Annotated in this window: 47 protein-coding genes (1 of these 47 running past the window's edge); 24 read left to right on the top strand and 23 right to left on the bottom strand. The window is 72.2% G+C overall.

The genetic code is table 11. From position 1 onward, the window contains the following. The 8 genes from OQ02_RS31910 to OQ02_RS31875 all read right to left on the bottom strand — a co-directional run. On the bottom strand, positions 1–661 hold the 5' portion of the coding sequence (locus OQ02_RS31910) for a TldD/PmbA family protein (RefSeq protein WP_051773049.1). The gene continues 665 nt to the left of window position 1, outside the view; 661 of the gene's 1,326 nt are visible here — the first part of the coding sequence; its start codon is at positions 659–661; its stop codon lies off the left edge, out of view. Beyond that, a complete protein-coding gene (locus tag OQ02_RS31905) occupies positions 658–3,033 on the bottom strand; it encodes a lantibiotic dehydratase (RefSeq protein WP_033442360.1) in 2,376 nt (791 codons plus the stop codon). The genes OQ02_RS31910 and OQ02_RS31905 overlap by 4 nt, the downstream gene beginning before the upstream one ends. Beyond that, a complete protein-coding gene (locus OQ02_RS31900) occupies positions 3,030–5,075 on the bottom strand; it encodes a lantibiotic dehydratase (protein ID WP_156077446.1) in 2,046 nt (681 codons plus the stop codon). Before OQ02_RS31900 ends, OQ02_RS31905 begins: the two co-directional genes overlap by 4 nt. Continuing rightward, positions 5,068–7,443 carry a lantibiotic dehydratase gene (locus OQ02_RS31895; RefSeq protein WP_033442358.1) on the bottom strand — a complete coding sequence of 792 codons (2,376 nt, stop codon included), beginning with the start codon at positions 7,441–7,443 and terminating at the stop codon, positions 5,068–5,070. The genes OQ02_RS31900 and OQ02_RS31895 overlap by 8 nt, the downstream gene beginning before the upstream one ends. Continuing rightward, entirely contained in the window at positions 7,440–9,359 is a 1,920-nt protein-coding gene (locus tag OQ02_RS31890) for a tetratricopeptide repeat protein (protein ID WP_033442357.1), read from the bottom strand. The genes OQ02_RS31895 and OQ02_RS31890 overlap by 4 nt, the downstream gene beginning before the upstream one ends. Positions 9,360–9,450: 91 nt before the next feature. Beyond that, a complete protein-coding gene (locus OQ02_RS31885; RefSeq protein WP_033442356.1) occupies positions 9,451–10,029 on the bottom strand; it encodes a flavin reductase family protein in 579 nt (192 codons plus the stop codon). A 3-nt stretch (positions 10,030–10,032) separates the two neighbouring features. Beyond that, positions 10,033–10,212: a hypothetical protein gene (locus OQ02_RS31880; RefSeq protein ID WP_033442355.1), complete on the bottom strand. Its 180-nt coding sequence runs from the start codon at positions 10,210–10,212 to the stop codon at positions 10,033–10,035. A 228-nt stretch (positions 10,213–10,440) separates the two neighbouring features. Continuing rightward, a complete protein-coding gene (locus OQ02_RS31875) occupies positions 10,441–11,187 on the bottom strand; it encodes a response regulator transcription factor (RefSeq protein ID WP_156077444.1) in 747 nt (248 codons plus the stop codon). Positions 11,188–11,426: 239 nt separating this feature from the next. Between OQ02_RS31875 and OQ02_RS31870 the strand changes: the two genes are divergently transcribed. Then, positions 11,427–13,004, top strand: a complete 1,578-nt coding sequence (locus tag OQ02_RS31870; protein ID WP_033442354.1) for a S8 family serine peptidase — start codon at positions 11,427–11,429, stop codon at positions 13,002–13,004. Further along, positions 13,001–14,704 carry a hypothetical protein gene (locus tag OQ02_RS31865; RefSeq protein ID WP_033442353.1) on the top strand — a complete coding sequence of 568 codons (1,704 nt, stop codon included), beginning with the start codon at positions 13,001–13,003 and terminating at the stop codon, positions 14,702–14,704. Before OQ02_RS31870 ends, OQ02_RS31865 begins: the two co-directional genes overlap by 4 nt. On the opposite strand, the gene OQ02_RS31860 is transcribed toward OQ02_RS31865, so the two are convergent. The 3 genes from OQ02_RS31860 to OQ02_RS31850 are packed head-to-tail and all read right to left on the bottom strand — an operon-like array spanning position 14,677 to position 17,892. Further along, positions 14,677–15,753 carry a zinc-dependent alcohol dehydrogenase gene (locus OQ02_RS31860; RefSeq protein ID WP_051773046.1) on the bottom strand — a complete coding sequence of 359 codons (1,077 nt, stop codon included), beginning with the start codon at positions 15,751–15,753 and terminating at the stop codon, positions 14,677–14,679. The genes OQ02_RS31865 and OQ02_RS31860 overlap by 28 nt on opposite strands. After that, a complete protein-coding gene (locus OQ02_RS31855; RefSeq protein WP_033442352.1) occupies positions 15,741–17,099 on the bottom strand; it encodes an MGH1-like glycoside hydrolase domain-containing protein in 1,359 nt (452 codons plus the stop codon). Before OQ02_RS31855 ends, OQ02_RS31860 begins: the two co-directional genes overlap by 13 nt. Before the next feature lie 4 nt (positions 17,100–17,103). Continuing rightward, a complete protein-coding gene (locus tag OQ02_RS31850) occupies positions 17,104–17,892 on the bottom strand; it encodes a sugar phosphate isomerase/epimerase family protein (protein WP_033442351.1) in 789 nt (262 codons plus the stop codon). Positions 17,893–18,107: 215 nt separating this feature from the next. Between OQ02_RS31850 and OQ02_RS31845 the strand changes: the two genes are divergently transcribed. From OQ02_RS31845 to OQ02_RS31800, 10 genes are all read left to right on the top strand, one after another. Further along, positions 18,108–19,499: an ABC transporter substrate-binding protein gene (locus OQ02_RS31845; protein ID WP_033442350.1), complete on the top strand. Its 1,392-nt coding sequence runs from the start codon at positions 18,108–18,110 to the stop codon at positions 19,497–19,499. Between the two features lie 17 nt (positions 19,500–19,516). Further along, on the top strand, positions 19,517–20,464 hold the full coding sequence (locus tag OQ02_RS31840; protein ID WP_197043588.1) for a carbohydrate ABC transporter permease: 948 nt from the start codon (positions 19,517–19,519) through the stop codon (positions 20,462–20,464). Continuing rightward, positions 20,461–21,333 carry a carbohydrate ABC transporter permease gene (locus OQ02_RS31835; protein WP_033442348.1) on the top strand — a complete coding sequence of 291 codons (873 nt, stop codon included), beginning with the start codon at positions 20,461–20,463 and terminating at the stop codon, positions 21,331–21,333. Before OQ02_RS31840 ends, OQ02_RS31835 begins: the two co-directional genes overlap by 4 nt. A gap of 9 nt (positions 21,334–21,342) precedes the next feature. Beyond that, positions 21,343–22,518 (top strand): ROK family transcriptional regulator, encoded by a 1,176-nt coding sequence (locus tag OQ02_RS31830; protein ID WP_033442347.1) that lies wholly within the window; start codon positions 21,343–21,345, stop codon positions 22,516–22,518. A gap of 46 nt (positions 22,519–22,564) precedes the next feature. Beyond that, a complete protein-coding gene (locus OQ02_RS31825) occupies positions 22,565–24,715 on the top strand; it encodes an alpha-galactosidase (RefSeq protein WP_081916085.1) in 2,151 nt (716 codons plus the stop codon). Further along, complete coding sequence (locus OQ02_RS31820) at positions 24,712–25,632, top strand: Gfo/Idh/MocA family protein (RefSeq protein WP_033442346.1); 921 nt, start codon at positions 24,712–24,714, stop codon at positions 25,630–25,632. Before OQ02_RS31825 ends, OQ02_RS31820 begins: the two co-directional genes overlap by 4 nt. Before the next feature lie 252 nt (positions 25,633–25,884). Further along, the gene (locus OQ02_RS31815; RefSeq protein ID WP_033442345.1) at positions 25,885–26,259 is read left to right on the top strand and encodes a hypothetical protein; all 375 of its coding nucleotides are present in this window, start codon (positions 25,885–25,887) and stop codon (positions 26,257–26,259) included. Positions 26,260–26,279: 20 nt separating this feature from the next. After that, the gene (locus OQ02_RS31810; protein WP_156077443.1) at positions 26,280–27,020 is read left to right on the top strand and encodes a hypothetical protein; all 741 of its coding nucleotides are present in this window, start codon (positions 26,280–26,282) and stop codon (positions 27,018–27,020) included. 216 nt (positions 27,021–27,236) lie between these two features. Continuing rightward, on the top strand, positions 27,237–28,295 hold the full coding sequence (locus OQ02_RS31805; protein WP_156077442.1) for a tetratricopeptide repeat protein: 1,059 nt from the start codon (positions 27,237–27,239) through the stop codon (positions 28,293–28,295). Between the two features lie 172 nt (positions 28,296–28,467). Beyond that, complete coding sequence (locus OQ02_RS31800; protein WP_033442342.1) at positions 28,468–29,364, top strand: RNA polymerase sigma-70 factor; 897 nt, start codon at positions 28,468–28,470, stop codon at positions 29,362–29,364. Between the two features lie 174 nt (positions 29,365–29,538). Here the strand turns inward: OQ02_RS31800 and OQ02_RS31795 are convergent, their stop codons facing one another. From OQ02_RS31795 to OQ02_RS31775, 5 genes are all read right to left on the bottom strand, one after another. Beyond that, positions 29,539–30,303, bottom strand: a complete 765-nt coding sequence (locus OQ02_RS31795) for an SDR family NAD(P)-dependent oxidoreductase (RefSeq protein WP_033442341.1) — start codon at positions 30,301–30,303, stop codon at positions 29,539–29,541. Next, on the bottom strand, positions 30,304–31,656 hold the full coding sequence (locus OQ02_RS31790; RefSeq protein ID WP_051773043.1) for a mannitol dehydrogenase family protein: 1,353 nt from the start codon (positions 31,654–31,656) through the stop codon (positions 30,304–30,306). Further along, the gene (locus OQ02_RS31785) at positions 31,653–33,011 is read right to left on the bottom strand and encodes an MFS transporter (protein WP_033442340.1); all 1,359 of its coding nucleotides are present in this window, start codon (positions 33,009–33,011) and stop codon (positions 31,653–31,655) included. Before OQ02_RS31785 ends, OQ02_RS31790 begins: the two co-directional genes overlap by 4 nt. Further along, complete coding sequence (locus OQ02_RS31780; protein ID WP_197043587.1) at positions 33,008–34,021, bottom strand: Ldh family oxidoreductase; 1,014 nt, start codon at positions 34,019–34,021, stop codon at positions 33,008–33,010. Before OQ02_RS31780 ends, OQ02_RS31785 begins: the two co-directional genes overlap by 4 nt. Before the next feature lie 107 nt (positions 34,022–34,128). Beyond that, entirely contained in the window at positions 34,129–34,875 is a 747-nt protein-coding gene (locus tag OQ02_RS31775; protein WP_033442338.1) for an IclR family transcriptional regulator, read from the bottom strand. 173 nt (positions 34,876–35,048) lie between these two features. On the opposite strand from OQ02_RS31775, the gene OQ02_RS31770 reads away from it, so the two are divergent. Further along, positions 35,049–35,774 (top strand): class I SAM-dependent methyltransferase, encoded by a 726-nt coding sequence (locus tag OQ02_RS31770; protein WP_033442337.1) that lies wholly within the window; start codon positions 35,049–35,051, stop codon positions 35,772–35,774. A gap of 9 nt (positions 35,775–35,783) precedes the next feature. On the opposite strand, the gene OQ02_RS31765 is transcribed toward OQ02_RS31770, so the two are convergent. Next, on the bottom strand, positions 35,784–36,548 hold the full coding sequence (locus OQ02_RS31765; protein WP_033442336.1) for an IclR family transcriptional regulator: 765 nt from the start codon (positions 36,546–36,548) through the stop codon (positions 35,784–35,786). A 102-nt stretch (positions 36,549–36,650) separates the two neighbouring features. On the opposite strand from OQ02_RS31765, the gene OQ02_RS31760 reads away from it, so the two are divergent. Then, entirely contained in the window at positions 36,651–37,826 is a 1,176-nt protein-coding gene (locus OQ02_RS31760; RefSeq protein ID WP_033442335.1) for a 4-hydroxybenzoate 3-monooxygenase, read from the top strand. Positions 37,827–37,861: 35 nt separating this feature from the next. Here the strand turns inward: OQ02_RS31760 and OQ02_RS31755 are convergent, their stop codons facing one another. Together OQ02_RS31755 and OQ02_RS31750 are read right to left on the bottom strand one after the other, a co-directional pair. Next, a complete protein-coding gene (locus OQ02_RS31755; protein WP_033442334.1) occupies positions 37,862–38,335 on the bottom strand; it encodes a hypothetical protein in 474 nt (157 codons plus the stop codon). Between the two features lie 14 nt (positions 38,336–38,349). After that, entirely contained in the window at positions 38,350–39,447 is a 1,098-nt protein-coding gene (locus OQ02_RS31750; protein WP_033442333.1) for a LacI family DNA-binding transcriptional regulator, read from the bottom strand. Positions 39,448–39,712: 265 nt separating this feature from the next. Here OQ02_RS31750 and OQ02_RS31745 point away from each other — a divergent pair, with 265 nt between their 5' ends. Together OQ02_RS31745 and OQ02_RS31740 are read left to right on the top strand one after the other, a co-directional pair. Next, a complete protein-coding gene (locus tag OQ02_RS31745) occupies positions 39,713–42,430 on the top strand; it encodes an exo-rhamnogalacturonan lyase family protein (protein ID WP_033442332.1) in 2,718 nt (905 codons plus the stop codon). Positions 42,431–42,479: 49 nt separating this feature from the next. Further along, positions 42,480–44,354 carry a DUF2264 domain-containing protein gene (locus tag OQ02_RS31740; RefSeq protein WP_051773042.1) on the top strand — a complete coding sequence of 625 codons (1,875 nt, stop codon included), beginning with the start codon at positions 42,480–42,482 and terminating at the stop codon, positions 44,352–44,354. Positions 44,355–44,619: 265 nt separating this feature from the next. Here the strand turns inward: OQ02_RS31740 and OQ02_RS31735 are convergent, their stop codons facing one another. The 3 genes from OQ02_RS31735 to OQ02_RS31725 are packed head-to-tail and all read right to left on the bottom strand — an operon-like array spanning position 44,620 to position 48,179. Beyond that, positions 44,620–46,263 carry an extracellular solute-binding protein gene (locus OQ02_RS31735; protein WP_033442331.1) on the bottom strand — a complete coding sequence of 548 codons (1,644 nt, stop codon included), beginning with the start codon at positions 46,261–46,263 and terminating at the stop codon, positions 44,620–44,622. Positions 46,264–46,302: 39 nt separating this feature from the next. Continuing rightward, on the bottom strand, positions 46,303–47,193 hold the full coding sequence (locus tag OQ02_RS31730) for a carbohydrate ABC transporter permease (protein WP_033442330.1): 891 nt from the start codon (positions 47,191–47,193) through the stop codon (positions 46,303–46,305). Further along, complete coding sequence (locus OQ02_RS31725) at positions 47,190–48,179, bottom strand: ABC transporter permease (RefSeq protein ID WP_081916082.1); 990 nt, start codon at positions 48,177–48,179, stop codon at positions 47,190–47,192. The genes OQ02_RS31730 and OQ02_RS31725 overlap by 4 nt, the downstream gene beginning before the upstream one ends. A 244-nt stretch (positions 48,180–48,423) precedes the next feature. Between OQ02_RS31725 and OQ02_RS31720 the strand changes: the two genes are divergently transcribed. Beyond that, positions 48,424–49,437 carry a hydroxyacid dehydrogenase gene (locus OQ02_RS31720; protein WP_033442329.1) on the top strand — a complete coding sequence of 338 codons (1,014 nt, stop codon included), beginning with the start codon at positions 48,424–48,426 and terminating at the stop codon, positions 49,435–49,437. Positions 49,438–49,457: 20 nt separating this feature from the next. Here the strand turns inward: OQ02_RS31720 and OQ02_RS31715 are convergent, their stop codons facing one another. Then, positions 49,458–50,624, bottom strand: coding sequence for a glycerate kinase (locus OQ02_RS31715; RefSeq protein WP_033442328.1), 1,167 nt, complete (start codon positions 50,622–50,624; stop codon positions 49,458–49,460). A 167-nt stretch (positions 50,625–50,791) separates the two neighbouring features. Here OQ02_RS31715 and OQ02_RS31710 point away from each other — a divergent pair, with 167 nt between their 5' ends. From OQ02_RS31710 to OQ02_RS31680, 7 genes are all read left to right on the top strand, one after another. After that, positions 50,792–51,895: a Gfo/Idh/MocA family protein gene (locus OQ02_RS31710; protein ID WP_051773052.1), complete on the top strand. Its 1,104-nt coding sequence runs from the start codon at positions 50,792–50,794 to the stop codon at positions 51,893–51,895. Next, positions 51,892–52,818: a PmoA family protein gene (locus OQ02_RS31705; RefSeq protein WP_033442327.1), complete on the top strand. Its 927-nt coding sequence runs from the start codon at positions 51,892–51,894 to the stop codon at positions 52,816–52,818. Before OQ02_RS31710 ends, OQ02_RS31705 begins: the two co-directional genes overlap by 4 nt. After that, positions 52,815–53,558 carry a cupin domain-containing protein gene (locus tag OQ02_RS31700; protein WP_033442326.1) on the top strand — a complete coding sequence of 248 codons (744 nt, stop codon included), beginning with the start codon at positions 52,815–52,817 and terminating at the stop codon, positions 53,556–53,558. Before OQ02_RS31705 ends, OQ02_RS31700 begins: the two co-directional genes overlap by 4 nt. Continuing rightward, entirely contained in the window at positions 53,555–54,652 is a 1,098-nt protein-coding gene (locus OQ02_RS31695; protein ID WP_033442325.1) for a Gfo/Idh/MocA family protein, read from the top strand. Before OQ02_RS31700 ends, OQ02_RS31695 begins: the two co-directional genes overlap by 4 nt. 61 nt (positions 54,653–54,713) lie before the next feature. Continuing rightward, complete coding sequence (locus OQ02_RS31690) at positions 54,714–55,289, top strand: hypothetical protein (protein WP_033442324.1); 576 nt, start codon at positions 54,714–54,716, stop codon at positions 55,287–55,289. Between the two features lie 135 nt (positions 55,290–55,424). After that, positions 55,425–56,654 carry a PP2C family protein-serine/threonine phosphatase gene (locus tag OQ02_RS31685; RefSeq protein ID WP_051773041.1) on the top strand — a complete coding sequence of 410 codons (1,230 nt, stop codon included), beginning with the start codon at positions 55,425–55,427 and terminating at the stop codon, positions 56,652–56,654. Between the two features lie 150 nt (positions 56,655–56,804). Beyond that, positions 56,805–57,671 (top strand): endo-1,4-beta-xylanase (locus OQ02_RS31680; RefSeq protein ID WP_033442381.1); only part of this gene is annotated, 867 nt, incomplete at its 3' end.

Below are 57,671 nucleotides of genomic sequence, written 5' to 3'. Positions count from 1 at the left end.
CCGGACCGAGCACCACCGGGAACTCGCCGGACGGCGCGGCGACCGCGTCGACCTGCCGTTCGGCCGCCTCACCGGCCACCCTGGCGATCTCCAGGTGCAGCCCTCGCGCGAGGATCGCGTGGATGTCGGTGGCGCCGACGGACCGGCGGCTGCGGCGGACCTGCTTGCCGCGACGGGCGACGGCGTGCACGTGCACCGCCGCGTACGGACGGCTCTCCTCGGTCACACCCGTGTCGGCGCGTGCGATGAGAACCCGTTGCACGCCGGTCACGACCCGGACCATCACCTCCTGCGACACGCGCAGGGCCTCGGCTTCCGCCTCCAACCCCGCGCGGACCGAAGGCGCCACGTCGAACTCGGCGACGTCGGAGTGGCGCGGCAGGTCGCGCAGCGGCTCGTCGTGCCGGAGCGCCCGGGTCAACGACGGGAGGGCGTCCGGGTCGAGGTGGTCGACGTGCAGGTGCCGGACGTCGTGCGGCGTCACCCGCCGGATGCCCACGCCGCGTTCCTGGCGCAGCCTGCAAGTCCGCACCTCGCCGCCGGCCACCTCCACCACGACGTGATCCCGGTGCTCCGCGAACAGCTCGCCGAAGAGGTCGCCCGGTGCGGGTGCGGCACCGACCGCCGCGAGCGCCGCGTCGTGCGGCAGGAGCGGGTTCATCGCGTGTCCTTCGCCGTGCGGTACAACGTGAACCGGAGCTCGGAGCAGAACCGGCCGGTCGAGCCGGACAGCCACAGCTGGTCCGGGCGGGGCAGCATCTCGGTCAGCACCAGCTCCTTGTCCGCGGCCAGGTGGTGCAGCAACTGCAACAGCAACCAGCTGTGGCCGTCGACGTGTACCGGCTTGCGGTCGCCTTCGACCCGCGCGAACAGGTACCGCGGCAGGCCGAGCCTCCGGGCCGCACGCCGGTAGTCGACCACCAACCGCAGGTCGTCACCGGCGTACGTGCCGGGGAACAGGTCACCGGCCTGGACGCGCCACCGCTCCCGCTGCACGACCACGTCGCCGATGCGCAGCCGGGGGGTGTGCCCGCCCAGCTCCCAGCCCTTCGGCGGGACGACCCGGGGCAGCCCGAACGTCCGGTGCGCCACCGTGTGCAGCTCGCCGTTGTGCAGCGTGAAGTCACCGACCCGGTCGGCGTGCAGCACCGGCCGGCCGTCGACCACCCTGGTGCCGACCTCGTGCGCGGGCACCCGGTCGACTGCGGGCTTGGTGCTGGCGGCCGACAGCTCCACCGTGGGGCCGGGGTACTCGAACGGCGTGATCTTGACCCGCCGGCCCGGTAGCACCGACGCCACCACCTGCTCGCCGATGGCGGACCGCAGTGCCCGCGCCACGTCGTCGCGCACCTTGCCCGGCTCCGGGTGGAACCGCAACGGCCAGCCCCACAGCAGGGCAGTGTCGTGGCATTCACCGACGACGATCCTGAACCGGCCCTCGCGCACGGCTTCGACGTCGTCGGCGAGCAGCAGCAGGTCGGGGGAGCTGATCAGGACCTCGTCGTCGAGCGACGTCCGCGGCAGCCGCGCGGGGTCCAGCTCCACCTCGCGCTCGTCCTGCTTCCCCTGGAGCTGCGCCGCGACCGCCCGCTGCCACGCGGCGGTGGTCTCGATCAGCGGCTGGTCCTTCGCGGACTCGATCCAGCGCACGAGCGGCACCCGCCCGTCCGGGGCAAGGCCGGAAAGCCGCTCGGCGGCCGTGGCGCGCAGTTCCTGCTGGACGGCGACGGCGTGCGCCGCGTACACGTCCAGGATCGGCGCGAGCTGCGCGCGAACGGCTTCAGCGGCCTGCGCGGACAGCACGAGGGGACCGAACTCCGAGGCCGCCTCTTCGTAGATCAGCAGGCGGTCGACGTAGAAGCCGCCCGCGCCGCGTCGAGGCGCCACTCCGGTCAGGTGCTCGAACCGGCCTTCGAGACCTCGCAGCAGATCCTGCTTCTCCGGCAGGGACGCGGCGGGGAAGTCCTTCTCGGCGGTGCGGAACGGTTCGAGCGCGGCGTGCCAGCCGTTCGACGGGAGACCGGCGACCCAGTCCGACAGCCAGGTGATCGGGTGCGGGTCGGTCACCGGGGGCTCCGGCGCGAGTCGCACGACACCCTGCCCGGCGAGCACGTCCAGCACGGCGAGGATGTCGCCGACCGTCCGGTTCAGCGCGTAGGAGATCGACGTCACCGAGCGGGTTCCGTCCACCAGCGCGAGGACGTCCCGTTCGGGCGGCGGCAGCCTGCGGGAGCCGCGGCCGGGCACCTCCAGGGTGCCGCGATCCGCGTCCACCCGGAACACCGGGCGCACGACGGGCACGAGGTGGGGACGGACTGCGTCGTCCCGGCCGATCGCCTGGGCGAGTTCGGCGACGGCCCAGAACGCGATGAACGCCTCGCGGTGGCGGACGTCACCGGGGTTGCCACCAGGACCTGTCGACGGCGTGCCGACCGCCCCGTAGCCGATGGGACCGAAGAACGACGCGGTGTCGTTCTTGGCGCAGAACCGTTGCAGGTACGCGACGAGCTGCCGTTCGAGCCGCCGTTGACCGCTCGCACCGCCACGACCGTTCACGTACGGCGTGATGCCGCGTTCCAGCATCGGCGGGCTCGACTCCCACACCGCCTCCGCGAACCGCTCGTCGGACACGATCGACCGCAGCTCGGCGCGGCACTTCGCCAGCTCCGCCGTGAACGTCTCCTGCGCGGCCTCCCACAGGGCGTCCTGACCCGCGAGAGCGGCGTCCCAGGCCCGTGCGGCGCTCCGGATGGCGGGACCGGCCGCGGCCAGGTCCGCCTCACCGGCCCGGATCGGACGGCCGGCGGAGACCCGCTTCCACCACAGACGCCGGACTTTGGCGGTGCCGGAGCCGTGCTCGGCGGCCAGCAGCTCCGTCAACGAACCGGACAGCGCGGCGAGCCCGTCCTCGCCGTCCAGCAGGCGGTCGACGGCCGCTGCGGTCTCGTCCAGCGCGATCCGCTCCAGCAGCTCCACCGGGAAACCCGTGCCGCGCACCAGGAAGTGCGGCACCATCCGCCACCTGCCGGTCATCGGCCCGCACCGCCTTCCCGGCTCATCACCATGCGCAGCTCGGCGCAGTACGGTCCGTCCTCGCGGTGCAGCCACAGGTCTTCCGGGCCGGGCAGCATCTCCTCGACCACCAGGCGGTCGCAGCCGCGGGCGAGCACCGCCAGCAGTTCCACCGCGAACGGGATCGTCAGGTCGACGTACACCGGCTTCGGCTCGGCCGGGCTGCGGACGAAGACCCGTTCGGGCAGGCCGAACCGGTCCCGCAACGCGGCGGCCCCCGCGAGCAGGTCGGCCGAGCGGTCCCGGCCGGGGATGTCCGCGCTCGCCAGTTCCCAGCGCCGCCGCTGGTACACGAGCCCGCCGATCTCCACCCGGGGCGTGCGGTCGCCCAGCCGGATCGCCGGCGGTCGCACGGTGGGGAAGGAGAAGCACTCGAACACCGCGAACAGGTCGAACGGAACGCCGAACGTCGGCGGCCGGAACCGGATCGGCCGACCGTCCTCGCCGACCCGGAGCACCAGCCGGTCGCCGTCGAGGGCGACCCGGAGCTGTGCCGCGTCGAGGCGGTCGGTGTTGGCGGCCGTGCCGCTCAGCTGGACGCTCGGGCCGGGGAACTCCGGCGGCGCGAGCTTCATCCGGCGGCGGAAGACCAGGTTCGCCGAGCCGGCCGGGTTGTGCCCGGCCAGTTCCGCCTGCCACTCGTCGGCGTCGTCGGCCACGGACAGCATCCAGCCCGCCGGCTGGATGCCGTGGTGGACTTCGCCGAGCACGAGCTTGAACCTCCCGTCCGCGACGGCGTCGAAGTCGGCGGCGGCGATCATCAGGTCCGGCGACGCGACCACGGGATCGGGTGATGGTGGGCAGAGCGCCCGCACGTCGTCCGCGGACAGGACGGCGGTGTCGGTCGTGTCCGTCACCAGGGCGGTCAACGCGTCCCGCAGACGATCGGCCAGCGGCGTCGGCGTGCCGTCGGGGTGCTCACGCCGCCACGCCGCCACGAAACGGGGGAACGACACCGGACGCCCACCGCCCAGCTGGTCGAACAGCGCGCGTCCGGCGGACTGGAGGTCGTCGTGGATCAACGAGCTGTAGGACGCGCAGAGGTCGAGCACCGGCCCGAGCGCGCCTACGATGGCGTCGGCCTGGGCGGCGCCCAGCGTCAACCTCTCGACGTCGCCGCGGCACTCCTCGTACAACAGGGTGCGGTCGCGGAACATCCGGCCGTCGCCCTCCCGCGCCGTGCGTCCGGTGAGCCGGGCGTAGTGCCGGTCCGCGCGATCCAGGACCGCCCTGCGCTCGGGCCACGGCGTCGCGGCGAACTCGGCCGCCGAGTCGGCGAGCGCGGTCAGTTCGGTCAGCCAGCGCAGCGTCGTGCCGCTCTCGGGCATCCGGCGCAGCTCGGCGATCAGGTGCCCGAGCGGGTCCACTTCGGACTCCGGGAGGTGCGGCCCGAGCCGGAGCCGGCCGGCCGCCGCCAGCCCACCGATCACCTCGGGGGACAGCGACAACCGCGCGCAGAGCTCGGCGACCGTCGCTTCCCCGTCGCACGACGCGAGCACCGGGTCGTCGGCGTCGCGCAGCGGGTCGCGACGCGGTCGCAGGTGGGGCAGGAGTTCCGGCTCGGCTCCGATGCGGTCCGCCAGCTCGGCCACGGCCCGGAACGCCACGAAGCCGCGGCGGCGGCCGATCCGCTCGGCACCGAGCTTGAACTCCGGTTCATCGCCGAACCGGCCGTAGTTCAACGGGCCGAAGAAGCTCGTGGTGTCGTTCTTCGCGGCCAGCCGTTGCAGGTAGGTGTACAGCCGCCGCTCCCGCCGCTTGATCTTGGACGACCGGTTGGCGGTGGCGTGCGAGGACGACAGCTCGTTCTCGAAGACGGCCGGGTTCGACAACCAGATGGCCTCCTGGACGAGCGGCTGCGCGGCGAGGTCCCACAACGCCGCCCGCTGTTCCTCCAGGTCCGAGGTGGCGGTCGAGCGCAAGCCGTCCAGCGCGCGGAACGGGAAACCGGGGCTGCGCAGGATGAAGCGGCTCATCAGCCGCCACGCCGTCGGCTCACCCATCGCCGTCACCGTGGATCCAGGTCATCCGCCACTCGCAGCTGCGCCGCCCGCCGTCGGCCGCGCGCAACCACCAGTCACCGGTGTCGGGCAGGGCTTCGGTGATGTCCGCGGCGTCCTGGCCGGCCGTCATCGCGAGCAGGTAGTCGACGCCGATCATGCTGTCCAGGGCGACGAAGAACGGCTTGCGCTCGCCCGGCACGCGCACGAAGAACCGCTGCGGCAGCCCGATCCGGCCCGCCAGCTCCCGGACGAGGATCATGGACTCGTGCCGGCCGGCGGAACGCGCCGGTTCCAGGATCGCCGGGTCGATCCGCCAGTGCGCGCGTTGGAGGACGGCTCGGCCGACGTGGACCCGGGGCGTGTGCTCACCCGACCGGATCGACGGGGTGATCACCGGCGGCGTGCCGAAGATCCAGCTCACGGGGTTGCGCGGGTCGCCGGGGTGCAACCTCACCGGCCGACCGTCGACGAGTGACCGCAGGGTCGGCGCGCCATCGGCCAGGACGACCTCCAGGTCGGCCGCGCGCAGCACCTGCTCCGGCGGCTTGCGCGACCGGCCGCCCATCTCCACGCTGAGACCCGGCAGCTCCTTGGGGAACGCCTTGCCCTGCTTGCGCTTGTGCACGAGGGACGCGATCCGGTCGTGGTCGGGCGGCAGCCGCCGGCCGATCTGCTCGGCCAGCCAGTCCGGCGCGGACCAGAACGACAGCAGGTGCGTCCAGACCTGGTAGCCGTAGTGGATCTCGCCGACCACCACCTCGTACGCGCCGGCCGCGAGGTCGTCCGTGCTGCCCGCGAGCAGGAAGAGGTCGGGTGACACGGCGGTGCCGGCCGGCGTGCGGACCAGCAGCGGCGCCAGGTCGGCCTCGTCCAGCGCGATCCGCCCGTCGACCGTCCGCGTCCGGGCCAGCTCCGCGAGCCGTTCGGTGAACGCGGTCACCTCGGGGTCGGCCAGGCAGTCGGTCATGGTGACGGTGGCGACCATCTCGCGCACGAACGCCAGGTAGGGGACCGGTCCACCGCCGCCGAGCCGCAGCGCGACCTCGGTGGCCCGCCGCACGCACACCCGCTGCACGATCGTGCTGAACGTGACGCAGAGGTCCAGCACCGGCCGGATGCGGGCGCGGATGTCGGTCACCATGGACTGCCCGATGACCGTGGTCAGGTCACCGACGGCCTCGTCGTAGAACAGGGTTCGGTCGGCGAACATCGTGCCGCCACCGCGACGCGGGTCCGCGCCGGTGGTGCGGTGGAACAGCTCCTCGGTCTCGGCGAGCACCCGGATCTTCTCGTCGACCGGCGCCGTCGTGTACCGGGCGGCCAACGCCGCGAACCGGTCCACCACGTGCAGCGCGGGCGCTCGACCGGCGCAGTCGGCCGGGAGACCGGCGACCCAGTCGCGCAGCCGGCCCAGCGGGTCCGGTTCGTCGGTGGGCAGGAGCAGCCGCCGCTCCACCGCCTCGGCCGGCCGGGGCGCGTCCGGCGACACCCGGCGCCCGCTGACCACGTTGACCAGGGCGGTGCCGTCGTCGCGCCAGGTGTCGGCGAGGCGGGTGGGCAGGTGCGGGCGGATGCTCTCGGCGGACGTGACCGCGTCGGCCAGCTCCTGCACGGCCCAGTACGCCAGGCGCGACCGCCGCCGGGCCGGCACCCCGCCCGCGGTGGCGTGCATCCGCAGCGCGGGGTGCGGCTGGTCCTCGACCACCGCGTAGTCGACGGGACCGAAGAAGCTGGTCGTCTCGTTCTTCGCGGTGAACCGCTGGAGGTAGCCGTACAGCTTCTGCTCACGGGAGCGCAGGCGTGGCCGCTGCTCGGCCTCCGGGGTGTCCAGGTACCGCCGCAGGCCCACGTGCATGCTGGGGCTGGACAGGAAGACCGCCTCGCCGAACCGCTCGTCGGCGACCAGCTCCCGCAGCCGCTGCCGAGCACGCCCGCAGTCCTGCTCGGTCGTCGCGGCGGCCTCTTCGGTGGCGCTGTCGACCGTCATCAGCAGGCTGTTCCAGTCCTGCACCCACCGCAGCACGTCCGGCCAGAGGCCCACCACGGCGGGCAGCGGGTACGTCTGGCCGCCGCGCTCGATCCGCCGCCGCAGCTTGTACCACTCCTTGAACTGCTTGCGGTCCGCGCCGCGGGCGCTCTCCCGCGCCAGCACCGTCGGGAACAGCTCCTCGCTGAACTCGACGCGCAACTCGGCGACCCTGCGCCGCAACGACACCACCCGGTCGCACGCCTGGGCGGCGTCCGGCGTCCGCACGGCGTCCAGCAGGCTCGCGCTGAAACCCGTGCTGCGGATGAGGACGAGAGGGACCAGCGCCCAGTCGGAGGTCCCCTCCTGAACCCCGGTGGGGTCGAGCGACAACTGGGTCACCCTTCACCCGCAAGGTAGGTGTTGACGAGGGAGAACGGCCGGTTGAGCTTCGTGTCGGGCCGGACCGGCGCGCTGCCGCCGTCCTGCGACAGGAACGCGAGCGTGCCTCGGTCCGCGGTCAGCGCCTCGTGGTCGCCGCACGCCTCACCGGCCCGCACCACGCGCTCGTACCACTCGACGGCCTCGTCCTGCCGCCCGAGCTGGTGCGCCACGTACCCGGCGGCCCGCGCGACGACCGCCGCGTGGAACGGGTCGTCGATGCGGACGCACTGCTCGTAGCTGTTCCGGTACGACGTCAGCGCGTCTTCCGACCTCCCGGCCAGCAGCCGCAGGCCGCCCTCCCGGAAGTAGTAGTGCTTGGCGAACAACTCGTTGGAAGGACCGAGGAACGCGGCGAACTGCTGCCACAGCGCGACGGCTTTGTCGGTTCTGCCGGTCTTCTCCAGCAGCACGGAGATGTTCGAGATCAGGTTGATCTTCAGGTGGGTCGCCTCGCTGGAGTGCAGCGGGCGCATCACCTCGCGGGCCTCGCGGACCATCAGCATGGCCCGCCGGTGGTCGCGCTGCTGGAACGCCATCAGGGCGCGCACGTTCAGCAGCCAGCACCGTTCCAGCCGCGCGTCCTCGTCGTCCCGGCCGTCGATCTCGGCGAGGCCCTGGTCGAGGTGCTGCTCCGCCTCGGCGATGCGGCGCAGGCGCTTGCCGGTGATGAGGCCCAGGTACATCCTGGCCCGAGCGCGCTGGAGGGGAGTGTCGGCGAGCCCCAGCGCCTGCCGGTAGCAGGCGAGGGAGGTCTCGTGGTCGTCCAGGCACGAGTTGGCGAAGCCCGCCGCCCGCCACGCCACCGCGAGCACGTCCCGCACGTCGGCCGGTCGGATCACCGCGAACTCGATGGCCGCGTAGTACTCCTCGGGCGCGGCGGCCTCCCACTCGGCGGCGAACCTGGCCTCGTCGAACGGTTCCTCCTGCCCGGTCACGGCCGCGATCACGTGCGCGGCGAGCTGGAGGACCGCTTCGTAGTTCAGGGTGAAGGCGGCCGCGCCCATCGCGCGGATCGCCTGGGCGCACCCGCGCTCGACGTCGATGGACAGCAGCAGGAGCGCTTCACCGATGGGCGTCGGACCCAGGGCCGGGGTCGTGCCGGCGGGGGTGCCGGCGTCGAACTCCACCGCCACCTCGGTGCCGAGGGACTGCTCGCGGACGAGGTCGAGCAGCCGGGCGTGGTGCGCCGGCCAGTCGAAGCAGGCCTGCTCCGCGGCGGGCAGGCCGGCGGGCGGTGAGTTCGGGATCCCGCCAGGGACGAGCGTCGCCAGCGACACCAGGCGGGTCTGGCCCTGGTCGGCCCAGCGGCTCAACCGGCGGAACGCCAGCAGGGTCGCCGCGTCGGCCTCGTGCAGGTTCCGCCACACCAGCACGACGGGCGCACCGGTCCGTTCGAGCAGGTCGTGCAGGAGCCGGCCCAGGCCGTTGACCGTGCGGAACAGGTGCTCGGACTCCCGGTGCGAGCGCCGTTCCGACGGGGTGTTGGCCAGCCGGGTGAGCCGCCTGGCGACGGGCAGGTCCAGCACGTCCGCCAAGTCGGGGTGCAGCGCCACCAGTTCCGGCGAGTACCGGTCGAGCAGGTCCGGTGCGTCGGTGCGCAACTCGGGCACCAGGACCTCGATCAGCGACCGCAGCGGCACCAAGGAGTCCATGCCCCCGGTGGCGCAGTCGACGTCGAGGACGCGTCCGTCGCGGACCGCCTCGCGGGCGAGGTCGAGCAGCGGCACCGTGCCGAGGAAAATGGCGCTGCGCGGGCCTTTTCGGCCGTCGGCGGCGGCGTCGCAGATGGCCGTCACGCGCTCGGCGACCATGGCCGCGTCGGTGGCCACCGGAGCGGCGCTCTTCGTGGCCGTCAGGATGTCCGCGTCGTTCATCTGGGCTCCTGTCGGTGTTCGACGGCTGTGGCGTTGACGTGTGGGCATGTCGGCGGTGCTGGTGGCCTGCGACCGGGTGGTGGAGGTGGCCTCATTCCCCGGTGGCCGGCTCGGCCGCGGGTGGTTTGGCGAGGAGGTCGCCCAGCCGGAAGAACCGGCCGCGGTTGTAGAGCAGCGGCTGCTTGGACCGGTTGGCCAAACCGGCGACCGCGCGCCCGACGAACCCGGTGTGCTCGCCGATCTCGACGGTGCTCTCCACCACGCATTCGAGGTTGAGCACGCAGCCCCGCAGCATCGGCACGCCGATCCGCTTGCCGGTGTAGATCCCTCCGGCGAACAGCGGGTCGTCGAGCTTGACGACCTCCCGGCCGTGCGAGTTGCCCGCGTAGGAGACCAGTGCGGCCTGCTCGTCCGAGCACATGTTCACGCCGAACTCGCCGCCGGCCGAGATCAGCTCGTGGGTGTAGGACCCGCGCTTGACCAGTGACATCATCCGCAGTGGCCGGTAGGAGACGTTGAACGTCCACTCGCAGGCCATGACGTTCGTGCCGGCGTCGGCCGCGCCCGAGGTGATCAGCGCGACCGTGCTGGTGAAGTAGCGGTACAGCGGCAGCGCTTCCTCGGTGCGGACCGGGTCGCTGGCGGCGGGCACCGTGCCGGTCTCGGTCATCTGCTACAGGCCGAGTGGAGCGATCTGGTCTTCGATGTCGTCGATGAGGAATTCGAGGTCCTCGATGACGTCATCCTCGTCGTCCACGGGTTCCGCGGCGCCGGACGGAACATTGTCCGGTGGGGTCACCGGCACGTCCTCGGCCGTGACATCGATATCTTCACTCGTTTCCTGATCGGCCATCCCCGGTCGCTCCATCCCCGTCAGGCGATTCGTGGTGAGGATGACCGTAACTATTCACGACCGGGGTCGTCTTCCCCCTGGAAACGGATTCTCGGTCAGGGCCGACCCAGCCCGGGGAATGAACCGGGTCGGGCCGTCTCAGTCCGGGGTAGGTGCCGTCGGGCGGATCCTGTCGAACTTCCGATCACCGACCGGGATCACCGGCGGGTGATCGTCGACCGGCGACGATCAGTTGGATAATCGGTACCGCGGACCGTTCCCGGGCGGGTTGCACCCCTCCAGCGCGGCGTGCCGGGCGACAAGTCCGTACTGGTACGCGAACGCGACCGCATTCGCCCGGTCGGGCAGGTCGAGCTTCTTCATCAGGTGGTACACGTGCGATTTCACGGTGGTGAGGCCCAACGTCAGCTTCTCGGCGATCTGGCTGTTGGACATGCCGGTCGCGAGTAACAGCAGAACGTCCAGCTCACGGGGGGTGAGGGTGTTTATCACCGCCGGTGGCCGACGGGGCGTCTGGCCGACGCTGTCCAGGTACCAGTCCAGCAGCCGGCAGGTCACCTCCGAGCTGAACACCGCGCCGCCCAGGGCGATCTCAGTGACCGCGCTGGCCAGTTCGTGCTCGTCACAGCCGTGCTGGAGCACGCCGCGGACTCCCATTTCGAGCAGCGCCCGGGTGTCCATGGCGTCTTCGTCGGCGAGCACCAGAATGGGCGCCGTCCGATTCCGGAACAGTCCGCGCAGTATCCGGACGAGCTGGAGCGGATCTTTTCCGGGAACGCGGGGATCGACGATGATGACGGACGGGGTAGATGTGAGCAGGGCGGCCGGTACTTCATCGGTGGTCGATGCTTCGGCCACCACCTCGATTCGGGCCGACCTTTCCAGCCCGGCCCGTATTCCCAATCTCACCAACCGGTGCGGAGCCACCAGGAGAACCCGAAACCGGGCCGCGTCGGTGTTGATCAAGCTCGTCATGTCGCAGTACCCCCTGTGCACCCCAGTGTTGCCGCGCCGGAGCAGGAGGGCAACCTCCCTCGACCATTGAGTACGCCGCTGATCGGCGCAATGCCCTACCCGGGTAGTGAGTCGCCGACAACCGTTCCCGTACCGGGGGCTGAGCCGTGCGACGGCGAATCTCAGATCCCAGCCTGGAGACTCCCCCCGCCGGCTGGGGAACGATCACGCAGAGGTCTCGAACGCGGAAGGGGTGGCCGATGCGGGCACGTCAGGCATTACCGGCGGTCGCGGTGTTGCTGGTGACGATGGTGGCCGGGGGCGGCACGGCCGGTGCGCAGCCCGGTGATCCGCAGGCGTACCTCGTGGTGGCGCAGGAATCGGGGCACGCGCGGGCGCTGGTCGCGTCGGCCGGCGGGCAGGTGCTCGAGGAGTTCCCGGAGATCGGCGCCCTCACCGCCAAAGCCGACCGCGCGTTCCCGGAGAGGATCGGGAGCCGAGCCGATGTCGTCCCGCTGGACGGCGCGGCCCCGATCGGCCGAGTCGAAGCGCACCAGCCACCCCGAACCACCCCGACCACCCCCGCCGCACCGGCCACCCCCGCCGCGCCGACACTCGCGGGCAGTGGGGGCGAGCCGTACGCGCACCTGCAGTGGGGCAACCAGGCCGTGCACGCGACCGACGACGGGTCGTACCGGCACGAGCTCGGCGACCGGCGGGTCGCGGTCGGCATCATGGACACCGGCATCGACGCCACCCACCCGGACATCGCCCCGAACTTCGACCGCGCCCGCAGCGGCACCTTCACCCGCGTGATGCCCGAACTCGACGGCCCCTGCCCGACCCCGTCCTGCGTCAACCCCCCGGACGCCGACGCGCTCGGCCACGGAACGCACGTCGCCGGGGTCGTCGCGGCGGCGAAGGACGGGCGTGGAACGGCCGGTGTCGCGCCCGGCGTGACGCTGGTGAGCCTGCGGGTCGCCCAGGACTCGGGTTACGTGTTCCCGCTGCCCGTCGTGCGCGCCCTGATCCACAGTGGGCGCGTGGGGCTCGACGTGGTGAACATGGCGTTCGTGCTGGACCCGTGGCTGTTCCACTGCGCCGACAACCCCGCAGACTCGCCCGCCGCCCAGGAGGAGCAACGCGCCATCATCGCCGTCGTCCACCGCGCGGTGCAGTACGCCCGGTCGCGCGGTGTGCTCCCGGTGGCCTCGATCGGCGACCAGGGCTTCGACCTGACGAAACCGGTCACCGACGCGTCGAGCCCCACCTACCCGCCGGACGCCGCCTACCCGCGCACCGTCGACGGCTCGTGCCAGGTGCTGCCCGCCGAGGCGGACGGCGTGCTCGCGGTCTCCCGCCTGCGCAACGACCTCCGGCTCGCGCCCACGTCGAACTTCGGCCTCGGCGCCACGGACGTCGCCGCACCGGGTGGCGCCGGTGGCCGCGGCGCCCCGCTGACGGAGACCGTGCTGTCCACCTACCCGGAGAGCGCCGCGCGGGCTTACGGCATGGTCAACCCCGACGGGACACCGAACAACCCGTCGTTGCTGCGCGACTGCACGGCCGGGACGTGCGCCTACTACCGCTACGCCTCGATCGCCTCACCGTTCGCGGCCGGTGTCGCGGCCCTGGTCGTCAGCCGTCACGGCGCCCGCGACGCCCTCGGCGGGCTCGTCCTGGACCCGAGCCGGACGAGCCGGATCGTCGAGGCGACCGCCACCGCCCTGGCGTGCCCGGAGGAACCGACCACGTGTGCCGGCACCCCGCAGCGGAACGGCCATTACGGCGCCGGGATCGTCGACGCGCTGGGCGCGGTAAGGGGCGATCGACGGTGACGACGTCGGACGCGGCGGTGGACGCGGTCACCGAACTCACCTCCCGGCAGGTGTGCTGGCTGTACGGCGGTCGGCACGTCGCCGAGGTGCCGGGGTTCCGGTTGCTCGCCGCCGACCCACCGACCGACGAGCGTTCGTCGTTCGCCCCGGTGCGCGGACTGCTGCGGCGGCTGCTCCCGCTGGTGGACGGCGATCTGGTCGTGGAGTGCGCCCCCGAGCTGCGGTACCTGCTCGGGCCGGAGGGCCTGCCGGAGAGCAGGCCGCTGTCGGACCTGATGCAGATGCCGACCGGTGTCTCGCGGATGCTGCCGCTGGAGTCCGAGCTCGTGTTCCGCATCGTCGTCAAGGTGGGCCTGCTGGTCCAGGAAGGCCTGCGCCGGCGAGGCGAGGAGCCGCTGGTGTTCTTCCCCCGCTTCGACCGGGCCGACCGGCCGACCACCGTGCTGGTCCACCACCTCTGGGTGCGTGGCGTGCGGTTGGTGCTGGGCTCGCCGGCGCGGCACCCGTGGTGGGAGCGCGTCGGGGGAGCGGAGGTCACCCTGCCCGGCGACCCGCCCCCGTGCCCTCCCGGTGACGACGAGGAGGCGCGCGCCGTCCGCGCCGCCCGGCGGGCGTTGTCGCTGGACCTCCCCGACGCGGCCGACGCCTGGCGTGCGGCGGTCGACGTCGCGGGCAGGTGGTTCAATCCCGGTGTCGTGCTCGACCTGGCGCCGCTGACCGAAGGCCGGGTGCCGGAGACCGAGCGCGCCGAATCACTCGGGGTGGCACTGGCCACGCTCGGGCGCTTCCACGACGCGCGCGAGCAGTTCGACCGCGGTTACGCCGCGGCCACCACACCCGTCGACCGGGCGCGGCTGGCCATGTTCACCGCGTTGGTGTCGGCGAAACGCCTGTCGGACATGGAGACTGCCCAGGCCGGTGTCACGCGCGGCCTCGCGGACCTCGCGGAGTGCGACACCGAGGACGCGCAGGTGGCGCTCGAACGCGCCTGGCTGCTCAACCTGGAGGCGCTGGTCGCCTACCGGGCCGGTGACCACGACGCCGCCATGCGGTCGACGCGGACCGCGTTGCAGCTGACCAAGCCCTACCGCGACGAGGACTGCGTCGCGGTCAAGACGAACCTGGTCGTCAACACCAGCATCATCTTCGAGACGCGCGGTGAACCCAGGCGTGCTCTGAAGGTCTGGAGTTTGTTCCTGCGGATCTTCGACCGCGCCGGCGACATGTTCGTGCACTTCTACCACTTCCGCCAGGCCGGTCTGCTGGCCAAGGCGGGTGACCCGCTCGCGGTGTCCGTGTACGAGCGGGTGGCCGCCATGGCCGCGGACCTCGGGCACCTGCCGAGCCTGCTCTACTCGACCCGGGCGCTGGCCCGTCTGACGTACCTGGCCGGCGACACCACCGCGGCCCGTGCCCACGCTGCACGGCTCCTGGAGCTGTGCGTCCGCTGCGGTGACGTGCCGGGGCTCGCCCGTGCCTGGTGCCTGCTCGCCGCCTGCCACGCCGCCGCCGGTGCGACCTCGGACGCCGGCTCGGCCCTTGACCAAGCCGTGTCGACGGCTGCCTCCGACGCGGAACGCGCGCAGCTGGCGGACCTCCGTTCCGGGTGGCACGCCGGTGAGGTGATCGACTGGGCGGCCCAGCTCCCCGGACCACCCCCGACCACGCTCCGCTACCCGTCCACCCTGTTCCTGCCCTGACTGACGTCTTGCCCCTGCGTGAAGTCGAGGACGACCTGGGTCACCTGGTCCGGGTGGCCGTCGATCAGCTCGTAGGCCGAGGCCGCCTGCTCGATCGGCATGACGTGCGAGACCAGGGGACGCAGTTCCAGCCGGCCCGTCACGGCGAGGTCGACGACGGTGGTCGCCAGCCGCTTGCGGTCCCAGCGGTGCGAGTGGGCGGCGGCGACGCCGGAGATCTGGGAGCAGACCAGCGTCACCCGGTTGTGGTGGAACTCCTCGCCGAGGAACAGGCCGCGCGCCTCGCCCTGGTAGAAGCCACCGGCGACGACTCGCGCGTTGTACGCGACGCTGCGCACGGCCTCGTGCAGGGCCAGGTGGTTGCCGCTGACGTCGAGGGCGACATCGGCGCCGCGCCCGTCGGTCAGCTCGCGCACCCGCTCGGCGACCTGGCCCGCGCCGGCGTCCAGCACCTCGTCCGCACCGAGTTCCCGGGCGAGCCCGAGGCGGTGGGGGAGGGTGTCGACGCCGATCACCCTGGCGCCGTTGTGCCGGGCCAGCTGGGCGACGATCTGCCCGACCACGCCCAGCCCGAACACGACAACGGTCTCACCGACGTGGATGTCGGAATCCAGCACGACGTTGAGGGCGACGGAGCCGATGTGGCTGAAGATGCCCACGAGCGGATCGGCACGCGGGTCGAGCACCCGCCACGTCGCGTACGACTCGTCCACGACGGTCTCCGAGCGGTGGCCCCAGGCACCCCACACGACCTGTCCGGTGTGGACGGTGGTCACCTCGGGCCCGACCTCGACGACTTCGCCGACCTCCTCGTACCCGACCACGGTGGGGTACGAGGAGGTCGGCCGACCCGGTACGAACAGGCGGGCGTCGGCGTCCCACGTCTTGACGAAGTGCGCGTTGGTGCCGCGGTACTGGGTCAGCTCGGTGCCCGCGGAGATCCCCGAGTACAGGGTCCGGACGCGGACACCGGTCGGCGTGATCGGAAGATCGGGTTCCTCGGCGAGCGAGACCGACCCCGGACCGTCCATGCGCACTACCGCTGCCATCGCTGCCCTCCTGGTTCACGTGCGAGGACGTCCAGCAGGAGCGCCGCCGTCCAGCTGAAGTGGTCGGCGCCGAGCCCTTCGCCGGTGACCGGGTGGAAGTACTCCCGGAACCCGGCGTCGGCGACCAGGCGGACCATGTCGGACGCCAGGCGCTCGGCGTGCCTCGTCTCCCCCTGGAGCCGCAAAGCCGTCCACAGCAGCCAATTGGTGTTCATCCACGTCGGACCGCGCCAGTACCGGCGGAGGTCGGCGTCCGGCGCGGTGAGGTCGTAGCTCGGCACACCGCGCACGTCCGGCGATCCCAGCCCGAACGCCGGTCCGGTGAGGGTCGCGACCAACGCCGACCGGCGTCCGGCGGGCAGTCCGGGCAGCAGCAGCGGGACCAGGCCGGCCACCGTGCGCTTGCGGATCGGTCGGCCGGAGCGCGCGTCGAGCGCCACGTAGCAGCCCAACGCCGGGTCGAACAGGCGGGTGTGCACCTGGTGCGCCAGTTCCCGCGCCCGTTCGGCGTGCCGGCCGGGGTCGGCGCCCGCTCGGCGCGCGAGTTCGGCGAGGGACTGCTCCGACCAGGCGAGCAGGGCGCAGAACAGCGGGTCGACGGTGCAGAACGGCAGGCCGAGCAGGTCGTCGTCGGCGTAGCCGCGGTCGCGGTACGCGGCGACGATGCCCATGTACCGCCCGTAGTCCTCGTCCGTCGGCCGGTGCCCGGCGTCGGCGTGGCGCAGGTCGCGGCGCAGCCCCGTGATGTCGTCGGCCAGGTCGGCACCGGCCACGCCGAGCGGTTCGTCCCAGAACGGGCTGTTGTCCAGGCCCGACTCCCACGGGTGCACGATGCCGACCAGTCCGGACGCGACGCCCCGCCGCGAGAAGAGGTAGTCGTGGAAGCGCGCGAGCCGGGGGTACAGGTGCCGGACCGCCGCGTCGGTCGCCGCACCGGGGTGGCGTTCCGCGACGGCGAGCACGGCGGTGGCGTGCACGGGCGGCTGGACGAGCCCGGTCGTCGACACGCCCGCCGCGGGTCCCCGTCGCGGCAGCGGTCGCCAGAACGGTGGGCCGGGGAAGTAGGCGTCCTCGGGGACGGCGGGGTTGAAGACGATCTGCGGCACCCTGCCGTCACGCCACTGCGCGCCGTGCAACGCGGTCAGCTCCGCGAACGCCCGCCGGGGGCTGAGGTGCGCCAAGCCGATGGCGATGAACGCCGAGTCCCAGCTCCACTGGTGCGGGTAGAGGGCGCCTGTCGGCACGGTGGCCGAGCCGCGCCAGTTCCGCAGCAGCGTCGCCGCCGCGTTCCGCCTCAGCCCGGCGAGGTCCGGCGCGCACGCCTCCGGTGGAGTCCCGATGGTCACCGCATCACCCGCCGGCCTGCCGGAGCAGGCTCACCGACGCCGGCAGCACGGACTCGGGCGGACCGGACAGGCGGCACGCGAAGCCGGCCCACCCGTCGTACCCCGCCGCGTCGAGCGCCGCGAACGCCGCCCACCAGTCGACGTGGCCCGCACCCGGCTCGAACCCGTTGGAGTCGGCGAGTTCGACGTGCCCCAGCCACGGACCGGCGGCCAACAGGGCACCGGCCGGGTCGGCTTCCTCGATGTTCATGTGGAACGTGCCCGCGGCCACGCGCGCCGACGGCGTCCCGACCGCGCGGCACAGCCCCGCCGCCTGGTCCAGCGTGTTGACGGGGTGCCCCTCGTACCGGTTGACCGGTTGCAGGCAGATCGACACGCCTTCCCGCCCGGCCCGCTCGGCGAGCCGGTGCAGCCCTTCCGACAACGTCTGGTAGTCCTCTGTGGACGAACGCTGGCTCGGCACCGGCAGCAGGCGACCGTCGGACACCGGGGCCACCACCACCCGGCCGCCCAGTGCCGCGATCACCCCCAACTTCGCGGCCACCTGGCGGAACGCGTCCGCGCACCGGTCGACGTCCCCGCCGAGCGCGAGCCCGTCGAGGCACACCGCGGGCAGCACGACCCCGCGGCCGACCGCCCGTTTCAGCACGCCCAGCCTGGCCTCGAACGCCTCGTCGTCCCGTGTGCGCAGCTCGATGCCGTCGAAGCCCGCGGACTGCGCGAACTCCCACTTCTCCTCGATCGAGGCTCCCGGCAGCAGCTGCTCCTGGCAGGCGATCTTCCACTGCGGCATGGCGGACATTAATCCCGCGATCAGTCAGAACAACAATGCGGCATCCCGATCCCGGTCGCGCCGCGGCCCGCCGAACGCCTGCGCACGAGCGGATACGGCCCCGAAGTCACGAGCGCATTGGTGGTTGTCACGGGACAAACCGGGGTGTTCAGTGGCGCCACTGATGCGACCGGTGATGCCCGTGAGAGGTCGCGGTCCACCCGAAGGGAGCAACGATGACCGGACGAGGACTGCGCGTGCTCGCCGCCGCGGTGCCTGTCGCCCTGGTGCTGGCGGCTTGCGGGAGCGGCGATTCCGGCGGGGGAGCGGACGGACCGCTCGTCTTCTGGACCATCGAGGACACGGCCGACCGCGTGCAGGCGCAGGAACGCTTGTTGGCGCGGTTCAGCGAGAAGACCGGCATCGAGACCAAGCTGGTGGCGATCGCCGAGAACCAGCTCACGACCGTGCTCACGTCGGCCTCCGCGTCCGGTGAGCTGCCCGACGTGATCGGCTCGATCTCGCTGCCGATCATGAGCCAGCTGCGCACCGACGACCTGCTCGACACGGATGCCGCGAAGCAGGTCGTGGACGGCCTCGGCGTGGACACGTTCGCCAAGCAGTCACTGGACCTGACCCGCTCGGGGGACACGCAGCTGGTGGTCCCGAGTGACGGCTGGGCGCAGCTCCTCTTCTACCGCAAGGACCTCTTCGCCCAGGCCGGACTGGAGCCGCCGACCACGTTCGACGCGATCAGCAAGGCCGCCGAGCGGCTGGACCAGGGTGACGTCGCGGGCATCACGGCCAGCACGACGCCCGCCGACGTGTTCACCCACCAGACGTTCGAGCACCTCGCCCTCGCCAACGACTGCGAACTGGTCGGCGGCGACGGGGAGGTCGCGCTGGGCAGCCCGCAGTGCGTCAAGGCCTTCCAGTTCTACGGCGACCTCGTCAAGGGCCACTCCGTGGCAGGCAACCAGGATGTCGACACCACGCGGGCGACGTACTTCGCGGGCCGGTCGGCGATGGTGATCTGGTCGTCGTACCTGCTCGACGAGCTCGCCGGCCTGCGCGACGACGCGCTGCCGACGTGCCCCGAGTGCCAGGCCGACTCCGCGTTCCTGGCCAGGAACACCGGTGTGGTCGCCGGCCTCACCGGGCCGGACGGCGGCAAGCCGACGACCTTCGGCGAGACCGCGTCGTTCGCCGTGCTGAAGGACGCCGCCACCGACGACGCCAAGAAGCTGGTCGAGTACCTGATGAGCGACGGGTACCGGGACTGGCTCGCCATCGCGCCGGAGGGCAAGGTCCCGGTCCGGGCGGGCACGAAGGACAACCCGCAGGAGTACGCCGAGATGTGGCGCGGGCTCGACGTCGGCGTCGACACCAAGGCGCCGCTGTCGGAGTTCTACGACGCCGAGACGCTGCGCGTGGTGCAGGACAGCCCGAAGACGTTCCGGCGGTGGGGTTTCAACCAGGGCAAGGGCGAACTCGCGGGCGCCGTCGCCGGTCAGCTCGTGGTGCCGAAGGCGCTGGCCGAGGTCGTCAACGGCGGCGGTGACGCGCCCGCCGCGGCGGCCAAGGCGAACGAGCAGGCCGCCACCATCGCCGAAGAACTCGGCGGCTGAGCGTGCCGTCGTCGCAGGTGCCACTGCGCGGGCGCACGGTGAAGCAGCAGGACGCGCGCACCGGCCTGCTGCTCCTCACCCCGACCCTGGTGATCGTGCTCGCGGTCGTGCTCGTGCCGCTGGCGTGGTCGGTGCTCATCGCGTTCCAGCGGGTCCGGCTGATCGACGTCGGCCGGATGGGGCTGTTCGACAGGTTCACGCTCGACAACTTCGCGCGCGTGTTCGCGTCGGACGTGCTCTGGGAAAGCCTGCGCACCACGGTCTTCTACACCGCCGGCTCGACGTTCGTCGCGGTCTCGCTGGGGCTGATCGCGGCGCTCGCGCTGCGCAGGCCGTTCCCCGGCCGGGGTTTCGTGCGCGCCGCGATGCTCATCCCCTACGTCGCACCGGTCGTCGCCGTCACGTTCGTCTGGAAGGTGCTGCTGAACCCCGAGTTCGGCATCGTCAACAGCTGGGGGAAGCAGCTGTTCGGGTGGGACGACCCGATCGCGTTCCTCTCGCAGGCGCGCGGTGAGATCACGCTGTTCGGGCTCGACGTCCCGGTGCCGACCGCGCTGCTGACCGTGATCGCCTTCGAGGGCTGGCGGTACTTCCCGTTCGCCTTCCTGTTCCTGCTGGCCAGGCTGTCGGCGCTGCCCGGTGACCTGGAGGAGGCGGCGACGGTCGACGGCGCGACGCCGACGCAGCGGTTCCGGCACATCGTGCTGCCGCAGCTGATGCCGGTCATCGCCGTGCTCGTGGTGCTGCGGACGATCTGGACGTTCAACGAGTTCGACGACATCTTCCTGCTCACCGGCGGCGCGGCGGGCACCGAGGTGGTGAGCGTGCGGGTGTACGAGCTGCTGACCGTGCAGCGGAACGTCGGCGCCGCCGCGGCCCAGTCGGTGCTGCTGGCCGCCGTGCTGGTCGTGCTGCTCGGCGCCTACCTGTGGTTGCTGCGCCGCCGGGAAGGAGCGAAGCCGTGACGTGGACGCGTGACCGGGTGGAGCGGGCCGTGCTCGGCGTCCTGCGCCCGGTGGTGATCGTGTTCTTCCTGGTCGCCACCCTGCTGCCGTTCTACTACATGCTCATGCTGTCGCTGCGGCCCATCGAGGACCTGTTGCGGCGGCCCGACTCGCTGTTCCCCGACCTGGGCGGGCTGACTCTCTCGACCTACGCCGACGTGCTGCGGCCGGTCACCGAAGGCGGCCAGGGCTTCCTCAGCCTGCTGGGCAACAGCGCCGTCGTCGCGTCCGCGTCGGTGGTCGTGGCGCTGGCGATCGCCATCCCCGGCGCGTACGCCGTGAGCAGGCTGGAGTTCTTCGGCCGTCGACAGGTCAGCTCGCTGTTCCTGGTCGTGTACCTGTTCCCGAGCATCGTGCTGGCGATCCCGCTGTTCGTCATGCTCACGCGGATGCAGCTGCGCGGCTCGCTGATCGGTCTGGTGCTGGTGTACATCGCGCAGACCGTGCCGGTCGCCATCTACATGCTCAAGAACTACTTCGAGACGATCCCGCCGAGCGTCGAGGAAGCGGGCCTGGTCGACGGGTTGAGCCGGGTCGGCGTCATCCGCCGGATCAGCCTGCCGCTGGCCCTGCCGTCCGTCATCGCGACCGGCATCTTCGTGTTCATGATCGCCTGGAACGAGTTCCTGTTCGCCCTGCTGTTCCTGGTCGAGCGGCGGGACCGGTGGACGGTGTCCCTGGGTCTGGCGCAGCTGTCGGGCAGCATCGAGGTCTCCACGACCGTGCTGATGGCCGGGTCGGTCGTCATCACGCTGCCGATCGTGCTGCTGTTCTTCCTGACCGAGCGGTTGCTCTCGCAGGGTCTGACCAGCGGTGCGGAGAAGGGGTAGGCCGCGCGAATGGCGTTCACGGCGTCACCGGGGGAAATCCTGGTGCTCATCCGGTCCGGGCGGGTGAAGACCCGGCGCGACCTGCAAGAACTCACCGGGCTGTCCCGCTCCACGGTGGCCCTGCGGCTCAGCCAGCTCATCGCCGCGGGCTACATCCGCGCGGTCGAGCAGCGGCGAGGCACCGCGGGCAGGCCCGCCGAGGTGCTGTCGTTCGAGGAGGACGACAAGCTCGTCCTGGCCGCCGACCTCGGCGCGACGCACGCCCGGTTCGCGTTGACCGACGCGGGAGGCCGGATGCTCGCCGAGCGCACCGAGGACCTGCTCGTCGGGCAGGAACCCGACGTGGTGCTGAAGACCGTCGTGCGGCGGTTCCGCGACCTGCTCAAGGACGCGGGACGGGACCGGGCCCAGCTCGCGGGGATCGGCGTCGGCCTGCCCGCTCCCGTCGACTTCCGCAGCGGGCGGCCCGTGCAGCCGCCGATCATGCCGGGCTGGCACGGGGTCGCGGTGGCGAAGACGCTGTCCGACGCGCTGGGCTGCCCGGCGTTCGTGGACAACGACGCCAACCTGCTGGGCCTGGGCGAGGTCCGCGAGCGGTACCCGGACGTCGACAACCTGCTGTTCGTGAAGGTGGGCACGGGGATCGGCGCGGGCGTCATCCTCGGCGGCCGGCCCGAACGGGGCGCGACCGGGCAGGGCGGCGACATCGGGCACATCCGGATCTCCCGACCGGTCGACGGCGCGCGGTGCCGGTGCGGCGCCACGGGCTGCCTGGCGGCCCACGCGAGCGGCACGGCGCTCGCCCGCCAGCTCACCGAACGCGGTATCGAGGCGCGGACCAGCCGCGACGTCGTCCGCCTCGTGGACGAGGGCAACCCGGACGCCGTCACGCTGGTCCGCGACGCCGGCCGGTTGTTGGGCGAGGTGCTGGCCACCGCGGTCGCCTTGCTCAACCCGACCGTCGTGGTGATCGGCGGCGACCTCGCGCTCACCCGCGAACACCTGCTGGTGGGCGTCCGCGAGCGGCTGTACGAGCGGACCGTGCCGGCGCTGACCAGCAGCATGGCCGTGGTGGAGAGCCGGCTCGGCGACCGGGCGGGTGTGCACGGCGCCCGGCACATGGTGATCGACCAGGTCTTCTCGGCCGAGGCCGTGGACGCCCGGCTGCTCCCCGAACCGGCCTGACGTGCGTTCCTCCCTCTCGACCCGGGCGATCACCCCAAGGAGAGCGATGCCTGCCGACACCCCTGCCGTCACGCGGACCACCTGCGCCGGAAGACCGGCGTGGCTGCTGAGGACCGCCCGGAACGCGATGCTGCTGTCCGTCGCGGACGGCGGCGCGTTGATGCTCGACCACTGGGGCGGTGACGGCGGTGGCCTGGGCGGTGACTCGTACCTGCCGCACACGCCGTGGAACCGGCCGTCGCAGGCCCACTTCATGGACGGCGTCCCGCTCGCCTGCTCGACGTACGGCGACCGCGCGTACAAGGAACCGGGCCTGGTGGTGGCACGGGAGGACGGATCGTCGGTGTCCCGCCTGACCTGGCGCGAGGACCGGATCGAGGACGACGTCCTCACGCTGGTCTTCGAGGACGCCGGTCTGGTGGTGGAGCACCGGTTCGCGGTGCTCGCCGAGCACGGCATCGTCGTGCGGGACGTGCGGGTGCGCAACCGCGGAACGAGCCCGCTGCGGCTGGAACGGGTCGCGAGCGCGGTGCTCGGCCTGCCACCGGCCCGCTACGAGTCGTGGACGCTGAACGGGCGGTGGGGCGACGAGTACCAGCTCACCCGGCGCGAGTTGGCGGCGGGCAAGGTGGTGGTCGGCAGTCGCCGCGGGTTCACCAGCCACGAGGCCAACCCCTGGTTCGCCGTCACCCGGGCGGGCGAGGACGGGCCGGTCTGGTTCGGCGCGCTGGCGTGGAGCGGCAACTGGTCCATCGTGTTCGAGACCGAGCGCAACGACGCGCTGCACGTGGTCGCGGGCATCGACCCGTTCGACTCCACGTGGCACCTGGAACCGGGTGAGGACTTCCGCACGCCGTCCCTCGCCTGCGGCTACACCGACGACGGCCTGGACGGCGCGGCGCGCGTGCTGCACCGCTACCAGCGTGAGCACGTGCTGCCCGCCCGGCACCGCCGCACGCCGCCTCCGGTGCACTACAACACCTGGCTGGCGACGGCGTTCGACGTGGAGGTCGGGCACCAGATCGAGCTCGCCACCCGGGCGGCCGAACTCGGCGTCGAGCTGTTCGTCGTGGACGACGGCTGGTTCGGCGCGCGCAACGACGACCACGCCGGCCTCGGCGACTGGACGGTCGACCCGGCGAAGTTCCCGCAAGGGCTGGCGCAGCTCGTCGACGAGGTGCACCGGCTGGGCATGCGGTTCGGGATCTGGCTGGAGCCGGAGATGGTCAACCCGGACAGCGACCTGTTCCGGGCACACCCCGACCGGGTGCTGCACCTCCCCGACCGCGAACCCACGATGTCGCGCAACCAGCTCGTGCTGAACTTCGCCAGGCAGGACGTGCGGGAAGCTGTCTTGTCGCAGCTCCGCGCGCTGCTCACGGACCACCGGATCGACTTCGTCAAGTGGGACCACAACCGCCCGTACACCGAGGTCGGCTGGCCGCAGGCGCCACAGGAGCGGCGACGCGAGGTGTGGGTCCGCCACGTGCGGGGCGTGTACGAGGTGATCGCACGGCTGCGCGCGGAGTTCCCCGACCTGATGATCGAGACGTGCGCGGGCGGTGGCGGCCGGGTGGACCTCGGCATCCTCGGCCTGACCGACATGGCGCAGGTCAGCGACAACACCGACCCGGGCGACCGGCTGCGGATGCAGCACGGCTTCAGCCGGGCCTACGCGCCGAGGGCGATGGTCGGGTGGGTGGCCGACACCCCGGAACCGACCACCGGCCGCACCACCCCGCTGGACTTCCGCTTCCACGTCGCCATGCAGGGCGTGCTGGGCATCTCCGGTGACGTCCTGGCGTGGAGCGAGGGCGACCGTGAGCGGGCCCGTGAGCTGATCGCCGAGTACAAGCGGCTGCGGCCGACGATCCAGGACGGTGACCAGCACTGGCTGGTCGCGCCGTCCGACCACGAGCCGTGCGCCGTGCAGTACGTGTCCCGTGACCGCGGCGAGACGGTGGTGTTCGTCTACCAGGTGCGCGGTGTCGCGGGCGAAGGTCCGCGCCGGATCAGGCTGCGCGGGCTGGACGCCGAGCGGCACTACCGGCGTGAGCACGACGGGGTGATCACCACCGGGGCCGCGCTGATGGCGGTGGGCCTGTCCTCGGCGTTCCCGCCACCGCCGCCACCCGGGCACACCGAGGACTGGCGCAGCCGCGTCGAGCTCTGGCAGGCCGTGGAGGAGGACCGGTGAAGGTGGCGTTGATCGGCACCGGCTACATCGCCGGACGGCACGCGGCGGCGTTGACGGGACTGGGCGCCGAGATCGTCGGCCACGTGAGCCGGTCCGGCGCGTCGGTCCCCTGGGGTGGTCGTGCGTACCGTGACACGGCGGACTTGCTGGCGCACGAGGACGTGGACGCGGCCTGGGTCTGCGTGCCGCCGCACGCCCACGGCGACATCGAGCACGCGCTCATCGACCGCGGCGTCCCGTTCTACGTCGAGAAGCCGATCGGCAACGACCTCGACGTGCCGCGCCGCATCGCCGCTTCCATCCACAGTGGACTGATCGTCGGCGTCGGCTACTACTGGCGTGGTCTCGAGGTCCTGCCGGAGCTGCGCCGGATGCTCGCCGAGACGCCGCCGCACCTGGTGCGCGCCGCCTGGCACGGCCTCGTCCCGCCGGTGCCGTGGTGGCGGGTCGAGGCGGAGAGCGGGGGACAGGTGGTGGAACAGGCCACCCACCTGTACGACCTGGCCCGCTTCCTGCTCGGTGAGGCCGACGTGGTCCACGCCGTCGCGCGGCACTCGCCCGATCCCGACCACCCGGACCTGGACGTGGCCACCGTCAGCGCCGCCACCCTCGCGTTCGACTCGGGGCCGCTGGCCGTGTTCACCGCGACCTGCGTCCTGCACGCCACGGTGGACGCCGGCATCGAGTTCCACTGCGAGGGCCGCAAGCTGACGCTGACGAACAAGGTGCTGCGCCGCGAGGACGCCGACGGCAGCCACGAGACCCCGATCGGCCGCGACCCGCTCGTCATCGCCGACGAGCGGTTCCTCGCCGCGGTGCGGGAGCAGGACCCGAGCCGGCTGGTGTGCGACTACGCCGACGCGTTGCGCACGCAGGAACTGTGCTGCCGGGTGCGTGACGCGGCCAAGGAAGGCTGAGCGACGCGCCGCGAAATCATGCACGGACAGTGATCAATTCGATACTCTGCGGAGGTGACGAACCGGCCGCCCCGCGATCTCGTGCTGTGCTGTGCCCTGGTTGCCCTAGTCGGCTGCGGAGCCCCGGCGGAGTCCGCCTCACCGACGGCGACGACCCCGCCCTCGACCACCGCACCTGCCTCCTCCTCGACCGCGCCCCCGAACGCTGGACCCACCGACGACGCCTGCGTCGAGAACCGGAACAAGGGTCCGGTGCGCCGGAGCGGGCTGCCGCTGAAGTTCGGGCTGGGCCTGGACATGGACTGCGGGCGCACCACCCGGCAGGCGCGGGACCCGGGCGCCGACGTGTCCGTGATGCTCCCGGGGCGGCTGGTCGTGACGTCCTCGGACCCCCGTGCCGGCGTCGCCTGGGTCGACGGGCTCGGCAGGGAGGACTTCGACCGCTGCGCCGCCCTGGCCGACACCGACTACCTGCGCGAGGTCGACGGGCTCGACCGGCAGGCGGGCGACCGCGAGCTCTGCGTGCGCACCGGTGAGGGCAACCTGGCGATCCTCCACCCGAAGTCACCCGTGGTCGAGGGCGGGCCGGGCCTCGACCTGACCTACGCGATCCGGTACGAACCGTGACGCGGCCCGACGAGACGACCGTGACGGGGTCCGAGGGAACCGCGTGTCCCTCCGGCGGGGTCGCGATGCGGGCGCTGAGGAGAGTCGCGATCTACTTCGCCGCCGCGGCGGCGGCCATCGCGATCGCGGCCGACCTGAGCGGACTGTCGCAGTGGTACGAGTCCCACGGGAAGAACACCGTCACGGCGGCACTGGGCGCCTTCGCGGCACTGGCCGCGTTGGTCATGCTGGGGAACCACGCGATCACCAAGCGGGACGGCGGCGAGGGGTTCTTCGCCCGGCGCGGCAGAGCGGTCGAGTTCGGCCTCCTCCTCGTCGTGTCCCTCGGCATGTTCGGCATCCGGATCTTCGACCCCCAGACCGACGAGCCGCCGATCGTCGCCGAGGGGTTCACCAACCTGGCGAACGCGCAGGGCATCGACCTCGACATCGGGCAGGCGAGGTTCCAGGACGTCCCCGGCGTCGACCTCAGCCCGTCCGCGACCGGACAGCAGCTGAACGCCATGACGCACGGGTCGCCCCGGTTCGCGGTCGCCGGTGACGGCGGGGGCTCCGACTTCGAACGGTGTTCCCGCATCGCGGCCGACGCGTGGTCGAAGGTGTTGCTCGACGCGTACGACCTGCGTGTCGGCGGAACGCTGTGCGTTCGCACCGACCAGGGCAACCTCGCCGCCCTCTCGCTCACGCACGTCCCGTCGGCGGCCGAGCAGCACATCGCCTTCACCTTCACCACCTGGCAAAGCGCCAGGCAGTCGCCCTAGTACTGCGACGGCACTCAGGTGAGCGGGCAGCCGCGTCGTGCGTCCATCCAGGAGCGTCGTGAGCGCGACGTGATCGTGCGTGCCGTGGCCCTGCAACGTTTTCCGAGACCTGGGTGAACGCATGCGACGAAGATCGACCTTCTTCGCGCTTTCGCGAGAACTGTCGGACCCTTGTGGCACCCTCGCCTGGAAACGTCCTCGAGGGAAAGCAGTGACATGACCGACCGTTCCCTTCTCGGCCCCGACGGCAGCGCGCTCCCACTTCCCCCGGATCCCGTGAGCCCGGTGCCGGACGAGGTCGAGCGCGGGCTGGCGGCGTACCGGGCAGGTGACCTCCCGGCAGCGCGGGCGCTGCTGACCACGCTCGCCGGCGCGGGCCGCACCGCCTCGTCCGGTCATGCGGCGATGGCGTTGGCAGGCCTGGAACTCCGGGAGGGTGGGCTCGACGGCGCCTGCCGGACGTGGCTGGAGCAGGTGGCCGCGGGAGAAGATCCGTGGCTGGGCCCGTTGGCCGCGGTGATGCTCACCCCGGCCTTCGGGGACTACTCGTCCTCGACCTCCGGCGAGGTGCTCCTGCGGAACCTCGCGGCGCAACTCACCGGTGATCCGGCCACCGCCCGGACCGGGTTCGAGGAGGCCGTCGAGGTCGACAACGACGCGGGGACGCGGGCCGTGGCCTGTCTCCTGCTCGGCAACCTGCTGCTCCAGAGCGGAGAAGAGACCGCGGCCCTGAAGCTGTTGACGGACGTGAAAAAGATGTCCGGTGACGTGTCCGCGGACTATGCGCGTTACCTCGAAGGCCACGTGCTGATCGGGCAGGGCAAGAGGAACGAGGCGGCCACCGTGCTCCAACGCGCGCACCGCGAGTCCCACCCGGCCAGGGACGGCGACAAGGGCCTGTACCCCTGGATCGCCCTGCGGTTCGGCGAGCTGCTGGCCGGCGACGCCCTCGGCCTCGACCTCGTCTACGACCAGGTGGAAGCCGCCGGCGTGAGCGAGGGCGACGTGGTGCGGCAGCCGTTCGAGTCCGCCATGTACCAGAAGGAGATCAGCAGTCCTTCGCTGGTCGACGTCGGCTTCAACCTGTTCCCGGCGGACTTCGAACCGGTGCACGCGGGCCTGGAGCGCCTGAAGACGTGGAGCGACGAACGGTACGAGCGCGCCCGCCGGCTCGTCCTCGCGCTCTACGTCCACGTCGAGGACAGCCGGGACGAACCTCGCACGGGAGGGTTGGCGGAGCTGCGGCAGAAACTCGACCTCCCCGTGCCGCGCTGAGCAGGCCGGCCGCCGTAGACGTGCTCGACGGCGAGGTTCCGGGACGGACGAGCCCGGTCCGGGAGGCGGTCCCGGCGGCGTTCGGTGGGACCTGCCCGCGGTGTCACAGAATGGTGGTGGCCGGTGTCCAGTGGGGGACAGACGGAAGCGACCAGACAGGAGCCACCCGGGCATGAGCGAGGAAAGCCGTCCGGACCCCGCCACCGAGGCGTTCGTCACCCACCGCAACCTGCTCTTCACCGTCGCCTACGAGATGCTGGGCTCGGCGGCGGACGCGGAGGACGTCCTCCAGGAGACGTGGCTGCGCTGGGCCGGCGTCGACCTCGGCGCGGTCCGCGACCAGCGCGCGTACCTGGTCCGCATCACCACACGTCAGGCGCTCAACCGGCTGCGCACGCTCGGCCGGCGCAAGGAGTCGTACGTCGGCCCGTGGCTGCCCGAACCGCTGCTCACCGCGCCCGACGTGGCCGAGGACGTCGAGCTGGCGGACAGCGTCTCGATGGCGATGCTGCTGGTGCTGGAGACGCTGGCGCCGGTCGAGCGGGCGGTGTTCGTGCTGCGCGAGGTGTTCGACCTCGACTACGACGAGATCGCGCAGGCCGTCGACAAGACGCCCGCCGCGGTCCGCCAGATCGCGCACCGGGCACGGGCGCACGTCGCCGCGCGCCGACCGCGCGACATCGCGTCACCGGCCGAGACCAGAGCGGCGCTCGACGCCTTCCAACGGGCGGTCAAGACCGGTGACCTCCAGGGCCTGATCGACATCCTCGCCCCGGACGTCGTCATGCTGAGCGACGGCGGCGGCGTCAAGCAGGCCATGCCGAAGCCCGTCCTGGGCGCGGACCGGGCGGCTCGCGTGCTGGCCGGCGGGATCACCAAGTTCAGCGCCCGGATCTCGTTCGAGCAGGTGCAGGTCAACGGCTGCCCGGCCCTGATCATGCGGCTGGACGGCGAGATCGACGGCGTCCTGGCGATGCGGATCGAGCACGGCCTGATCAACGGGGTGTACTACGTGCGGAACCCGGAGAAGCTCTCGCGCGTGGAGCAGGAGACCGCCGTGACCCGCTGATCAGGCCGTCGAGGCACCTACCAGCCCAACGCGTACGGCGAGCACCACCTCGCCATGGCGTTCGAGCAGACCCTGCACGCCGAGTACGGCCTCGGCCGGGGAGTGGTGCCCTTCCTGCCCGAGAACCTGCCGGTCCGACCCGCACCGGCGACAGCGCACCGGGAGGTGGGGCGGCTAGTACACGACGTGCTTGCCGCCGTCGACGATGACGGCCTCACCGGTGACGAGGTCCATGGTCAGCAGCCCCAGCACCGCCTGCGCCACGTGCCGGGGCTCGGCGGTGCGGTGCAGCGGCACGGTCCGCCGCTCGGCCTCCGCCCGCTCCGCGAAACCCGCCTCGCCGTGCAGCGACGTCTGCCAGCGCGTGGCCACGGTGCCGGGGGCGACGGAGTTGACCCGCACGTCCGGCGCGAGGGCCACGGCGAGGTTGCGGGTCAGTTGCAGCAGGGCGGCTTTGCTCACCCCGTAGGCGATGGACGACCCGCCGGCGCGGTAGCCGGAGATGGACGCGACGTTGACCACCGCGCCGCGGGCCGCCCGCAGGTCGTCGGCGAACGCGCGGGTGACGCGGAGCGGGCCGACCACGTTCACGTCGAGCACGTGGTGGAACACGTCGTCGGTGAGGGCGTCGAGGTCGGCGTGCGGCACGGCCCGCGTGGTCCCCGCGTTGTTGACCAGCACGTCGACCCGCCCGAACCTCGCCCGCACCCGATCGGCCAGCGCCCGCACCTGCCCTTCGTCGGCCACGTCGACGCGTTCGGCGACGGCCTCGCACCCCACCGCGGTCAGCTCCGCCACGGCCGCTTCCGCGTCGTCCTCGGACCGCGAGTACGTCACCACGACCTCGCGGCAACCCCCGCCGACCAGCGCGAGCGCGGTGGCCCGGCCGATGCCGGTGCCGCCGCCGGTGACGACGGCGACGGTGTCGTGCAGGTCCATTCAGCTCCTCCCGATCCCGCGCAGGGTGGCGGTCACCCCGTCGTTGTCGATCCGGCGCACCGCGTCGGCCAGCAGCGTGCGGAACACGCGCGACTGGCGCAGGGGGAGCGGCAGGGTCATCACGCGGAAGTTCTGCTGGTGCAGGAAACCGGCGACGGCCACGCAGATCAGGCGCGGCTCGACGCCCGCCACCAGCAGGTCCACCGCCGGGTCGAGCAGGCGTTGCGGCAGCTTGCGCTGGGCGTCGGTGGCGATCTGGTCGAGCCGGTGGGCGATCCGCGGGTTGGCCAGCCGGGTGAGCAGCGCCTCGACCGCCCGTTCGTCCGGACACGTGCCGAAGCGGCGCAGCGAGGGACCTGTCTCGGTGCGCAGCAGGCGCTCGGCGTAGTGCGCGAACTCGGGGCGCGCGAGCGCGTCCGCGGTGCTCGTGCACCCGGCGAGCAGCCCGAGGTGGGCCAGTGCCGAGTGCGTGCCGTTGACGAGGCGCAGCTTCGCGGCCTGGCGCGGCGCGATGTCGGTCACCAGTTCCGCGCCCACCTCGTCCCAGGCCGGGCGTCCGGCGGCGAAGGAGTCCTCCAGCACCCACTTGCGGTGCGGTTCGCCGACCACCGCGGCGCGGTCCTCCAGCCCCAGCGCCTCCGCGACGCGCTCGATGTCGTCCTCGGTGGTCGCGGGCACGATCTGGTCCACCACGCTGGACGGGAACCGCACGTGCTCGTCCACCCAGTCGACGAGGTCGTCCTCGCCGCGCCGGGCGCAGAACTCGCGCACCAGGCCACCGACCAGGTGGCCGTTGTCGGGCAGGTTGTCGCACGACACGACGGTCACGCCGGGGTGCCCGCGCTCACGGCGGCGACGCAGCCCGCCGACGAGCTGCCCGACCGGCGTGCGCGGTGGTCCGCCCGCCAAATCGGCCGCCACGTCCGGGTCGTCGGCGCGCAACCGCCCGGTGGCCGGGTCGTGCCGGTACCCGGCCTCGGTGACTGTCAGCGTCACCACCCGGGTGTCCGGTTCGGACAGCACGGTCGCCAGCCGGTCGGGCTGCTCGACGGCCAGCAGCACCTCCCGCACGCTGCCGACCACGCGCAACCGGTCGTCGCGGTCGCCCCGCTCGGTGACGGTGAACAGGTGGTCCTGCTCGACCAGCGCGTCGCGCAACCGCGCGTTGCGCTGCGCCACCGCGCAGATGCCCCACGGCCCCGGCGACACCCGCACGGCCTCCTGCGTCAGCACCGCCTGGTGCGCCCGGTGGAACGCGCCCAGTCCGATGTGGACGATGCCGACCGCCGCGCGGGGCAGGTCGGCCGCGAACCGCTCGGGCAGGCGTGCGGCGGACAGCCGGGGCCGGCTCACCGCGCGGCCTCCCCGGTGTGGTCGGAGGCGGCGATGTCGACGTCCTTGCCCTCCTTCGACAGCAGGAACGCCACGAACGACACGGCCGCCGTGCCGATCATCCACAGGGCCACCGGCCAGCCCCGTCCACCCGCCTGCGCGACCAGCGCGGCGGCCACCAGCGGGGAGAACCCGGCCAGTGCCGCGCCGATCTCGCGGGACGCGGCGAACCCCGTGTAGCGGACCCGCGCCCCGAACAGCTCGGCGTAGAACACCGGCTGCACGGCGATCATCGGCGCGAAGCCGAACGCGGTGGCCACCACCAGCGCCAGCCAGATCAGCACGGGCTCGCGGGTGTCGAGCAGCAGGAAGAACGGGAACGCGAACGCCGCCGTGAACACCACGCTGAACAGGTTCAGCGGACGCCGCCCGATCCGGTCGGACAACGCCCCGTACACCGGTTGCAGCACGATCACGACCAAGGTGAACGCCACCACGCCAGTGAGCGCCACCCAACGCGGAAGCGCCAGCGACTTGGTGATGTAGGCCAGGCTGTAGGTGGCGTAGATGTACACGACCGCGGTGTCGCAGATGTGCGCGCCGATCCCGATCAGGAAGTTGCGCGGGTAGCGGCGCAGCGCCTCGAACACGGGCAGCTTCACCGTCGTCCGCTGCCGGACCATGCGCTGGAACACCGGTGACTCGTCGACCCGCAGCCGCACGTACAGCGCGACCGCGATCAGCACGAAGCTGAACAGGAACGGGACGCGCCACGCCCAGTCCAGCACGGTCTGCCGGGGCAGCGTCTCGACCAGCAGGAACACCGCGGTCCCCGACAGCAGGCCGATCTGGACGCCGGTCTGCGCGAACGACGTGAAGAAGCCTCGCCGGTGCGGTGGCGCGTGCTCCGCCAGCAACGTCGACGCGCCGCCGAACTCCGCGCCCGCGCCGAGGCCCTGGCACATCCGCAGCACCGTCAGCAGGACGGGCGCGGCGATGCCGATGGAGTCGTAGGTCGGCAGCAGGCCGATCAACCCGGTCGACACGCCCATGACCACGGTGGTGATCACCAGCGTGGCCCGGCGTCCGATCCGGTCGCCGAGGTGGCCGAACACGAACCCGCCCAGGGGGCGGACCGCGAAACCGACGCCGAAGGTGGCGAACCCGACGATCACGCCCGTCGCCGGGTCGGCGGTGACGAAGAACAGCTCGTTGAACACCAGCGTCACGGCGAAGCCGTAGATGAAGAAGTCGTACCACTCCAACGCGGTGCCGACCACGGACGCGCCCACGACCCGGCGCAGTCGCCGTCCCCCGGTCCGGTCACTGCGCTCCGGGGTCAGCTCGGCCGCGGTGCTGTCGGCGGCTCCGGTCATGTCGTCTCCTCCTTCGCCCCGAGGAGACCGTGCAGCTCGTGCCAGGTCTCCTCGGGAATCGGGATGCCGTCGCGCAACCTGGCGCGACGGGTGCGTGCCTCCGGTTCACCCGGCACCAGCACCTCGGTGCTGCCCTCGGCGGGCGGGGTGCGGTTCAGCTCCTGGCAGAACAGCTCCGCCTGCTCGCGGAACCGCGCGACCGGGGTGAGCGAGCCGATGTCGATCGCCACCAGCACCGTGCCGAACCCGCCGCCGTAGCCGGGGAGGCTACCGATGCCCATGCCGGTCAGCAGCCCGGCGACCACCTCGATCAGCACGCTCAGGCCGTAGCCCTTGTGCCCGCCGAACGGCAGCAGCGCGCCTCCCGCGTAGAAGTCACCGGGCTCGGTGCTCGGTCGGCCGCGCGCGTCGAGCACCAGGCCCTCGGGCAGGCGCTCGCCGCGGTCGCGGGCCACCGCGAGCTTGCCCTCGGCCACGCCGGAGGTCGCCCAGTCCACCACGATCGGCGGCCGGCCCGACGCCCGTGGCGCGGCCCAGGCGAGCGGGTTGGTGCCCAGTTGCCGGGTTCGCCCGCCGAAGGGGGCGACGCTCGGATCGGCGTTGCCGAACGCGAGCGCGACCAGGTCGTGCTCGGCGAGGAAGCCGACGTACTCGGCCAGCCTGCCGACGTGGTTGCAGTCCCGGATCACCGCGACACCGCTGCCGTGGGTGCGGCCGAGGGCGCGCAGCTCACGGGTCGCGGCGCCCGCGGCGATCCGGCCCAGGGCGCGGTTGCCGCGGACCACGACCGAACCGGGCCGGGGGTGGTCCACGTCGGGGCGGGCGCGCGGGTCGATCCGGCCGTCGCGGATGCGGGCGACGTAGTCGACGAGCCGCCGCACGCCGTGCGAGTCGTGGCCGGTCAGGTTCGACTCGACCAGGGATTCCGCGACGGTCCTCGCGTCGACGAGGGTCGTCCCGGCGTCGAGCAGGACGCGCACCGCGAGCTTCACCAGTTCGCTCGATGTCACCTTCATATGTTCCGCCTGACGGAACGGAGTTCCATCGCCATGGCCCCACGATGGCACGGCCCGACCCCTTTGTGAAGCGAGTCACAGGCTGGTTCGGTTCAGGGGCCTCAGGTCGCGCCCAGTGCGCGCGACACGTCGGCGGCGGCCCGCACCACCAGTTCCGGCAGGTCGGCGGGTGCCTCGGCGAGATCGACCAGGGCCGCCGTCGACACACCGCCGATCACCTCGCCGGTGTGGTCGAACACGGCCGCGCCGACCGCCCGCACCCCGGTCTCGTTCTCCTCGTGGTCCTCGGCGTACCCGCGCTTCCGGACCTCCGCGAGCTCGGCCAGCAACGCGCCCGCGTCGGTGACCGTGCGCTCGGTGCGGGCGGGCAGACCGGTGCGCCGCACCAGCGCCCGGACCTCGTCGTCGGGCATGGCGGCCAGGATCGCCTTGCCGATGGACGTGCAGTGCAGGCGCAGGCTCATGCCCACCCGCGAAGCCAGGTGGTACGGCCGCGCGCCTTCCAGCTTGGCCGCGTAGACCGCCTCGTCCCCGGACAGCAGCGCGAGGTGGACCGTCCACCCCGTCCGCTGCTGGAGGTCGCGCAGGGTCGGGTGGACGTGCTCGGCGACGTCCAGGCGCTGGAGGAACCGGCCGGCGAGGCTGAGGATGCGCGGGCCGCCGAGGTAGCCGCCCCGACCGTCGGCGCGGGCGAAATCGCGCTGGACGAGCGTCTGCAGGATGCGGTGCACCGTCGCCTTGGGCAGGCCGGAGGCGTCGGCGATGTCGGCGATGCGCGAGTGGTCGGCGAGCGCTTCCAGGACGCTCAGCGTCTTCTCGGCCGCGGACAGCGGTGCGTCGCCAGTCATCGGCTCAATGTAGGCCAGGTTCGATCACCGCCGACGGACCACGGTGAGGTGACAGTCACCCGATCGGGTGAACGTGGTGCGCACGGCGGATCACCACGCCCGGTGCCGGCTATACCCCGACGGCCCACCGTGGTCCCACGGGCCGCGCACCGCAACGCGAAACGGACGCACCCATGGAATCCGCTGTCACCGCCGCCTACGACGTCTCGGCCGAGTTCTACGACGTCCTCCAGGAGAGACGCGACCACGCCCGTGCCCGCGACCGCTTCGGCGCCGCCGCCCGACGGGCCCGCACGGGCGTCATCGACGTCGGAGCCGGCACCGGCATCGTCGCCGACGTCCTGGTCAGGGCGACGACCGCGCCCGTGCACGCCATCGAGCCCGCCGACGCCATGCGCGCGTTCCTGCTCGACCGCCTCGCCGGGATGGCCCCACGCGACCGTGCCCGCGTCACCGTCCACCCGTGCCCCGCCCAGGACTTCCGCCTGCACCGGTCCGCCGACCTGGCCGTCGCCGCCAACGTGGTCCAGTGCCTGTCGCCCGAGGACCGCCGCGCCACCTGGCGCGCGTTGGCCGAAGCCCTCGTCCCCGGCGGCCTCCTGCTGTTCGACCCGCCCCCGGAGTCCCTGGAACGACCTGGTCAGTGGCGCCTGCCGCCCGTGCACGCGGGTGAGGACGTGTACAGCGCCCACGTCACCTCGACCCCGGAGGACGGGGTGCAGCGGCTGCACTACACCTACCGCGTCCACCGCGCCGGCACCCTGGTCCGCGAGGAGCACGAGGCGTTCACCGTCTGGCCCGCCTCGCGCGCCACCGTCACCGCCGAACTGGAGGACGCCGGCTTCACCCCGGTCCGCCCACCCCACCGGGACGTGCGCGCCGCCGTCCTGCGAGCCTGACCCGGCCGGTCAGCGCCGTGGTTCGAGCGCGCCCAGCGTCCGGGCGATCCCGTCGGCGGCGGTCCGCAGGTCGGGCACCAGTCGGGCCAGGTCGGTGCGCACCGACCGCACCACGACGCCCAGCGCGCCGGCGGGTTCCGGCCCGGCGCCGGGAATGGGCACCGCGACCGAGCACGACCCCAACGTCATCTCCTCGCTGGTCAGCGCGTACCCGCGGTCCGCCGTGGTGCGCAGTTCGCGCAGCAGGCGCGGCCGTTCGGTGATCGTGTAGGCCGTGAAGCGGGGCAGGGGGCGTTCGACGTAGCTGTGCACGAACTCGCCGCCGGCGTGGGCCAGCAGCGCCTTGCCGACGCCGGTCGGGTGCATCGGCAGCCGCGCCCCGGCCCGCGAGATGACGGGCACCGAGCGGTGGCCGCACAGCTTCTCCACGTACAGGGCGTCGAACCCGTCGTGTACCGCGAGGTGGATGTTCTCGTGGGTCGTCTCGTAGAGGTGCTGCATGAACGGCAGCGCGACCTCGCGCAGCCGGCCGGCCACCGGTGCCAGCGTGGCCACCTCCCACAACCGCAGGCCGATGCTGTAGCCGCCGTCGGCGTCGCGGTCCAGCGCGCGCCACGACACCAGTTCGGCGGCCAACCGGTGGGCCGTGGCCAGCGGCAGGTTCGCGCGCCGGGCCAGTTCCGTGATCCTCAGCCGGGGGTGCGCGGCGTCGAACGCGCCGAGCAGCGCCAGCGCCCGCCCCGTCACCGAACCCCTGGCCGTCCCGTCCGCCATGCCGGTGAACGTAACGACGGGCCGGTCGCGGAATCCGCACCGTTTCCACCCAGTGGAAGCCGTAACTGGCGATCGCGTCGCCGTGGCCGTTGAGTCGACCCCATGCGAACCCAAGTCGGAATCGTCGGTGCGGGCCCCGCCGGGCTGGTGCTGTCCCACCTGCTGGCCGAGGGCGGCATCGACTCCGTGGTGGTCGAGACGCGCAGCCGTGCGGAGATCGAGCAGACCATGCGCGCCGGTGTCCTGGAGCAGGGCACGGTGGAGTTGCTGACCGCGATGGGCGCGGGGGAGCGGGCGCTGGACGAGGGCGCCCGGCACGAGGGGATCGAGCTGAGGTTCGGCGGGGAGGGGCACCGGATCGACTTCGCCGCCCTCGCCGACCGGGCGGTGTGGCTCTACCCGCAGCACGAGGTGCTCAAGGACCTGATCGCCGCGCGACTCGCGACCGGTGCCGACATCCGGTTCGAGGTGGCCGACGTGTCGCTGCGCGACGTCGCCTCGGACAAGCCGGTCATCGCGTTCACCGAGGCCGACGGCACCCCGGTCGAGCTGGGGTGCGACGTGATCGCGGGGTGCGACGGGTCCGGCGGTGTCAGCCGGCGCACGATCCCCGACGACCAGCGGGCCGACCACTTCCGGGCCTACCCGTTCGGGTGGTTCGGCATCCTGGTCGAGGCGCCGCCGTCGTCCGACGAACTGGTCTACGCCCACTCCGAGCGGGGCTTCGCGTTGATCAGCACGCGGACGCCGGAGGTGCAGCGGATGTACTTCCAGTGCGATCCCGACGAGCGGGTCGAGGACTGGAGCGACGACCGGATCTGGGCCGAGCTCGGCGCCCGCGTCGCCGGTGACGGGTTCACCCTGGCCGAAGGCCCCATCTTCGACCGCAGCGTGATCCCCATGCGGAGCTACGTCTGCGAGCCGATGCGGCACGGTCGGCTGTTCCTGGCCGGGGACGCCGCGCACACCGTTCCGCCCACCGGGGCGAAGGGCCTCAACCTGGCCGTGGCGGATGTGGTGGTACTCGCCCGAGCGCTGGACAGCTACTTCGCCACCGGCTCCACGGATCTCCTGGACGCCTACGGCCCGACCGCGTCACGGCGGGTGTGGCGGGCCCAGCACTTCTCGTGGTGGATGACCTCGATGCTGCACACCGACCCGGCCGGATCGGTGTTCGACCTGAAGCGGCAACTGGGCGAACTGGAACTCCTCACCGCCACCACCGCCGCCGCCACCCACCTGGCCGAGGCCTACACCGGCTGGCCGATCGAACCCTGAGCCCGCCTACGCCGAATCGCCGCGCGCCGGTCTGGTCAGTGCCAGTTGCTGTGGTTGAGCACCCGGCACAGCAGGACGAGGCCGTCGACCCGGGCCGACAGCTGCCCGGCGGCCTCCACCGCGTACCGCTCCGGCCAGCTCACCCCGACCAGCTGGTACCGGCCCTCGTCGTCCGGCGGCAGCATCACCTGGTAAGGCTGGTACCCCATCAAATCGGCCTTCGCCGACGAGCCCTGCTCCCACCCGCGCAGCCGCACCCCGCGCCGGAACAGCGCGAGCCGCTCCAACGTGGCCAGCGTCGTGTACCCCATCGGGATCGCCGCGTACAGCTCATCGCCGGTGGGCTCGCGGTCGGCCGGGAACACCCGCGACGGCTTGCCCCGCGCCCAGTACAGCCGACCCGGCCACGGCAGCTCCGGGTCGAACGGGTTGCCGGCGCCCACGGGCCAGTCGTGCCCCCGGTGCTCGGGCACCACCCGGTCGGACTTGCTGTTCCAACCTCCGGCCATGACCGCGCAACCTCCTACTCGGCATCCGGCTGCTTGGCGTCCGGCCGGATGAGGGGCCGGACGGAGTCGCGGACGACGATGTGGGTGCCGAGCATGACGTGCTCGGCCGGGTCCGACTTGTCCCGCGCACGGGCGAGGGCCATCCGCACGGCGGTGCGGCCAAGCTCCTCGTGCGGCACGTGGACGGTGGTGAGGTCGATGTCCGCGGACGGCGGGAGGTCGTCGAAGCCGACCATGGAGACGTCCTCCGGTATGCGCAACCCGTGCTCCCGCAACGCCTGCCGCGCACCGGCCGCGATCAGGTCGTTGCCCGCGAAGACGGCCGTGAAGTCACGCGGCCCGGCGGCCAGCGTCTCGTTGATCATCCGGTGGCCCTCGCGCCGCTCCATGCTGCCCACGACCTCCAGACCGGGGTCGTGCGGCACGTTGTGGTCGGCCAACGCCTTGCGGTAGCCCGCGATCCGGCTCTCCGGCGTCGTGTAGCTGTCCCGCCGGCCCAGGAACAGGATACGCCGGTGGCCGGCCGACAGCAGGTGGCTCGTGATGGCGTAGGCGCCGCCGGTGTTGTCGTACTCCACCACGAGAGCGGGCACGTCGGGACCGAGCGTCGGCCGTCCACACAGGACCAGCTGCGATCCGGCGAGCGCCAGCGCGCGGGCGTAGTCGCCCATGCGCTCGCGATAGGCGTCGTCCGCCACCACGTTGCCGACGAGGATCACGCACTCGGCGTGCTCCTCGCGCATCAGCTGCACGGTCGCGAGTTCGCGTTCCGCGTCACCGCCGGTGGTGCCGACGATGCACAGCTTGCCCTCGATCGCGGCCTGGGTCTGCACGCCCTGCGCGACGTGGGCGTAGTGGGGCGACACGACGGAGTTGACGATTATCGCGACGCTGCGGCTGCTCGCACCGGCCAGCCCGCGCGCGTTCGCGTTCGCCACGTAGTCCAGCTCGCGGACCGCGCGCAGCACCTTGGTGCGGGTGGCGGGCGCGCTGGGGTAGGTGCCGGACAGGATGCGGGACACGGTCGCGACGGACACCCCCGCGTGCGCGGCCACGTCCCGGATCGTGACCGGCCGCCGCCCTTGGTCGTCGGACGCCGCGCGCCGGACCATCCCGCCCCCTGCCGTGAAACCAGCTGGTAAACCGCTTACACGCGATGTTTCCGGCTGACTGCCCTGGTGTCAAATCGTTCGCCGGTACGCCGGTTCGAGGGCTGCACGCCAGACAGACCCCTGCTGACGTTCCCGCCTGTAACCGTATCCTTTCACCGCCGCCCACCCTTGACATGCATTGCAGGTCATGCTGCGATCTGGGCGACGGTAAACGGTTAAACATCCCGCCACTTCCCGGAGCAACGCCCACCCCAGTGGAGCCCTCATGGCGATGATCTCCCGACGCAACCTCCTCCTCGGCACGGCGGCCGTCGGCGCCGCCGGTCACCTCGCCCGGCCGGCGGGGGAGGCGCACGCCGCACCCCGGACGGCGAGCGGTCTGATCGACGACGGCGTCCGGCTCAAGTGGCTGGAAGGCGGCACGCCCCGGCAGCTGGCCGCCGGCTCGACCTGGGGCGTGCCCTGGCCCAGGGGCACGGTGCCCGCGGACCAGTCCTTCGCGTTGCGCACGGCGGCCGGTCAGCCGGTGCCCGTGCAGACGTGGCCCACCGGGTACTGGCCGGACGGCTCGCTCAAGTGGACCGCCCACGCCATCGGCACCGAGGTGGCACCGGATGAGCAGTACGTGCTCACCGCCGGAACGCCCGCCGCGCCGGCGACGGCCGTGACGGTCGAGGACCGCCCCGACCACGTCGAGGTGGACACCGGCGCCATCCGGTGCGTGATCGCCAAGAAGGGCGACCAGCTGGTCCGCGCCCTCCACCGCGGCGACCGCGAGATCGCGAAGAACGGCAGGCTGGTGTGCCTGCGGCAGGACGAGCCGGGCGACGAGGACAGCACCGCGAAGCCCGAGAAGTTCACCGGCCGCACCGACAAGGTGACGGTCGAGTCGTCCGGTCCGGTCCGCGCCGTGGTCAGGATCGAGGGCGGCCACCGGCACGGCGACCGTACCTGGTTGCCGTTCACCGTGCGCCTGTACTTCTACGCCGGCAGCGACGGCATCCGCGCCGTGCACAGCTTCGTGTTCGACGGCGACGAGAAGAAGGACTTCCTGCGGGGCCTGGGCATCCGGTTCGACGTGCCGCTGCGCGACGAGCTGCACGACCGGCACGTGCGCTTCGCCGGCTCGGGCGACGGCGTGCTGGCCGAAGCGGTGCGCGGCATCACCGGGCTGCGCCGCGACCCCGGCGCGGCGGTCCGCAAGGCACAGGTCGAAGGCCGCGCCACCCCGCCGGTGCAGACGTGGGACACCCGCGTCAGCTCACGGCTGCACCTCGTCCCCGCCTTCGGCGACTACTCGCTGCGCCAGGTCACCGCCGACGGCTTCCAGATCCGCAAGCGCACCAAGGCGGGCCACGGCTGGATACCGGTCGACTCCGGCGGACGGGCCGGCGGGCTCGGCTACGTCGGCGGACCCGGTGGCGGCTTCGCCTTCGGCATGCGGAACTTCTGGCAGCTGAACCCCACCCGGCTCGACGTCCGGGGCGCGGCGGGGGAGACGGCCGAGGTCACCGTGTGGCTGTGGTCGCCCGACGCCGGAGCGATGGACCTGCGCTTCTACCACGACGGCATGGGCCAGGACACCTACCCGGAGCAGCTGGAAGGCCTGGAGATCACCTACGAGGACCACGAGCCGGGTTTCGGCACCCCGTACGGGATCGCGCGCACGACCGAGCTGGTGTTCTGGGCGCTGGGCGCGACCCCGTCCGCCGAGCGGATCGCGGAGCTGACCGACGCGGTGCGCACGCCACCCCTCGTCGTCGCGTCACCGGCGCACATGCACGCGGCGGGCGTGTTCGGCGACTGGTCGCCGGTGGACCGCTCCACCCCGGCGAGGACCCGCGTCGAGGACCGCCTCGACTTCCTGTTCGAGTTCCACAGCAGGCAGGTCGAACAGCGGTCCTGGTACGGCTTCTGGGACTACGGCGACATCATGCACACCTACGACCCCGACCGGCACGTGTGGCGCTACGACGTCGGCGGCTACGCCTGGGCCAACTCCGAGCTGTCGCCCGACCTGTGGCTCTGGTACCACTACCTGCGCACCGGCAGCGCCGAGGCGTTCCGGTTCGCCGAGGCGATGACCCGGCACACCGGCGAGGTCGACGTCTACCACCTCGGCAAGTGGCAGGACCTGGGCACGCGGCACGGAGTGCAGCACTGGGCCGACAGCGCCAAGCAGCTGCGCATCAGCACGGCGGGCTACCGGCGCTTCCTCTACTTCCTCACCGCCGACGAACGCACCGGCGACCTGATGCGCGACCTCGTGGACGCCGACAAGGCGTTCCTGGCGCTGGACCCGATCCGGAAGATCCGCACCGCGCCGTACGAGCCGGACCCGCACGCGCTCGGCGTCAGCACCGGCACCGACTGGAGCGGCCTCGCGCTCGCCTGGCTGACCGAGTGGGAGCGCGGCGGTGACCCGGTCGCCCGCGAGAAGCTGCTCAACGGGATGCGGACCATCGCCGCGATGCCCAACGGGTTCGCGCAGGGCAGCGGCCTGTACGACCTCGACGACGGCGCCTTCAAGCCCGCCGAACCGGCGGTGAGCGTCGGCTCGCTCGGCGCGGTGTTCGGGCTGGTCGAGGCGTGCAGCGAGCTCGTCTCCCTCACCGGCGACGAGCAGTTCACCGAGGCCTGGCTGCAGTACTGCCGCCTCTACAACGGCACCGCCGCCGAGCAGCAGGCCGAGACGGGCAAGTCCTGGGGCAGCCTCAACCTGCGCCAGGCGCACTCCCGGCTCACCGCCTACGCCGCGGCCAAGCTCGGCGACGCGACCCTGGCCGCGCGGGCCTGGAAGGAGTTCGACACCGGTCACGCGGGCTACCCGCGCACCCTGGAGTTCACGTCCGCGCGGCTGGAGGGGCCGGCGGTGCTCAAGCCGGTCGACGAGGCGCCCTTCGCCTCGACCAACGCCTCTTCGCAGTACGGCCTGGCCGCCATCCAGTGCCTCGCCCTGGTGGGAGACAGCCTTCCCGCGTAGTGGGGCCACCCGTCCGGACGTCACCCGCACAGGAAGTGGGAACCTCATCGTGGCTCGTTCCGCGTTCGGCCTCCCGACGCCAGACCGACGACGGTCACCGCGCACCGGCTGGACCCGGGCGCAGTGGGAGGCCCTCGCGGATCACCTGCTGACGTCCGTGGTGCCGTACGCGACGGACGACTTCGCCCAGTTCCGGCTGCCCGGTCGGGCGAGCTGGTCCGGGCCGGCGAGCGACGGGCTGGAGGGCTTCGCGCGGACGTTCCTGCTCGCCGCGTTCCGGATCGCGGGCGCGGGCGGCGACGTGCCGCCCGCGCTCCTGGAGCGCTACGCGCGGGGACTGGTGGCCGGTACCGATCCGGCGCACCCGTTCGCCTGGCCCGCCATCGCCGACATGTCCCAGCAGTTGGCCGAGGCGGCGTCGGTGGCGTTGGCGCTGCACGAGACCCGCCCGTGGCTGTTCGACCGGTTGACGCCGGCCGAGCAGGAGCGGGTCGTGGCGTGGCTGGCCGGTGCCGTCGGGAAACGCACTCCGGACAACAACTGGGTGCTCTTCCGAGTGGTCGTGGAGCAGTTCCTGGCCTCGGTCGGCGGGCCGCACGAGCCGGACGAGATCACCGGTGGGCTGGAACGGATCGAGGAGTGGTACGTCGGCGACGGCTGGTACTCCGACGGCAAGGGCAAGAACTTCGACTACTACTGCGGCTGGGCGATGCACCAGTACCCGTCGCTGTGGGCGCGGATGGCGGGCGACACGGTGCGGCAGGAGCTCTACGCGTCGCGGCTGAGCCGGTTCCTGGAGCAGTACCAGCACTTCTTCGCGGCCGACGGCGGGCCGGTGCACCAGGGACGTTCCCTGACGTACCGGTTCGCCGCGGTGGCGCCGTTCTGGCTCGGCGCGCTGACCGGCGCGTCACCCCTGCCGCCGGGCCGCACCCGCCGCATCGCCGGCGGCGTCCTGCGGCACTTCGTGGACCGGGGCGCACCGGACGACCGCGGGCTGCTCACCCTCGGCTGGTACGACGAATTCCTGCCTGTCGTGCAGGAGTACTCCGGTCCCGCGTCGCCCTACTGGGCGAGCAAAGCGTTCCTCGGCCTGCTGCTGCCGCCCGACCACCCGGTCTGGACGGACCCGGAGGAGGCGGCGCCGGTCGACGTGGCGGACCAGGTGGTGCCGCTACCGGCACCCGGCTGGCTGCTGCACACCACCCGTTCGGACGGCGTCGTCCGCTTGCTCAACCACGGCAGCGACCGCGACCGCGTGCAGCCGGCGGACGGCGTGCCCGACCCGCACTACCTCAAGTTCGCCTACACCAGCCACACCGGACCGGAGGCGGGCGGGCCGGCGTCCGGTGTGGACAACCACCTCGCCGTCATCGCTCCCGACGGCACCGCTTCCGCACGTCGGCGCATCGAGCCCTTGACCGTGTCGCAGGGCTTCGCCGCTTCGGCGTACCAGGACGGTCCCGTCCGCGTCGTGACGGCCTCGGTGGTCCGCGGCGCGGCGGAGATCAGGATCCACCAGGTCACCGCGCCGGCCGGCTGCCAGGTCCGGGACGGCGGCCACGCCCTCGCCGCGCCGGCACCGCCCGAACCCCGGGTGGGGGACGACGTTGCGCTGGCACGACGTCCGGACGGCCTGCTCAGCGCGGTGCGCGCCCTGCACGGCTACACGGGCGCGGGCGTGGTGACAGGAACGGGAACCAACGCCTACGGTCGGTGCTCGGCCACGCCGTACGTGATCGCCGACGCGCATCCCGGCGGCACCGCGGTCTACGTCAGCCTCGTGCAACTCGCGGTCCAAGAGCCGCCGATGGTCGCCGTGCGGGTCGATGAGGACGAGGTCGCCCTGTCCTTCCCCGACGCGGAGACCACCGTGATCCGCTTGGGCGACACCCCGGCGTGTGAACGCGCGCCCGCCGGCTGAGGGTGTCCCCCCGGTCTGCCGGTCGGGGGCGGCAGACCGGGGGGACCCGCTGACCGGGTCGGACGCGGCACGACCCGGTCAACGGTTATTGGACGCCCGCCGGCGGTGATCCGCTACTCGAATGCGGGCCGGTGCGCGCGAATTCAGCCCGCAGGCTGTCACCGGAGAGCGTGCGGATCGCTCGTGTCCGCATTAGGGCGGAGGGCGGCGCCGGAAGTCACCCCGGGAAACCACCCCGGGATGTCACGCCGGCGCCGCCGCGACATCACTGGTTCGCCGCGTGTTCCTCGGCCAGCTCGGCGGCGACCTGGTCGCCCCCGGCCTGCCGCCACTGGGCGACGACCTCCGGCCACGCCGACGGCGGCTTGCGGCCGAACGTGATCGCCGTGATGCCGTCCCCGATGATCTGGCCGAGCTGCGCGCCCTTGCTCGCCTCGGTGCTCGACCGGAGGCCGGTGGCCGGGTTCCGCACGCTCTTGGGCAGCGACGCCTTCTGCCAGTCGTGCACGGCCTTCGCCACGTCGCCGTGACCGGGCAGGTAGAGGACGGCCGGCGCGGTGCCGATGTACTTCGTCGGCAGCAGCGAGTTGTTCTCCTGGTCGTACAGCGCGGTGGTCTTGATGCCGTCGGCGTCCTTGGTGAAGTGCTTGCCCTCCACCCCGAAGTTGGCCAGCTCGTACTCCTCGGTGCCGAACGGCGCGCTGAGGTGGTCGACGATGCGCAGCAGCAGCTTGATCCGGGCGGGCTCGGCCTTCTTGAACGCGACGTAGCCGAAGACACCGGGGCCCTGCCAGGGCGTGGCCTGCGCCCCGTACGGCCGGCCGAGGTCGAGGGCGAACCGGCCGTTGATCTTGTTCAGGGTGGACAGCGCCACCGACCCGAAACCGTCGTGGATCGTGGCGACCGTGCCGTTGTGGAAGTGGCTCTGCATGTCGGTGGAGCTGACGGTGAGGCTGTCGGGGTAGTGCGCGCCGGTCTCGACCAGCTTGCGCATGATCTCCAAGGCCTGCTCGAACTGCGGCGTCGCGATGGTGTGGCTGAACGCGCCGCCGTCCGTCGACCACGTGTTGGGCGCGCCGACCGAACCGGCGTGGTAGGTGATCGCGCCCAGCCCGCCGAACAGCGTCTTGAACCAGCCGACGCCCCACTTGTGGTCGCCGGTCAGCTGCTTCATGCCCTCCAGGTACTGCTCGGTCGTCCAGTCCGCGGGGATGCCCGCCGCGTCCATGGCGGACCGGTTGACGAACAGGCTGTTGCCCGGCATCGGGCGTTCCAGCGGGATGCCGTAAATCCGGCCGCCGATCCGGCCCATGCCCTGCCACGCGTAGGTGGGGATGTTGGCCAGGTTCGGGAACTCCTTGACCGCGTCACCGCCGACGAACTCGGACAGGTCGGCGCCCCGGCTCCGGATGAACTCGGCCGAGTGCGCCAGCGCCAGGTTCGAGAACATGATCACGTCCGGCAGGTCGTCACCAGACGCCATCAGCGTGGTCATCTTCTGCTTGTACTCGGGGTCCGGCACGACGGTGATCTTCAGGTTGACGCCGAGCGCCGCGTTGACCGCCTGCCAGTACGAGTTCTCGCCGACCGGCTTCGGCGGCGCGCCGAACGACACGACCATCACCGTGACGTCGGAACCGTCGCCCACCGGGTTGCCCACCGACCGCACGAGCTTCTCGGGGTACTTCAGGTAGAGCGGCTGCACGCCCGATGCGTCACCGGGCGCGTCCGGTGCGGGGCCGGGGAACGGCACGTACGACGGCCAGGGGGTGAGGTCCTTGCCCGCGTTGGAGACGTCGCCGGACGAGCCACCGGTTCCGCACCCCGTGAGGAAGGACGGTGCGGCCAAGCCGAGCGCGCCGAGTCCCGCCAGCCGCAGCAGGGAACGGCGGTCGATGCGGTGATCCATGGGGGATTCCTGTCCAGTGGTTGGCGGTGGGGACGGGTTTCAGGCCTTCAGGGCACCGGTGACGACGCCCTTGACGAAGTAGCGCTGCAAGAACGGGTAGACGCACACGATGGGCAGCGTCGCCAGCACGACCACGGCCATCTGGACGGACTGCGGTGACGTGGTGGCCAGTTCGCCGGAGGTCTCGGCGAGCGACGCGCCACCCGTGACGTACTGCCGCAGCACCGTGCCGATCGGCCACCTGGTCTGGTCGTTGAAGTAGATGATCGCCTCGAAGAAGCGGTTCCAGTACGCGACCGCGTAGAACAGGCCGATCACCGCGATGACGGCCTTCGACAGCGGCAGCACGATCCGGCGCAGGATCGCGAGCTCGCCCGCGCCGTCGATCCGGGCCGCGTCGATCAGCTCCGGCGGGATCGACTGGAAGAAGCCGCGCATCACGACCAGGTTGAACACGTTGACCAGGAACGGCAGGACCAGCGCGGCGTACTGGTCGAACAGCCCGGCGCTCCGTACCACCAGGAACAGCGGCACCATCCCCGGCGGGAACAGGAACGTGAACAGCACCAGCAGCAGCAGGGGTTTGCCGCCGTAGACCTTCGGCCGGCTCAGCGTGTAGGCCAGGCCGACGGTGCACGCCAGGCTCAGCGCCGTGCCGACCAGGGTGATGCCGGCGCTGACGAGCATCGCGCGGGTGATGATCCCGCCCTGGAGGATCTCGGTGTACGCGCCGAAGGAGAACTCGCCGGGCCACACCACCCAGCCGCCGTTCTCGATGACGGTCTGCGGGTCGGCCAGGCTCGTCGCCAGGACCGTCCACAGCGGGAAGATCACCAGCAGCACCACCACGGTCAACGCCACGGCCTTGGCGACGCGCACCGCGACCGTGGGCCGACCCATCCACGCCGGAGCGGCGCCAGTCCTGCTCATGAGTGGTAAACCCCCTGCTCGCCCAGCCGGTGCGCCACCTTGTTGGCGGCGTAGACGAGCGCCACGCCGATCACGCCCTTGAACAGCCCGACGGCCGCGGCGTAGCCGAAGTCGCCGCTCGCGAAGCCGGTGAAGTACACGAACGTCTCCAGCACCTCGCCGGTCTCCGGGCCGACCGACTGCCGCTGGAGGAAGAACTGCTCGAACCCGATGGACAGGAACTCGCCCAGCCGCAGCACCAGCAGCAGCGCGATGACCGGCCTGATCGCGGGCAGCGTCACGTGCCACAGCCGCCGCCAGTAGCCCGCGCCGTCCAGCGCCGCCGCCTCGTACTGCTGTTCATCCACTTGGGACAGTGCGGCGAGGAAGATGATGGTGGCCCAGCCGCACTCCTTCCAGATGAGCTGCGCGATCACCAGCGGCCCGTACGCGTCGGGGTTGCCGATGATCGAGACCGTGCCCAGGCCGAGGTCCGACAGCCACCCGTTCAGCGCGCCCGCGCCGCCCAGCACCTGCTGGAACAGCGCCACCACGATCACCCACGACAGGAAGTGCGGCAGGTAGACCACGCTCTGCACGAACCGCCGCACGGTGTCGCCCACGACGCTGTTCAGCAGCAGCGCGAGGGCCAGCGGCGCGGGGAAGAAGAACACCAGCTGGAGGGCGGCGATGACCAGCGTGTTCCGCACCGCGTTCCAGAACTCCGGGTCGCCGAACATGCGCTCGAAGTGCGCCAGGCCGACCCACTCGCTGCCGGAGACGCCGAGGAACGGGACGAAGTCCTGGAAGGCCAGCACGTTCCCGAACAGGGCGCCGTAGTGGAAGACCAGGAAGTAGACCAGGCCCGGCGCCGCGACGACCAGCAGCACCCGGTCCGCCCGGATGCGACGCAGGTGACCTGAGCGCGAGCTGTCGTCCTTGGGCCCGGGTGGTGCCGTCTCGACCGGAGGGCTGGTGCCACCAGCGCCGCCGCGGACCCGCGTCATGCTCACGTCAGAGGCCTCTCTCGCGGTGCAGAGCCGAAACAGAATGTTCACCAAGATAAAACGGTTACATTGGCCCGTCAACAGGCGGCTGGCGGCCGGTTTGCGCTCTTAGGCGCACGTAGGCATGGTGAGGTGGCCTAGCGGGGAGCGTTGTGGGCCGAGCTCGGATGTGCGTAGAGTGAGGTCGGTATGGAAACGTTTACATAGGTCGGCGCCCGCTGATCCACCGATAGGAGCCCACTCCGTGCCACGGCGACCTGTCGCGGTCTTCGCCCTCGCCCCCTGGGCGCACCGCGACGTCTTCCCACCCGACCTCGTCACCCGGCTGCGGCAGCTGGTGGACGTCGACCCGGGGACGACGTTCACGTCGTTCGAGGGTCGGGCAGCCGCGGCGGCGTTGGCGGAAGCGGACATCCTGCTCACCGGGTGGGGCTGCCCCCGCATCGACGCCGACGTGGTGGCCGCCGCGCCGAGGTTGCGGGTCGTCGTCCACGCCGCCGGCACCGTCAAGGCCCGCCTCGACCCGGTCGTGTTCGAACGCGGTCTGGTGGTGTCCTCCGCGGCCGAGGTCAACGCGGTCCCGGTGGCCGACTACACCATGGCCATGCTGGTCCTGGGCGCCAAGCGGGCGTTCAGCCGGGCCAGGCGTTACGCGACCGCCGGTGAGGACGCGCCGCGCGACTGGCTCGCCGGTGACGGCACCGGGTTGCACGACTGCACCGTCGGGGTCGTCGGCGCCTCCCGGATCGGTCGGCTGGTGCTGCGCCGCCTCCGGGCGTTCGACGTCGAAGTCCTGCTCTACGACCCGCACGTGACCGCGGCCGACGCGGCGGGTCTCGGCGTCGAGCGGGTGGGTCTGGACGACCTGTGCCGGCGGAGCGACCTCGTCAGCGTGCACGCGCCGGCCCTGCCCGAGACCCACCACATGCTCGACGCCCGTCGGCTCGGACTCCTGCCCGACGGCGCGGTCGTCCTCAACACCGCCCGCGGATCGCTGATCGACACCGAGGCGCTGACGAGGTCCTGCGTCGACGGCCGGATCTCCGCCATCCTCGACGTCACCGACCCGGAGCCGCTGCCGCCGGGGCACCCGCTGCTGACCCTGCCCAACGTCCTGGTCACCCCGCACCTGGCCGGCGCGCAGGGGCGCGAGGTGCGCACGCTGGGCGAGTTCGCCGTCGCGGAGGTGGGTCGGTACCTGAAGGGCGTGCCACTGCTCGGGCGGGTGGAGCCCGAGCAGCTGCCGTACATCGCCTGACGCCTCGACCCGCCGGGTGGTCATCGCGGGGCGGCGGCGTGCGGGGTGTCGGCGAGCAGGGCGGCGGCGATGTCCTCGCCCAGGCGTTCGAGCAGCGGCTCGGCCTGCTCGTGGCAGCGGGTGGTGTCGGGTTCCAGGTCGGTCAGGGTGAACGCGCGCGCGAACCCGGCGGCGGCCAGCTCTGCGCGGTCGAGCGCGCAGCTCCCGGCCGCGGCGACGACGGTGGCACCGGCCCGCCGTGCCGCCGCGGCCACACCGGCGGGAGCCTTGCCGCGCAGCGTCTGGTGGTCCAGGCGGCCCTCACCGGTGACGACCAGCCGTGCACCCGTCAACCGCTGCTCCAGGCCGGTCAGCTCCAACACCAGGTCGATACCCCGACGTGCGCTCGCGCCCAGCGTGAACAGGGCGAACCCGCTCCCGCCCGCGGCGCCCGCGCCGGGCAGCGGCGCCGCGTCCACCCCGGTCGCCGCGTGCAGCAGGTCGGCCCAGCGGGCGAGGGCGGCGTCCAGTTCGGCGACCGCGGCCGTGTCGGCGCCCTTCTGCGGCCCGTAGACCGCCGCCGCGCCGTGCGCGCCCAGCAGCGGGTTGTCCACGTCGCAGGCCACCACCAGTTCCACCCGGTCCGGCCCGGTCAACCCCGCGTGCAGCCCGGTCACGTCGACCGCGCGGACGGCGGCCAGCGGTGACGTCGTGGCGTCCAGCTCGGTCCCCCCGGCGTCGAACAGGCGTGCGCCGAGGGCCGCGAGCAGGCCGGAGCCGCCGTCGGACGTGGCACTGCCGCCGAGCCCCACCACGACGGTGCGGTGGCCCGCGTCCAGCGCCGCCGCGATCAGCCGACCGGTGCCGTACGTGGACGACTCAGCCGCCCGCCGAGGTGTCGACGGCACGTCCGCGACCAGGTCGAGCCCGGAAGCGGCGGCCAGCTCGACCACCGCCACGCCGTCGCGGGACGCGTAGGCCGCCTGGACCGGCCGGCCCAGCGGATCGGTCGAGCTGACGGGCACGGACGTGAAGCCCGCGCCGGCCAGGGCGTCGAGCGTGCCGTCGCCGCCGTCGGCCACGGGGTGCTCGTGCACCACCGGCGCGGTCGAGTGACGACGCAGGCCGCGCGCGACGGCGGCCGTGGCCCGTCGGGCGGACAGCGAGCCCTTGAACGAGTCCAGCGCTACGACCACGTGGTTCGTCACCGGATGAGGAAAGCGCTTTCCGTTGCCTCTTGTCAACGGCACCCGGCGGCGACGTGTGCCCTTGACGAGGTGTCGACCGCGGCCAATACTGCTTGGAAAGCGCTTTCCAGTTGAAGGGGTCCCGGGTGGACAAGATCGTCATCGCGCTCAACGGTGTGACCGGCCGGATGGGCTACCGCCAGCACCTGGTCCGGTCCGTCCTCGCCATCCGGGACGAGGGCGGGCTCGCGCTGCCGGACGGCCGGCGCGTCCAGGTGGAACCGGTCCTGGTCGGCCGGAACGAGGCCAAGCTGCGCGACATCGCCGAGCGCCACGACGTCAAGCGCTGGAGCACGGACCTGGACGCGGTGCTCGCCGACGACGAGGTGTCGGTCTACTTCGACGCCCAGATCACCGCAACCCGTGAAGAGGCGCTGACCGCCGCGATCGACGCGGGCAAGCACGTCTACACCGAGAAGCCGACCGCCACCACCGTCGAGGGCGCGCTCGCGCTGGCCCGCCGGGCGCGGGAAGCCGGCATCGTCGCGGGCGTGGTGCACGACAAGCTCTACCTGCCCGGCCTGCTGAAGCTGCGCCGCCTGGTCGAGAGCGGGTTCTTCGGCCGGGTGCTGTCCGTGCGCGGCGAGTTCGGCTACTGGGTGTTCGAGGGCGACCTCCAGCCCGCGCAGCGGCCCAGCTGGAACTACCGCGAGGAGGACGGCGGCGGCATCGCCGTGGACATGCTCTGCCACTGGAACTACGTGCTGGAGAACCTGTTCGGCAAGGTCCGCGGCGTGTCCGCCAAGGCGGTCACCCACGTGCCCCGCCGCTGGGACGAGACCGGCGAGCCCTACGACGCCACCGCTGACGACGCCACCTACGCCACGTTCGAGCTCGACGGCGGGATCATCGCGCAGGTCAACTCCTCCTGGTGCGTGCGCGTCCACCGGGACGAGCTGGTCGAGTTCCAGGTCGACGGCACGGAGGGCAGCGCCGTCGCCGGCCTGCGCCGCTGCGTCGCCCAGCACCGGGCGAACACCCCGAAGCCCGTGTGGAACCCCGACCTGGCCGTGCCGGAGGACTTCCGCGCCGGGTGGTCGGAGATCCCGGACAACGCCGACTTCGACAACGGCTTCAAGGTCCAGTGGGAGGAGTACCTGCGCGACGTGCTGGCCGGCCGCCCGCACGCGCACGACCTGATGTCCGGCGCACGCGGCATCAACCTGGCCCGACTCGGCCTGGAGTCGTCCGCTCGACGCCGCTGGGTCGAGGTCCCGGAGCTGTCGCTGTGAGCGCCCTCGCGCTCCGGCACGACGTCGGGTCCTCGCTGACCATCGGGGACGGCGAGGTCGACCTCGTCCGCTACGTGTACGTGCCCGACACCCCGCGCCTGGAGTCGCCCAAGCCGTTCCTCCACCCGATCCACACCCGGTCCGGGCGCCTGGTGAGCCTGTTCCGCCCGCACGACCACGTGTGGCACAAGGGCATCGCCTGGTCGCTGCCGCACGTCGGCGACGAGAACTTCTGGGGCGGACCCACCTACGTCCACGGGCAGTTCTACGTGCAGCTGGACAACAACGGCACGCAACAGCACCGCCGCGTGGTCGACGTCGGCGTCGAGGGGGAGACCGCCCGGTTCACCCACGAGCTGGACTGGATCACCCAATCCGGGCACACCGTCATCACCGAGCGCCGCACGATCACCGCCGCCCTCCTGTCCGACGCGGCGTGGGCGCTCACCTTCGACACCGCCATGACCAACATCTCCGGCCAAGGAATCGCCTTCGGCTCGCCGACCACGCGCGGCCGGGAGAACGCCGGTTACGGCGGGTTGTTCTGGCGCGGCCCGCGCTCGTTCACCGGCGGCGGCGTCGTCACGCCCGACGGCGTCGGCGGTGACGAGCTGCGCGGCCGGCGTGCCGAGTGGATGGCCTTCGCGGGCCGTCACGACGGCGACGACGCGGAGTCCCTGGTCCTCGTGGTCGACCACTCGGCCAACCCGCACCACCCGCCGCGCTGGTTCACCCGGACCGAGGAGTTCGCCTGCCTGAACCCGGCGCCGTTCTTCAGCGAAGAGCTGGTCGTGGCCGACGGCGACACCGTGCGCTTCCGCTACGGCACGGGTGTGGCCGACGGTGGCGCGGCGGACGCGGCGGCCCTGGCCGACTCCGTGTGCCGGGTGCTGCGCCGCGAGGACGCGAGGAAGCCGACGTGAGCACCTTCCCGGGCGGGACCTCGTTGTCGTTCCTGGACGTCTACGACGACGCCGCGCCGGACGGTGTCGCCGGCGGCAGCCCGCACGTGCACCTGGCCTCGACCGAGTGCTACGTGGTCGTCGGGGGGAGGGGTGAACTGCACACGGTGACCGTCGACGGGTGCCGCGAGATCGCACTGGGCCACGGGACGGTCGTCTGGTTCACGCCCGGCACCCTCCACCGCGCCGTCAACCACGGCGACCTGCGGGTGGTCGTCCTGATGGACAACGCCGGCCTGCCCGAAGCCGGCGACGCCGTCATGACGTTCCCACCCGACGTAATCGCCGACCCGGACCGCTACCGCGCCGCAGCGACCTTGCCGGTGCGGGCGACGGAGGCCGAACGCGCCGCCGACGCCCGCGAGCGGCGCGACCTCGCGGTGGAGGGCTTCACCCGCATCCGCGACGCGACCCGCCACGGGGACCTGGCGCCGTTGCGCGAGTTCCACGCCGCTGCGGCGGCCTTGGTCCGAGGGCGTGCCGGGCGCTGGCCCGCGATCGTGCGCGACGGCCCCCTCAGCCGGGCCGAGACCGGCCTGGCCGTGACCAGCGACCTGACCGTGGGCGTGGCCGGGCACCTCGAACGGGCAGCCGTGTTCCAGGCTCCCGAACACCCGGGGGAACGGGCGTTCGGCATGTGCGGACGCCTTCGCCCCTACGCCGTGGACCAGCCGGTAGTCGAGAAGGAGCACACTTCGTGACCACTTACACCTGCGCGATCGTCGGCACGGGCGCGATCGCCGCCGCGCACGCCGAGGCGGTCGTCCGGTCGGCCGGCCGCGCCCGGCTCGTCGGCGCGGTCGACGTCCAGGCCGAGCGGGCGACGGCCTTCGGCGCGCAGTGGGACGTGCCGACCTACGGGAGCCTGGCCGAACTGCTCGACGCGCAGCGACCCGACCTGGTCCACCTCTGCACGCCGCCCGGTTCCCACCTGGCGCTCGCGCTGGAGTGCCTGGCGGCCGGCGCGTCGCCCGTGGTCGAGAAGCCGCCGGTGCTGTCGCTGGCCGAGTTCGACCGGCTGCGCGCCGCCGAGACCGAGGCCGGCGTGCCCGTGGCCACCGTGTTCCAGCACCGGTTCGGCTCAGGGGCGGTCCGGTTGCGGCGACTGGTGGCCGAGGGCGTGCTGGGTCGACCGCTGCTGGCATCGGCGGACACCCTGTGGTTCCGCGACGACGACTACTTCGCGGTGCCGTGGCGGGGCCGCTGGGACCTGGAGGGCGGCGGGCCGACGATGGGCCACGGCATCCACCAGTTCGACCTGCTGCTGTCGATCCTGGGCCAGTGGACCAGCGTCACCGCCGTCGCCGCCCGCCAGGCCAGGCCGACCGACACCGAGGACGTGTCCGCCGCGCTGGTCCGGTTCGAGTCGGGCGCGATCGCCACCGTGGTCAACTCGGTGGTCTCGCCGCGCCAGACCAGCCGGCTGCGCTTCGACTTCGAGCACGCGACCGTCGAACTGGAACACCTCTACGGCTACTCGGACGCGGATTGGCGCCTCACCGCCGCACCCGGCGCGCCGGACGTCCTGCCGGCGTGGACGAGCGAGCCCGCGGACACCCCGAGCAGCCACACCGCCCAGGTGAACGCCATCCTCGACGCGTTGGACGCCGGCCGCAGGCCACCCGTCTCCACCGCCGACACACGGGTGACCGTCGAGTTCGTGGCGGCCGTCTACGCCTCCGCGTTCACCGGGAAGACGATCGGGCGGGGCGAGATCACCGAGGGCCACCCGTTCTACGGCAGCATGGCCGGCAGCGGGGTCCCCTGGCTCGACACCGCGACGCGAGTCCGGTGACGACCCGTCGACCGGAGGTCGGACGCCGCCCTGAACAGCGGTAGCCGGTGCGGGGCGGCGGGTGCTACTCACTACGTGGCAGCAGGACACCGTCGAGGAAGGGCTGGTCGCCATGTCGCAGAGGTTCGGCCTTCGTCTCGCGGTGGTGCTGATCGCCGCCTGCGGTGTGCTCGCCCCGACGGGCGTCGCCCAGGCCGCCACCGTCGACCAGGTCTGCGCCGGCACGTGGGCGGTCACCTACGACCCGCCGATCACCAACACGCCGACGGCCGTGAACGGCCACCTCACCGGCTTCTTCCCCGCCTGCACGAACCTCGGGGCGCCCGGTGCGTCGTACTCCCAGACGTTCATCGACACGGTGTCGTGCGCGACGCTCCTCAGCTCGGGAGCGGCGTCGCGCACGTACACGTGGAGCAACCCGTCGGCCGCACCGACGACGTTCGAGTACAACTGGACGGTCACCGTCGTCGGCGGCGAATCCGTGATCACCAACACCGGGCTGGTCACCGACGGCGCGTTCGCCCCCGCGAGCGCGGAGCAGGTGGCGACACTCGTCACACCGGACGCCCTGAAGTGCGCCGGCGAGGGCATCTCCAGCCTCACCGGCCCCACGACGCTGACCATCTTCCGCCCGTAGCGGGCCCAGCTGATCCGTTCGACTCACCACCGTGCCGGGTATGATGGCTTGCTCGGCACCTGGCTCCTGGCGTCCGTCACGGTCGTGCAGGTGCCCGGTGTGTCACGAAACGGACCTGGACGGGGTCGAAGGCGGATGAGCGAGGCGCGGAGCTCGGAGATGCGGCTGCGCGTGTTGGAGACGGTCACCGACAGCACGCTCAGGTACCTCGACCTCGAAAAGCTCTTCGACGTGTTGCTGTGGCAGGTGCGCGAGCTGTTCGCGGTCGACACCGTCACCGTCCTGCTGGCCGACGCCGGCGGCAGGCAACTCGTCGCGAAGGCGACCGCCGGCCTGGAGGCCGAGGTCGTCCAAGGCGTCCGGGTACCGGTGGGCACGGGCTTCGCCGGGCAGGTCGCCCAGCGCCGGGAACCGGTGTGGATCGACCGCGTCGACGAGTTCACGGTGGTGAACCCGCTGCTGCGCGAGCGGGGTCTGAGGGCCTTGCTCGGCGTGCCGATGGTCGCCCAGGGACACCTCACCGGAGTGCTGCACGTGGGCAGCACCACGCCCCGGCGGTTCACCGACGAGGAGATCGAGCTGCTGCAGCTGGTCGCGGACAGGCTGGCGATGGCGGCGCACATGCACCGGTCGCGTGCGGAACGGGCCGCGACCACCCTGCTCCAGGACAGCCTCCTGCCCGAGCGCCTGCCCGCCACCGACGGGTGGCAGCTGGCCGCCCGCTACGTCCCGGGCGCGGACAGCGGCGTCGGCGGCGACTGGTACGACGTGTTCGCGCTCCCCGGCGGGCGCATCGGCCTGGTGATCGGCGACGTCGTCGGCCACGGACTGGCCGCCGCGATCGTCATGGGCCGGCTCCGCAGCGCGTTGCGCGCCTACGCGCTGGAGTTCGCCGACCCCGCGGAGGTGCTGGGCAAGCTCGACCGGAAGGCCAGCCACTTCGAGGACTACACGATGGCCACGGTCGCCTACGCGGTGATCGACACGGCGACGTCCCGGATGGATCTCGCCATGGCGGGCCACCTCCCGCCCGTCCTCGCCGTGCCGGGGCAGCCCGCCGTCTTCGTCGACGCACCGGTCGACCCGCCCGTCGGCTACAACCTCGGCATCACCGGCCGGCGCGGCGTCGGAGTCGACCTGCCGGTCGGCGCGCTGGTCGCCCTGTACACCGACGGGCTGGTGGAGCGGCGCGGACTGGACCTGGACGACCGGCTGGAGCTGCTCCGGCAGTCGGTGTCCCCGGCGCCGCCGGAAGTGGCCTGCGTCCGGATCATGAACGCCCTCGTCGGCGACCGGCCCGCCACCGACGACATCGCCCTGCTGACGATCCTGCACGGCTCCGACCACGGGCAGCCGACCCAGTAGTTCCGGACGCCTGCCGCTGCCGTCGACACCGCTGCGGTTGACACCTTTCGTTGATTTGATCGAAACTTCAGGCGAGGCCGGTTCCTGATCACGGGATCGCGGTCGCCGTCGCCGTCTCCACCCTCCCCGTGTCGAAGGAGAGCTCTGGTGATGATCGGTTCTGGCCGTCCGAGAATCCGTCCGGCGGTCGTCATGTCGGCGATAGCGGCGCTGACGTTCGCCGGAACGCTGACCGCGATAGGGATTTCCGACTCCGCGGTGGCGGCGGAGGTGTCGCAGCAGCCCGGCACCGGCAGCACCCTCGGCGAGGCGGCGAAGCGGACCGGTCGCTACTTCGGCACGGCGGTCGCGGCCACCAAGCTGAGTGATCCGACGTACGCCGGGATCCTGAACCGCGAGTTCACCATGGTCACTCCCGAGAACGAGATGAAGCTCGACGCGACGGAGCCGGCGCAGGGCCGGTTCACCTTCACGGTCGCGGACCGGATCGTGGACCACGCGCGGGCGCAGGGGATGCAGATCCGCGGGCACACGCTGGTGTGGCACTCGGCGCAGCCGAGCTGGTTGCAGAGCCTGTCGGGCACGGCGTTGCGCAACGCGATGGTGAACCACGTGACGCAGGTCGCGACGTACTACCGCGGCAAGATCCATTCGTGGGACGTGGTGAACGAGGCGTTCCAGGACGGTTCGTCGGGTGCGCGTCGTGACTCGAACCTGCAGCGGACGGGGGACGACTGGATCGAGGCGGTGTTCCGGGCGGCGCGGTCGGCGGACCCGGGTGCGAAGCTCTGCTACAACGACTACAACATCGACGACTGGACGCACGCGAAGACGCAGGCGGTCTACCGGATGGTGCAGGACTTCAAGTCCCGTGGTGTGCCGATCGACTGCGTCGGGTTCCAGTCGCACTTCACCAGTCAGAGCCCGGTGCCGTCCAACTACCAGACCACGTTGCAGAACTTCGCGAACCTCGGTGTGGACGTGCAGATCACCGAGTTGGACATCGAGGGTTCGGGT

Source organism: Saccharothrix sp. NRRL B-16314 (assembly GCF_000716595.1).
GTDB lineage: Bacteria > Actinomycetota > Actinomycetes > Mycobacteriales > Pseudonocardiaceae > Actinosynnema.
Note: the sequence above shows the minus strand (reverse complement) of the source record. Positions and strands in the feature narration are given on the sequence as shown.

What these genes read in the sequence shown, in the direction of transcription:
- OQ02_RS31710 (WP_051773052.1), top strand. Translation starts at nt 50,792, where the DNA reads ATGGGCTACCGCCAGCACCTGGTCCGGTCCGTCCTCGCCATCCGGGAC.
- OQ02_RS31755 (WP_033442334.1), bottom strand. Translation starts at nt 38,335, where the DNA reads ATGGCCGGAGGTTGGAACAGCAAGTCCGACCGGGTGGTGCCCGAGCAC.
- OQ02_RS31765 (WP_033442336.1), bottom strand. Translation starts at nt 36,548, where the DNA reads ATGGCGGACGGGACGGCCAGGGGTTCGGTGACGGGGCGGGCGCTGGCG.
- OQ02_RS31860 (WP_051773046.1), bottom strand. Translation starts at nt 15,753, where the DNA reads ATGGCAGCGGTAGTGCGCATGGACGGTCCGGGGTCGGTCTCGCTCGCC.
- OQ02_RS31845 (WP_033442350.1), top strand. Translation starts at nt 18,108, where the DNA reads ATGACCGGACGAGGACTGCGCGTGCTCGCCGCCGCGGTGCCTGTCGCC.
- OQ02_RS31785 (WP_033442340.1), bottom strand. Translation starts at nt 33,011, where the DNA reads ATGACCGGAGCCGCCGACAGCACCGCGGCCGAGCTGACCCCGGAGCGC.
- OQ02_RS31805 (WP_156077442.1), top strand. Translation starts at nt 27,237, where the DNA reads ATGACCGACCGTTCCCTTCTCGGCCCCGACGGCAGCGCGCTCCCACTT.
- OQ02_RS31870 (WP_033442354.1), top strand. Translation starts at nt 11,427, where the DNA reads ATGCGGGCACGTCAGGCATTACCGGCGGTCGCGGTGTTGCTGGTGACG.
- OQ02_RS31875 (WP_156077444.1), bottom strand. Translation starts at nt 11,187, where the DNA reads ATGACGAGCTTGATCAACACCGACGCGGCCCGGTTTCGGGTTCTCCTG.
- OQ02_RS31795 (WP_033442341.1), bottom strand. Translation starts at nt 30,303, where the DNA reads ATGGACCTGCACGACACCGTCGCCGTCGTCACCGGCGGCGGCACCGGC.
- OQ02_RS31890 (WP_033442357.1), bottom strand. Translation starts at nt 9,359, where the DNA reads ATGAACGACGCGGACATCCTGACGGCCACGAAGAGCGCCGCTCCGGTG.
- OQ02_RS31830 (WP_033442347.1), top strand. Translation starts at nt 21,343, where the DNA reads ATGGCGTTCACGGCGTCACCGGGGGAAATCCTGGTGCTCATCCGGTCC.
- OQ02_RS31825 (WP_081916085.1), top strand. Translation starts at nt 22,565, where the DNA reads ATGCCTGCCGACACCCCTGCCGTCACGCGGACCACCTGCGCCGGAAGA.
- OQ02_RS31885 (WP_033442356.1), bottom strand. Translation starts at nt 10,029, where the DNA reads ATGACCGAGACCGGCACGGTGCCCGCCGCCAGCGACCCGGTCCGCACC.
- OQ02_RS31770 (WP_033442337.1), top strand. Translation starts at nt 35,049, where the DNA reads ATGGAATCCGCTGTCACCGCCGCCTACGACGTCTCGGCCGAGTTCTAC.
- OQ02_RS31900 (WP_156077446.1), bottom strand. Translation starts at nt 5,075, where the DNA reads ATGGGTGAGCCGACGGCGTGGCGGCTGATGAGCCGCTTCATCCTGCGC.
- OQ02_RS31775 (WP_033442338.1), bottom strand. Translation starts at nt 34,875, where the DNA reads ATGACTGGCGACGCACCGCTGTCCGCGGCCGAGAAGACGCTGAGCGTC.
- OQ02_RS31905 (WP_033442360.1), bottom strand. Translation starts at nt 3,033, where the DNA reads ATGACCGGCAGGTGGCGGATGGTGCCGCACTTCCTGGTGCGCGGCACG.
- OQ02_RS31800 (WP_033442342.1), top strand. Translation starts at nt 28,468, where the DNA reads ATGAGCGAGGAAAGCCGTCCGGACCCCGCCACCGAGGCGTTCGTCACC.
- OQ02_RS31880 (WP_033442355.1), bottom strand. Translation starts at nt 10,212, where the DNA reads ATGGCCGATCAGGAAACGAGTGAAGATATCGATGTCACGGCCGAGGAC.
- OQ02_RS31735 (WP_033442331.1), bottom strand. Translation starts at nt 46,263, where the DNA reads ATGGATCACCGCATCGACCGCCGTTCCCTGCTGCGGCTGGCGGGACTC.
- OQ02_RS31685 (WP_051773041.1), top strand. Translation starts at nt 55,425, where the DNA reads ATGAGCGAGGCGCGGAGCTCGGAGATGCGGCTGCGCGTGTTGGAGACG.
- OQ02_RS31730 (WP_033442330.1), bottom strand. Translation starts at nt 47,193, where the DNA reads ATGAGCAGGACTGGCGCCGCTCCGGCGTGGATGGGTCGGCCCACGGTC.
- OQ02_RS31750 (WP_033442333.1), bottom strand. Translation starts at nt 39,447, where the DNA reads ATGGTCCGGCGCGCGGCGTCCGACGACCAAGGGCGGCGGCCGGTCACG.
- OQ02_RS31745 (WP_033442332.1), top strand. Translation starts at nt 39,713, where the DNA reads ATGGCGATGATCTCCCGACGCAACCTCCTCCTCGGCACGGCGGCCGTC.
- OQ02_RS31850 (WP_033442351.1), bottom strand. Translation starts at nt 17,892, where the DNA reads ATGCCGCAGTGGAAGATCGCCTGCCAGGAGCAGCTGCTGCCGGGAGCC.
- OQ02_RS31725 (WP_081916082.1), bottom strand. Translation starts at nt 48,179, where the DNA reads ATGACGCGGGTCCGCGGCGGCGCTGGTGGCACCAGCCCTCCGGTCGAG.
- OQ02_RS31760 (WP_033442335.1), top strand. Translation starts at nt 36,651, where the DNA reads ATGCGAACCCAAGTCGGAATCGTCGGTGCGGGCCCCGCCGGGCTGGTG.